The following is a 55,833-nucleotide window of genomic DNA, read 5'->3' on the forward strand; positions in this document are numbered from 1 at the left end:
GCTGACATCCTGTTGTTCATCAATGGCACCGAAACCCAGCGGGTCGCCGACATGACCCAGCGCATCGCCAAGATTAGCGGGGATGGTGGCTACTGCTTCCTGTAAGCCAGCACTGACACTGAAAGGTTTGGCTATTTCTTCAGCCGCTGCTTCTGGGCTAGTGCCCATTTGGCTGTACAGCGCATCCAGCGTGCCGACCACAACTTCTTTCGCCAGCAAGCCGCTGACAATGCCGACTGTGGCAGGCCAGTTATCCTGCTCAATACCCATCGGTGCGAACACCGGTGTGACCCATTTGGCGGTCGCGCTGAGGACGGATTTCTCCGTATTCTGGTTGCCAAAGCTACCATCGGTTCCCACGCTGTTCACAACGTTGATCACCATCACCACAGCTACAATCAGTTTGCCCGCGCCCACAATGAAGCCACGCAACTTGTTCCACGTATTGATCAGGATATTGCGTAAACCGGGAAGCTGGTACGTCGGCATTTCCATCACGAAATGGTCAGCGCCGCCTTGCAGCAAGGTTTTGCGCATGATCAGTCCGGTGAGAATGGCGAAGGCAATTCCCACCAGATACAGCAGGAACACGATGTTTTGCCCACCACCCTGAAAGAAAGCCGCCGCGAACAGCGCATACACAGCCAACCTTGCCCCACAGGACATAAACGGTGCCATCAGTACGGTAAGGATGCGTTCCCGCTGGCTATCGAGGGTGCGGGTCGCCATGATCGCAGGTACATTGCAGCCGAAACCGACGATCAAAGGCACAAATGCCTTGCCAGAAACGCCCAGCCTGCGCATGAACTGATCCATCACAAAGGCTGCTCGCGCCATGTAGCCAGATTCTTCCAGCAGGGTAAGGAATAAGTACAACGCGGCAATAATGGGAATGAACGTCGCCACGACTTGCAAACCACCACCCAAGCCATCCGCCAGCAGCGTAATCAGCCATTCCGGTGTACCGAAACCTGTCAACACGTGCCGGACACCATCCACCGCAATGGTTTGCAGGGCAATGTCAAAGAAGTCGATGAAAGCCCCGCCAAGGTTGATGCTGAACAGGAACAGCAAATACATCATCACCAAAAAGATGGGGATACCTGTCCAGCTTCCCAGCACCCAGCGGTCGAGCTTGTCGGAAAGGGTGCGGCTGATCTTGCCGCGTTCATGGGTGGCCTCACGCGCAATGCGGGTAGCAAGATCAAAACGGCCATCTGCTAGCAGGAAATCGAACTCTTCGTGCGTTTCTGCCTCTATTTGCTGGTGCAGGGCTGCAATGGTGGGTTCGGTCTTGCAGGTTTGCAGGGCAAATAAGGCATCCGCCCGGCTGATGTCGTCGGTTTGTACGCTCAGCAAGGCTTGTTCAACACTGCTGTGATAGGGGATATCAAAATGCAGGGTGGAAGCGCTGGGGATGTAATGGCAAATCGCGTGGTGAACCGGGTGTAAATCCTTATCCTGACGCAAAGAGATGGGGATGACCGGGCAGCCGAGGCGTTCATGCAGGGCTTGCACATCCACCTTCATGCCGCGCCGTTCCGCCACGTCCATCATGTTCAGTAACACGAGCATAGGGACATTGAGTTCGCGCAATTGCAAGGTCAGGTATAGGCCACGTTCCAGCGTGCTGGCGTCAACAATATTGATGTAGAGAAAGTCAGGGTTTTGCTGCACGAAATCGCGGGCGACTCGTTCATCGGCGGAGGTGTCGCTGAAGTCCAATGAATACGTGCCGGGTAGGTCGACCACATGCAAGTCTTCATTGAGCAAGCGGCATTGGCCTTCCTTACGTTCGACGGTAACGCCGGGCCAGTTGCCGGTACGTTGGCGGGCGCCTGTTAGCAGGTTGAACAGCGTGGTTTTGCCCGCATTGGGATTGCCTAGTAAGGCAATTTCACGGTGCAGTGCAGCTTTAGAGCAGCGTTTTTCTTTGGCGTTACAGCATTCTTTTGCCATGATTTACTCCTGCACGTGAACCATGATATGAGTGGTAATGGTGCGCCCTAGGCTGATGCGGTTATTGCCGTTGCCCAACACAATATCACCGTTGCGGTTACGCAGTATTTCAATACGGGAACCTGTGCCAATACCCATGCCTAGCAGGCGGATACGCGTGGCATTATCGGTTTTGACAGCGTAAATATGAGCAAAAAGGCTTTCCGCCAGAGTGGAAAGGGGCTGGGCGTTGGCTAAGCTCATGCTATGTCTACCTGCATGTGAAAATGATTCTCAAATGTATATGACATGTTCTTAATATTCAAGTTCCACTGAACATTTTATTGAATAGCTGGTCATAATCGTTGATGCAAGCATTGACAAACTTGTGTCGAGTCGTGGACTCCTCCAACAATCTTCCTCCCCTGCAAATCGGGGAGGTATTTTTCCATCACAGCTTATGAGGGCTACTGTGAAAATAACCCATTACTGTATTTCTGCGTTGCTCCTGTTCGCCGTGACAGGTTGTGATCGGCTGGAGCAAGACATGCTGTCGGCACCGGATGATGCCACACTCGGCCGCTACGGCTTGGATACGCCTAAATTGGGTGATAAACGTGTGGAAGCGGGCAAGCAATTGGATGCTTTACTGAATAAACCCATGCAATGCACATTGGGTAAAACGGGGCTGGGTGATAACCGCAAGGCGTATTTATTGGAAGAATGTAGTGGTGTTCTGGTGGGGGGGGACGTAGGCACGTTGTGGGGCGAAGAGCTGAGTTTCTTCAAAGCCGTTTTTGTGGAAGACCAGTTGTGCAGCTTAGAACTACAACTCAAAACCTCCGGTGACTATGCCGCATTGTATGATACACACGGTAAAAAGATCATTAACTTATTCGGTAAACCGGATGAGGCCAATACCAAAGGTGTAAGATGGCAGCGTGAAGGTGATGAAGCTGTTCTCAAGGACCTGGGTGATGGTAAAGTCGGCTTTGAAATCCGCAACAAGAAAGTCATGCAGGCGCTGCATCACAAAGGCTGAGAGTAATCCATGTCCCGCATTCTTTTGTTCAATAAACCGTTTGATGTTCTTTGTCAGTTTACTGATCAGGAAGGCCGGGCAACGTTAGCTGATTACATTTCGGTTCCTAGTGTGTATACCGCCGGGCGGCTCGATCGTGACAGCGAAGGCTTGCTGTTGCTGACCGATGATGGCGCTTTGCAGCACCGCATTTCTGACCCCAAACATAAAATGAGCAAAACCTACTGGGTGCAGGTGGAAGGTGCGCCAACGGATGCTGATTTACAGCCTTTGCGCCAAGGCATCCGTTTGAAGGATGGTATGACTCGCCCCGCCGGTGTGCGCTTGATGGCTGAACCGCCGGATTTGTGGGCGCGTATTCCCCCTATCCGTGTGCGTCAGGCGATTCCCGATAGTTGGCTGGAAATCACCATCAGCGAAGGGCGTAATCGGCAGGTGCGCCGTATGACCGCCGCGATTGGTTTTCCCACGCTGCGGCTGATCCGTTACCGGATAGGGTCATGGACGCTGGATGGTTTAGTCAGTGGGGAATGGCGGGATGCCTAGTGATGACTTTTGCTCAGGCAGTTTTCGATACACACTAATACTTGGCGTTCCATCGAAGGTGTGTCGTTGATACGCATGTAAGCACTTAAAAAGGAAACTACCCGCCGCGCTAATGATTCTGGGTTATTGCTAGGGGCGATCACAGCAGCATAGAGTTCCTGATCATGTTCCATAAAACTGCAAATTAAATTCTGAATGGTGCTACTGTCTCTATTAACGTGCAGAGCGAGGCTGCGCGTGTGTTTACTAATGATGGCAAAGGTATCGTTTCCTACAGTAATGACTGGGTTCTTCATGGCTTTCTCTTGTTGTATGGGTGATGCTTTCAGTCGTGGTAACAGCATAGCCCTGTCAAGGGAAGTATGTAAATGGTAATGGTTGAAGTTTAGTTAATGGTATATATGATGAAATTTGCAATAAAATTAGCCGTTGTATTGTTAGTTAGTAGTGCGTTGAATTCAACATATGCTGTTGAAATGAATGCCAACAATGCGTTAAATGAGGATTTGTTGGCGGCCACCAAAGTCAGTATTTCCATGATGGATGCGATCAACGCTGCCGTGAAAGAAGTTTCTGGTATACCTGTCGCTGCTGAATTTGAGAATAGCGATGGGGAAGGTGCAGAAGCGCGGTGGTTTATTGAAATCATCTCCGGCAATGCGGCGATAGATCTTGAGGTGGATGCGACCACCGGCAAAGTCACTCGGTTGGCAGATGAGCCAATCGAGGGTGATGTGATTCAGGGCGAAGAGGCTTCTTCAACAGAGGTTCCTCTCGAAAAAACTGACAAGTGATGAATTCTTCAGGTAACTGGTTTTTCTGGGCTGCACTTTCCGCAGTGTTTGCAGCGCTGACCGCCATTTTTGCTAAGATTGGCATACAAGGTGTTAATTCCGACTTGGCAACGCTGATCCGTACCTGCATTGTCGGCTGCATACTGGCGGCATTTGTGTGGTTCACGGGTAAGTGGAGCGATCCTTTTGCTTTATCACCTAAAACGTGGCTGTTCCTCGGGCTGTCTGGCTTGGCGACGGGCGCATCCTGGGTGTGTTATTTCCGGGCATTGCAAATTGGCGATGCCTCCAAGGTTGCCCCGGTAGACAAGTTTAGTTTGGTGCTGGTAGCAATATTTGCGGTGGCGTTCCTTGGGGAGCGCCCGTCATTACAGGAATGGTTGGGGATTGGAATGGTTGCTGCGGGTGTCGTTGTACTTGCTTTGGGGAGTTGATCTTGAGCGCATCTTTCTACAAGTAGCCATCTGGGATTTTCCGGGTGGCTTTTTTATGTGGATGCATTACTCTGTTCAACCGTATCAATAGCTGGTAATAGAAGGAATCTTCATGCAAGCCTTTTTCCAACATGTGCTGGATATTGTTGCCCAGAATCCGATGCTGGCGGTGTGGCTGGCATTTATTGTGTCTGTCGCGGAAGCAGTGCTGGTGATTGGTTTTTTTGTGCCGAGTACCACGATATTGGTGGGGATCGGTGGCTTAATCGGGCTGGGGAAGCTGCCGTTCTGGCCGATTTTCTGGGTGGTCGCATTGGGGGCAGCGCTTGGTGACGCCATTTCTTACTGGATCGGGCATACCTACCGTGAACGTTTGTATGGGGTGTGGCCGTTTTCCCGCTATACCAACTTGCTGGCTTCCGGGCAGGAATACTTCAATGTACACGGTGGCAAAAGTGTGGTCATCGGGCGTTTTATCCCCGGTGTGAAGGCGGTTGTGCCGGGTATTGCGGGGATGATGGGGATGAACCCAGTACGTTTTACCACGTTGAATGTATTGTCAGCTTTTGCTTGGGCGGCGACACATTTGTTGCCGGGTATGTCCGCCGGTTGGGTAATGGCGCGTCTTGGCGCGATAAGCCAACGCTTAGCGATTATGTTTGGCTTGCTGCTGGTGCTGACGGTGGTGCTGATTTGGGTGGCAAAACACGGTGTTGCCATGGGAATGCGCTGTTTACCGCGCTGGCAAATGGCGTTTTCCCGCTGGGGTGAAACGTATGAAGGTTTGTGTAAGGGGGCAGTACACCGCATGGTGTTGCCTGACCATGCTGATTTCCGTTTGCTGGTGGTGTTGAACCTGTTGGTGGTCATGGGTGTGGTGGGAATCGCTTGGTTGTTAGAAACCCTTTCCAGTCAGGGAATGATGTTCCAGCTTGATCATGCGTTCAGCCACTCGGTGCAAGCCTTGCGTACTCAATGGACAGATCCGTTGATGCTGGCAGTTACCATGCTGGGGGATGCAGCAGTGGTGGTGGCAGTGCTGCTGGCGATGCTGCTGGTGTTGGCGTGGGAGCGCCGCTGGTGGTTATTGGCGGGGGTTGCCTTGACTTTTACGGCGGCGATTGTGTTTGTGGATGGCATGAAATGGCTGGTGCAAACTATCCGTCCGGTGGTTGATTTGTATACCGGGGTGGCGGCCTTTTCTTTCCCTAGTGGTCATGCCACGGTGAGTTTTACCCTATCGGGGTTGTTGGGCTGGTTTGTGTACCGGGGTGGTGGCGCGTGGATGCGTGCACTGCTCTTACCCTTGTTGGCAGTGCTGGCGGTATTGGTGGCCTTTTCACGGCTTTATCTGGGGGCGCATTGGCCTTCGGATGTGCTGGCGGGTTGGCTGTTTGGCATTGGAGTGCTGGCGGCGTTTGCACAGTTTTTCCGGCAGGATCGGGTGGAAAGGCGTTTGGCCGTGCGGATGCTTGTCGCTAGTGGGGTGGCGCTGGTATTGGTCGGTGGTCTGCATCTCAGTGAGGGCTGGGGGAAGGCTACCGTGCAATATGCTCAGCGCACCCCGCCGTCTTTGTTCTTGCCGCAGCCTTGGGAAGCGGGTGGCTGGGCGGCATTGCCCGCTTACCGGACAGATGTGGTGGGGCAACATGAGGAACCTTTCCTGCTGCAATGGCGGGGTAGCCCGCAAGCCTTGCAGCAGGCATTATCGGGTTGGGTTGCTGCGCCGGAATGGACAGTGCATACCTTGAACCGTTTCGCTTTCCCCGATAGTACGGCGGAACAATTGCCCGTATTGCCAAAGCTGAATGAGGGAAGAATGCAGGCGTATACGTGGGTCAAGCCGGGGACGTTGGCAAGCGTGGAAGGCCGCTATGTGTTGCGCCTTTACCTGCGAACCGTTGCTGAGGTGGGCCAGCCATCTGCGCCTGTATGGCTGGGAACGTTGGTATTTGAAGGTTTGGATCATCCGTTCAAGCAATCCAGTTTGGTGTGGTCGCCGGATGAATCGGTTGTGTGTCTGGGAACGCCGTTACTATTGGAACTCCCCCACGCGCAGGAAGTGGGGGCTGTGCTGGACATCGTGGAAGGCCATGCTTGCGGTGGGCGGCGGGTGTTGGCGAGGGAGTGAATTACCGTCAACCCACTAACCTATCACTGACCGTTTTGTTGCGGTGAAACCCAACCTTCTTCCAACGTACTCAACATGTACTCGGTCATCATTTTGAATTCCTCCGTCGAAAGGCTGTTGCTGCCGCCGTGCGCATACATGTGGGCTTTGCCATCAATCACGGTTTTCACCAAAGTGTCGATACCCTTGTCTTTGCGTGCTGCCCACGCTTCAGCATTGCCCAGTTGGGGAGCACCCAAGTCACCATAATTATGGCACTTGAAACAAGCCTGTTCATACAGCTTGCGCCCATGCATCAAGCGCAGATGCTGTGCTTTATCCGCCTCACTGGCGGAGCCAATCTGCGCTTGGGTTGATGCATCCGTCACTGTGCTGGTTAGGTAACGGATCATGCTTTTGAGTTGCCACTCCGACCAAATGGGGCTAATGCCTTTTGAATACATGTGATTGGGGCCATCAATGATGGATGTGTAGAGCGTATCTTCACCCAGTGGTAACAGCTTTGCCCAATCGCCTTTTTCACCGGGGCGAGGTGCATGACTAAGCCCTCGGTCGTGGCACATAAAGCAATAGGTTTCATACAGGGTTTTCCCGGCGGCTGGGTCAATCGGTTTATCTTCTGCGCTGGCATTCCATGACGCGAAACACAGGGTGGAAAATACGATAGAAACAATCAACTTTTTCATCTGGCTACTCCTTGACACACTAAAAGTCCTTACTTTGAGTCTAGTGTTTTTGCCTTGGGAAAAAAGTTGTCATTGATAGAATCTTTACTTTTATCAATGTTTTATCTTTTTTTCGTAAAAAAAAGGTGTTAATGCCAAGAAATTCGCCTGTAAGATAAGGGGCAAATAATAGGAGAATGTCCGATGAATACCCCAATAGATACACCTACCTCCCGCTTGCAGCAGGCGGGCGTTAGCCTGTGGCTGGACAATATTACCCGCACCTTGCTGGATGACGGCACGCTGCAAGGTTATATTGATGCGTCCAACGTCACTGGTCTGACGTCCAACCCCAGCATTTTTGACCAAGCGATTGACAGCGGCGCTTACGATGCAGCCATTCAGCACAAGCTGGCGGCTGGCAAATCCGGCGAAGCGTTATTTTTTGAGTTGGCGATGGAGGATTTACGCCGGGCGGCTGATTTGTTCAAGCCGGAGCATGAGCGTAGCAAAGGGCTGGATGGTTGGGTGTCACTGGAGGTTTCACCGCTGCTGGCCTACGACACTGCTAGCACTCTGGCAGAGGCACAACGCCTGTATGCAGAGGCCGATCGTGCCAATCTGTTCATCAAGATTCCGGGAACTAAGGAAGGTTTACCCGCGATTGAAGAAGCCACGTTTGCCGGGGTTCCGGTCAATGTGACCCTGCTGTTTTCGATGGAACAGTATCTGGCGGCGGCGGAGGCGTGGTTACGCGGGGTTGAGCGGCGTATGGCAGCTGGTTTTAACCCGGATGTGCGCTCGGTAGCGTCTGTTTTCATCAGTCGTTGGGACAGAGCCGTTGTGGGTAAAGTGCCCGATGCCTTGAACAATCAACTAGGGGTAGCGATTGGCAAGCGTACCTATCAGGCTTACCGGGAATTTTTGGGCAGCAAACGTTGCGTCGCTGTCCAGCAAGCGGGTGCTCAACCTCAGCGCCTGTTGTGGGCGAGTACTGGCACCAAAGACCCGGTGCTGCCTGCTTCTTTCTATGTTGATAGCTTGATCGCACCGGATACCGTCAACACCATACCGGAGAACACTTTGCTGGCTTACCGCGAGCACGGGGCAGGTGGAGCGCCATTATCGCCAGATGGTGGCGATGCAGACAGCATTTTCGCAGCGTTTGCACAGGCCGGGGTCGACTACCACGCGTTAGCCGACAAGTTGCAACAGGATGGGGCAGCAGCCTTTGTGGAGTCTTGGCATAAGTTGTTGGCGACGATTGCCTCCAAGGGCGAATAGGCAGAGTCGCCTGTTGCTATCTGATAATGGGGAGCATGGCGCATGAGGGTGCTCCCCAGAGAGAGTAAGGGGCGATAGGTGCAACGGCTGGTTTTGCTGCATCTAACACTCACTTCCAACCTTGAAGCCATTTTTCGTCATTTTTTAGTTCTTGCCATTCGATTGGCTCTGAGCGTTTAGAGATGATCGCCTCTATTAGGCAGTGAATCACCTCTTCTTCTTCGTCGAAATCAAGTTCTGTGATCAGAAAATGCTTTTCTCTGTTAAGGGGGGTAACCGCAGTCCATTTGCTATTAAGTAATTTTTTAGGGTTTATTTGGTTCATTGAAATCACCTGATGGTTTTTTTTGACAATAAGCTGGCGTATTGAATGCTGAATTTACATTCTCAGAACAATCTTGTTTAAGGATCTCCTCCATTTAAGTGAGTGTTAGTTGTTAAACCATTCAATTAATTGATTCTGTTCGGTTGAAAAATATTCACTGCCCGCTTTATACATGGTCAATGTGACATGAATGGGCGTATAGCTGTTGAAGTCATGGTTATGGTAACGCTGTTTGATATTCCTTAATTCGCCATCTTTCAATGAAGTGAGCGGTTTTACTTGAGAGAAGTACTCTTGCCAGAAATTCAAGAGAAATGTCGACCAATCATATATTAACTCTGGTTGATCATACTCGTCTGCATTTTTTGTGAGAATGTCACCAATCTCGAATGGATCAAGCTCTTCATACTTAAAGTCTTTATCTACTTCAGTAAACGTATAGCCGCCTGCATCGAAGTCATACTTCTGTGGCAAGTTTTCTAAGCTCCAGATGATATTCTTTTTTTCTGTTGCGGCTATTTGGGTGTGATTAATCAGAAAAATGCTTTTTTTAATCAGTTCATCTATTTCCCACATTGATTTTAATCCTTTGCAGTAGTCAGGGTTGGGGACAACGTGCATAAGTCTAGGCTCAAGAATTTTGTACCGGGCACGGGATTGAACGCTACAGGTGGTGCTGGTTGAAACCCAAGTGAATCATAGATGGCTTGTGCGGCAGTGAATTCGGGAAGTACGTCAAGGCAGATGCGCGAGTAGCCAGCCTCCCTTGCCTCGTCGAGAATGCTGGTGATTAGCCGATGACCAAGACCTTCGCCACGTGCTGTTGGCCGAATGAAGACACGTTTCATTTCACAGGTATGTCTATCAACTTTTCGAAGTGCAGCACAGCCGACGATGCTTCCGCTTTTCCAAGCAAGCAGGAGGCGACCTTCAGGAGCGGCGTACTTTCCCGGCAGAGAGGCGAACTCAGACTCATAGTTCTGAAAGCCGAGGTTCACGCTTGGGCTGGCTACGTATTCTCGAAAAATGCCTACGACATGTTCCAAATCATCAGGAAATCTTGCTGGTTTGATCTCGATCATGACTGAACGCCGTTGCTCTTGCCATTTTTTGGCTGGTTTTTTCATTTATCAGGACAGTCAGCCGGGCACTGTTGATTACTTTCCGTGTTGTCACAGAGGCCATCACCGCAATATTTACGTGGTTCCTGATTATTGGCTGGTGGTCTTGGTTCGGGATTTTTACCTGCACCGTTAGTGGGAGCAGGTCTTTGTTTCTGATCATTTTTCTGGAATGTTTCGACAGATTCTTTGCCATCTGCGTCGACATAGACAAACTGGTATTGCCCTTTTTCATCCCAGTTATAGTTAACTTGGTGTGGCTTGTCGTTTACTGTGTATTCCAATGAATAGCTGCTGTCATTTATTTTCTTGAAATCTGTTATTTTGGCACCTTTTAAAGGGCCATAATCATCCGTGCGTATAGGTTGGGATTTGGCTTGCGGTTCAATTTGATCTTCTGGTGCATTTGCCAGTGAATCGACTTGTACCTTACCCCTTAAGCCCGCAATTAAATACGGTGGGTAGTTAGTGGCATGATATTCATAAGAGCCAGTTTCGTTAAATCTCCCTAAGTATTTATCAAGGGTTTTATCGGTTTTTCCGTACAGGGGATAACCGTCTAACGCATAAGCAATAGGATTGCCTTTACCGACCACCTTTTCCAAATGTTCGGGTGCTAGGTGGTAGTGATAATCATCAGCTCGGCCACTATGACCACCCCACTGATCGAGTTCGCCTATATCAGCCGCATACTCACCGCGATTATTCATGGCAGTAAAAATGGGTACACCATTCACCGCAATGGCAATTGCACCTTTATGAAAATGGTCTTTGGTTAACATCGGTTCATCAGCGAGGACGGGTTTTAGCGGGATTTTCCAACTGTTTTGACCCGTATAGTTTTGTGGGAGTGGAACTTGTTGTTGCCAATTGGTAATGCCTACCATCATATTGTGCTCAGGTAGGCCATTGGATTCTACATTTAAATAGTCTGAGTCTTCACTGGTTTTAACATGATGGGAATGCTGAAAGAGTGAATGCATGTGACTGTGGGCGGTGTTGTTTTGGGTGGTTGGAAGCGTATGCTTGCCATCCACGACTAGCCGACAAAGCAGGGTGTTGTCTTTTTCCAGATCATCTGTCCAGATAAGTTTTGCGTTTGCATCCCATTTTATTTCGTCGTAGCCATCTTTTGGTCTAACCTGAGCGACGCTATATTCTGTGGCATGTTGCCATGCGCTATCATCAAAGTTTGGCATTTGCCAAGATGCTGGTTCAGCCTCAGATGTAAACTGGCATTCACCTTGTCCCGCTATAGGCTTTGCTACCTTGGCGCAGTTACTGTCCAGCGGAGCCTTATGAATGACTTTACAGCGCATCGAAGCATCAGAAACAGCAACGACATTACCAGATTTCAGGTCAGTAATTTGGGTGATAAAACCACCATCGCCCATTTGCTGACGTGGAGAAGCAATATATTCAAGCCCGGTGTCATTTTCTTTGAAGTCTTTAATCATAAATGCCAAGACAAAGGGGCTTGATGCGGAAAACTGATGTGTTTCAGCATTAAATGATCGTTCTGTGGTAATAGGTACAGAGTCTTCCAAGAGTGGCTTACCATCAATATAGGCAGAAAACCAATTATCAGCCCATACGTCAATGTTATACTGATTTTGTTCGGCTGACATTGCAGTAGCACTAAACGCCAAGCAACCAATGGAAAATAATGACAGTATTTTTGGAATGAAGGGTTTCATATATATTTGCCTATAATTGATCACGTTTTTCAGATTCTATTTCTACGCTTTTCGTTTCTTCGACTAATGTAGGCATCCGATGTAATCTGTCGTGAATGGCATGATGAATAAATGACAGTTTTGTACGTACCGGTTCTGTTAATACAAACGGATAAGCATCATTCATTCCCATGCTGCGATTTAATGAGTTGAGAATGACAGCAAAATCTATCCAAGTATCCAAGATGCTGGTAATTGATGTTTGCGCAGAAAAGAAGTAGGTGCTCTGGGGTAAATTCAAGTCTTCGATTTCTTCAGCATCATCTGTATTTGCGGAGGTCGAGCCGGTAATGGAAAAGTTTTTTGCGGTCTCTAGCGTGTCCATGATATGCATATAATGCGCCCAGGTTTCTGCCCAGTCCTCATAGGGATGCATGGTGGCATATTCGCTAATAAATGCTTCACGCCAGTTTTCTGGAGAACCATTTTTGTAATGTTTGTCCAGGGCTTCTTGGTAGTTCAGTTCATCATCACCAAAATATTGTTTGCATAACGCATGTTTTTCCGGTGAGCCTGCAATTAATATATCGAAATAATAGTGGCCTAGTTCATGGCGAAAATGCCCCAGTAATGTACGATAACGCTCACCCATTGCTAGCTTTGTATGAGAGCGGGCAACGTCGTTCGCTTCGGCTAAATTGATGGTTATGTGGCCACAATCATGGCCAGTAAATACCGTTTCAGAACCGTGTAGTTTACTAACAAAATGATCATTGACATCGCGATCGGTAATAAAATCAAAACTTAATCCATTGTCTGGATCTTGGCTAATATTACGCAATGGCAAGGAGAATGCTTTCAAGGTATATAAAGCACGCCGCTTGGCTCTTTCCATTTTCCGCCACAGAGGAATGTGCTCAACGATGCTTAAATTCGGAATGGTTTCATTAAAACGACAAGCGAAACACAATACTTCATCTTTATCGTTAGCAGGGGCAAGCGTATTCAACTTAACCATGCCATTACACGCTTGGAAATTAGCGTTGTTGTCACATTTTTGATAGCGAATATGTGGCTGTTCTGCTTTGAAATATTGCCCACTTTTTTCATCTAAATCATAAGGTTCTACTTTTTCAAACTCGTCATCAATCCCAACAGTCCTGTTGCAAGAACTACAGGTGCTGCTCTCGAAGAATAAAATCTGATGATCTTGGCAAGTGCAGTTAAAGGTTTTCATATATCTTTGTTACCCACAGAAAATGATTGACAGAATGTCTGAAACTCTACCATAAGCTGATGCTAAATACCAAAATGCTGATAATTAAAGAAAAATTTTATCATTCTGTTGCACCTGTTGGCGGATTTCACCTGTCCGTGACGGCAAGACGCATGAGGACAGTGTGGCTTTATACAGCTATTTTTTTCAGGTTCATTTCAGCTAGCCCCCTTAGCATTGTCACAACTGATGACTGATAAGGAATGTAAGTATGAAAATCCATAAGAAAACGGGCAGCTTTTTACTGGCTTGTTCCCTTGTCTTGTTGACAGGTTGTGGTAGCAGTAGCGCGTCAACCAGCCTTGCTGAGACGGTCGCAACCGCGAATATGATCAGCGATACCAGTACTATTACCCCCATCATTGTGGAGCAACCGCTAACGGTTGCTGAGACCGAAACGCTGCTATTTGTGCGCGAAGAAGAAAAGCTGGCGCGTGATGTGTACCTGACCCTGTACAACCAATGGGGAAGCAACATCTTCCAGAACATCGCTAACAACGGTGAACAGCAACACATGGACGCCATCAAAGTATTGGTGGATGCGTTCGGCTACGTTGACCCGGTGTCATCTAACGAAGTCGGCGCTTTCACTGATGCGGAGATCCTCAAGTTGTATAACGACTTGGTGGCGCGTGGCATGATCTCATCGCAAGAGGCGCTGATGGTGGGCGGTTTCATCGAAGAATACGACATCAAAGACCTTCAGGATGCCATTGATGAAGCCAAACAAGGCACGAATCAAGCGGCTGTTATCCAGACTTACGACAGCTTGTTGTGCGGTTCACGCAACCACTTGCGTTCCTTTGTTGGGCAAATCGAGAAAGACGGTCTTGTCTACCAAGCGCAGTATGTCTCTCAAGCCACGGTTGACGCGATTGTGAACAGCCCCGAAGAAAAATGCGGACAGTAATGAATCATAATGACAAGGAGATACTCCCATGACTTTACCTAAAACCCTCATCGCAGGCATGGTTGCCATTGCTTGCACAGGTTTGCTAACCACACCCGCAACGTTTGCCCAAGGTAACGGCCAAGCCGTTGCGCCCCCTCAGACCGAGGTACTGACTGTGACCGAAAACGAAGCCCTGCGCTTCATGCGTGAAGAAGAAAAGCTGGCGCGTGATGTCTACATCACTCTCTACAATCAGTGGAAACTGCCAGTATTCAACAATATTTCCCAATCTGAACAACGGCATACCGATCGGGTAAAAGCCTTGCTGCAAACCTACCGGCTAACTGACCCGGTGACGAATGACACGGTAGGCGTGTTCCTAAATGCAGATTTGGCGGCCTTGTATGCGCAACTGGTAGCACGCGGGCAAACCTCGCCGCTTGAAGCCTTGCATGTCGGCGCTTTGATTGAGGAGGTGGATATTGTGGACTTGCAAAAATCCATGAGCGAAACCACGCGCCCCGATATTCTCAGCACTTACGACAACCTGATGCGCGGTTCACGCAACCATCTGCGGGCGTTTGTCGGGCAGATTCAAGCGCAAGGCGTGACCTATGTCGCTCAAACCATGCCACAAGCGGAAGTAGATGCCATCGTCAACAGCCCGAATGAACGTGGTCAAGGCGGCGGTGGTTACGGTGGCGGCAATGGGAATGGTCAAGGGCGCGGTCGCTGGTAAAGCGTTTCAACTCTATCCGTTTGGCGGATAAATTTTCAGCTTCATTTCAGTTTGAGCCGTTACAGTCCTGCGCTTGTGATAAAATTAGATAATTAGGACTGTGGATAATGAAAACGAAAAATGTCATGGCTTTAGGGTATGCAGTAACACTTTGTTCCGCCTTGGCTCTGTCAGGATGTGGTGGAGGTAGTAGTGGGAATGGTGGTGGTGCGCCCACGGAATCCTACATTGACTACCTTGCCAGTCATCATGCGGCTTACAGCAATACTGGTACGCTGGATAATCCCAGTGCCCGTTTTGATGATGCCAGCAACTCGCTGTCGTGGTTGATTACCGCACAAACCGCCGAACAAGCTGAAAACCTTCAGAAACATATCGAATTTATGGGCAATGCGATGGCGAACGGCGGTAATCCCCGCGAATGGGATAAGCTGTTTCTGGCAGATGCGTACATGACCACGGAAAACCGTTATGAAACCCGTGTATCCGTTTCAGGTTATAATGTTCTGGTCGAAAAATTGGCGACTGATCCCTGCGCTTACCAACTCTTGAAAGCTCATGCGACGGGCATCAGTGGTAAGTTTTTTGAAGGCAATATCAAAGTGGATTTCAGTTCACAGGCTGAGGTCGTTATTGCCAGTGACGCGTGCAGTGCAGACCGCAGTGCTATTGAAGCCTATATTGCGGCACGTTTAAGATCTGTGCCTAACGGGATTCAGAACAATAGTTGAGGTTGGAGAAACCATGCGCCTGTTATTGGTTGAAGACGATACCGAACTGAGTAGCAGCTTGCACGCCCGCCTGAAGCGCGAAGGTTTCGCCGTGGACATCGCTGCGAACGGCGTGGATGGCGAATTCATGGGCGACGAAGAGCCTTACGATGTGGTGATTCTTGACCTCGGCCTGCCGCAACGCAGTGGGCTGGAGGTGTTGCAACACTGGCGGCAACGCGGCAATCGCGTGCCGGTGATTGTGCTTACTGCCCGTGATGCTTGGCACGAACGGGTGGATGGCTTTAAGGCTGGGGCAGATGATTACCTCGGCAAGCCGTTTCACTTTGAGGAATTGTTGGTGCGGGTGCAGGCGCTGATTCGCCGCAACCTTCAGGCATCGGTTCCCGATCAGAAGCTGGATTGCTGCGGCCTGCAACTGGATGAGGAACACCAGCAAGTCACTACCCCGGAGGGCACGGTGTTCGATCTGACCGGCACCGAATTCCGCCTGTTGCGCTATTTCATGCTGCACCCCGGCAAAATCCTCACCAAGTCACGCCTGACCGAACACGTTTACGAACAGGATTTCGACCGCGACAGCAATGTGATCGAAGTCTATGTGCGCCATTTACGCCGCAAGTTAGGTGAATGGCGCATCCTTACCCGCCGGGGACAAGGTTACATTTTCATCGACCCCGCTAAACCGGAGCCACCCGTATGAAATCGCTCGAACGCCAGTTGCAGATCAACCTTGCGATGACGCTGATTGCGGTGATGGCACTAATTTGGGTGGTGGGCAGCCAATTGCCGCGTCTTGCACCTGTTCACGCTCCCCTCTTGGCGGGCGCAGGTGTGGAGATGCCAGTTTCTGAACGTCCGCAACGTTTCAAATGGGTTTTCCCTATCTTGGCAGCGGGGGGGATTGCTTTGATTTTGGGGATTCAGGGTGTAGTTATCCGCCGTACCTTCCGCCGTCTCGACCGGATACGCGCCGAAGTCCGTGAGCTGGAAGCGGGTAAGCTTTCGATGCTGAGCGAAGATGTACCTGCCGAAATCTACCCCATTATCCACGAATTCAACCACGTCCTCAGCCTGATGCAGGAACGCCTGGAACGTTCGCGCAATTCCCTCGGCAACCTCGCCCACGCGTTGAAAGCACCACTCAACCTGCTGGTGCAATACCTCGATCAAGAACCGGATGCTAACCACAACCAGCAGGCGCAATTACAGGCCGAACGCATCCGCCAACTCACCGAACGCGAACTCAAACGCGCCCGCATGGCGGGGCTGGGCAACACCACGCAACGCTTTGACCCGCGTGCGGAACTGCCCACTTTAGTCGACGTGCTGGCACGGATTCACCACAAATCACCGCGCAGCATTGCACTCGACATTGCCCCCGAGATCACCCGTTTCGGCGACCGCGAAGACATGCTGGAACTGGTCGGCAACCTGCTCGACAACGCCTGCAAATGGGCGCGGGAACAGGTGTGCTGCCAAATTGCCTGCATTGACGGGCAGGTTCAGATCACGGTGGAGGACGACGGCACAGGCCGTAGTGAAACCGAATTGCAGCAAATGGCGGAACGTGGCGTGCGCCTCGATGAATCGGTGGAAGGCCACGGGCTAGGGCTTTCGATCTGCAAGGATATTGTGAAACTGTACGGTGGCACGCTGGCGTTTGGGCACTCGAAAGCGCTGGGGGGCTTGCAGGTGACAGTGAGGTTATAAGGGGCATACGCCCTTAGTCATTAAGGTAAATCAGTTGCACCCGTTCCCCACTCGCCAACGGCTGCTTCAGCTCAATACTGAACAGTGAAGGCCGATGCGTGTTGCGTAACCGGATGGCCGCCGAATGTTCCACCCGACCCTGTTCCCGCACCTTGCCGCTGGCGTCCAGCACGGCGTAACCAATATGCCCGAAAGGCACAGGGTTACGCCCGGTACGGTGTATCTGCCCCTTGATGGTGCTTTGACCTTCCACCCGCAAGGAACGGAAAGCCACCGACGCCGCATGGGTATCGGTGATGAATCTGTTTCCGGCAGTATCGGTAGGAATGACGGTACAGCTTGAAGCACTCAGCAACAAGGCAATCGCCACGAAAACGTTAGTCAACATGTCCGATACTCCTTAATGATGGGTGGTGAGGTCGCGGGATTTTTCACCCTTGAGGACAAACTGGCGGTACAGCAGCGGCAGCAAAATCAGCGTCAGCGTGGTGGAACTCACCAGCCCGCCGATGACCACCGTCGCCAACGGCTTCTGGATTTCGGAACCGGGGCCAGTCGCAAACAGCAGCGGAACCAGACCCCAGGTGGCGATACTCGCCGTCATCAGCACCGGGCGCAGGCGGCGTAATGCCCCTTCCCGCACCACCGGAATCCCCCGGAAGCCGCTTTGGTGTAACTGGTTAAAGAATGTGACCAACACCACCCCGTTCAGCACCGCAATACCCAATAGCGCGATGAAACCAACCGAGGCCGGAACCGACAAGTATTGCCCCGACAGTGCCAGGCTGAAAATGCCGCCGACCAGCGCCAGCGGTACGTTGGCCATGACCAGTACGGTCTGGCGGATATTGCGGAAGGTTAAAAACAGCAGCAAACCGATCAGCAGCAAGGCGAGTGGCACGACCACCATCAAGCGTTGCGCGGCGCGTTGCTGGTTTTCAAACTGCCCGCCCCAGGTGATATTGTAACCGCTGGGAAGTTTGACCTGTGCGGCGACCGCTTGCTGGGCTTCTTCCACGAAACTGACCAGATCGCGCCCGACGACGTTGCTTTGTACGGTGACAAAACGCCCGGCATTTTCGCGTTTGATGGCTACCGGCCCTTCGGTGCGGATCAGTTTGGCAACTTGATCGAGGCTGATGACACGCCCGTCCGCCAAGGTCAGGCGGATTTGTTGCAAGGCTGTGGGGGCGTTGCGTAATTCGGCAGTGCCGCGCAATTGCAGTGGAACGCGGCGACCTTCCTGCTGGATTGTGCCGATGATTTCGCCTTCCAGTTGGGTGCGTAACAGGGCGGCGATGTCATCCACCGACAGGCCAAAACGCCCGGCGGCGGTGCGGTCGATTTCCGCCCGCAGGTATTGCACGCCTTCGTTTTTCTGGGTGTACACATCCGACGCGCCGGGGATTTTTTCCAGCAGGGTAGCGACATCCTGTGCCATGCCGTTGAGGGTGTTGAGGTCGGAACCGAAAATCTTGATGGCAATGTCACCCCGGCTGCCGGTGAGCATTTCCGAGACGCGCATGTCGATCGGCTGGGTGAAGTTGTAAGCCACACCGGGGAAGGTTTCCAGCACTTTGCGGATTTCTTCCTGTAACCATTCCTTGTCGGGGGTGCGCCATTCCTGCAACGGTTTCAGCACCAGAAAGGAGTCGGTGTCATTCAGCCCCATCGGGTCGAGGCCGAGCTCATCTGAGCCGACGCGGGCAACCATGCGCTCAATTTCGGGAATGTTGGCGAGCAAGGCTTTTTGCACTTTCAGGTCGGTGGCGACGCTTTCTTCCAGACTGATGGAAGGCAGCTTTTCCAGTTGCACGATCAGGTCGCCTTCGTCCATGACCGGCATGAAGGTCTTGCCAATGAAAGGGTAAGTGGCAATGGCCGCAGCCATCACCAGCCCGGTCAGCAGGTAGACAGTTTTGGGGGATTTCAGTGCGCCATCCAGCACCGGGATGTATGCCGCGCGGGAAATACGTAGCAGCCACGGGTCTTCATGCGCGGCTTGTTTCAGTAACCAGGAAGACAGTACCGGAATGATGGTCAGCGCCAGTAACAGCGACACCGACAGGGCAAACACGATGGTCATGGCAACCGGCGCGAACAGCTTGCCTTCCAGCCCTTGCAGGCTCAACAGCGGCAGAAACACAATGGCAATGATCAGGATGCCGGTACTCACGGGGGCAGACACTTCCTGTACCGCCCAGAGAATTTTCTGGATTTGCGGGGTGTTGGCCTTTTCGTCGTCGTGGGCAAGGTGAGCCACGATGTTTTCCACAATCACCACCGCCGCATCCACCAGCAGACCGATAGCAATCGCCAGCCCGCCAAGGCTCATCAGGTTGGCAGAAATGCCGAACTGGCGCATCAGGATGAACGTGCCGAGGATCGACAATGGCAGAATCAGTGCCACCACAAACGCCGCCCGCAAGTTACCAAGGAAGGCGAACAGGATAATGCCGACCAGCACAGCCGCTTCCAGCAAGGCTTTGCTGACGGTGTGGATGGCTTTGTCCACCAGTACGGAACGGTCGTAGAAGGTGGAAATGGTAGTGCCTTCCGGCAGTGAAGCAGAAATGTCGTCGAGTTTGATTTTGAGGCTTTCGATCAGTTGCCCGGCATTCGCGCCGCGCAGGCTGAGTACAAGCCCTTCCACTGCTTCGCCTTCGCCATTCTGGGTGACAGCGCCGTAACGAGTCAGCTCACCGAGTTCGATTTTGGCGACATCGTTGACGGTGATGGGTGCATCGCCCATGCTTTTGATGGCGATGTGGCGTAAGTCGTCTAGCCCCTTGATGCCGCCTTCCACCCGCACGACCCAGGTTTCTTCGCCTTCATTGACGCGGCCTGCACCGTCGTTGCGGATATTGCTGGCGAGGGCGGTGCGCAAGTCGTCCAGCGTCAGGCCACGGGCATTGAGCGCGGCGAGGTTCGGGGTGACTTCAAAGGTAGTGACCCGCCCACCGAGGGAGTTTACGTCAGCCACACCGGGCAGGGCGCGTAATTGTGGGCGGATTGTCCAGTCCAGCAAGGTGCGCTTTTCTTGCAGCGATAACGGCCCTTCGATGGTGAACATGAACATTTCCGACAGGGGGGTAGAAATCGGAGCCAGCCCGCCGCTGACGTTATCGGGCAGGTCGCCTTTGACGTTGGCGAAACGTTCCGTGACCTGACTGCGTGCCCAGTAAATGTCGGTGCCTTCGGCAAAGTCGAGGGTAATGTCAGCCAGCGCGTATTTGGAAACGCTGCGCAGGATGCTTTGGTTGGGGATGCCGAGCAACTCGGTTTCCACCGGCTGGGTGATGCGGGCTTCGACTTCTTCCGGGGTCATGCCGGGGGCTTTGAGGATCAGTTTCACCTGGGTGGTGGAAACGTCCGGGAAAGCATCTATTGGCAACTGTTGAAAGGAATGGATGCCCAGCCCGGCGAGTGCCAGTGTCAGACCCAGAATCAACCAGCGCTGTGCCAGTGAGAATTCGGTAAACCAGTTCAGCATGGCTTATTCCCCCGCTTCTTGCCACTTGGCTTTGAGGGCGGCAACGCCCTTGATGGCGATGCGGCTGTTGGCAGCGAGGCCGCTGACGCTGGTTTGTGTGCCACTTTGGTTGACTGAAGTGACGGGGGTGGGGGTGTAGCCGGTTTCGGTTTCAACAAACACATAGGCTTTGTCACCGACCCATGCCAGCCCGCTGGAGGGGATGTTGAGGGTCGAGCCTGTTTCAGCAGCGCCTTGCAGTTTGACCTTGACGCTTTGCCCCGGATGCAGGCGGGTGTCGGTTTGTTTAAGGTCGGCACGGGCGATGACGTTCTGTGCCATGTCGAGTATGGGTTGCAGGGCGCGGATGGTGGCGTTGGCGGTGCTGCCTTCCACTTCGACGGTTTGGCCTGCTTGCACGGCGCTGGCTTGCGCCGGGGTCAGGGGAATTTCCAGCCCGAGGCGGTGCAGGTCGCCGATCTTGACCAGTGCAGCGGGGGCTTCGACTTGTTGGCCGGGTTCGACCAGCGTTTCCAGTATCCAGCCGTCGATGGGGGAAGTGAGGTGGATTTCAGCGCCTTCGTTGCCAGGCTTGGAGCCTAGCAGGCGGATGTTTTTTTCAGCGGCTTCGAGGTCGGCACGGGTCAGGTCAACTTCATTTTTGGTGAGTAGCCAGGTGTTCTGGGCAATCAGCCCTTGTGCCGCCAGACGCTGGTCGCGGGAAGCCGTGTCGCTGGCAAGGCGGTGTTTCAGATTGGCTTGTACGTACTGGCGTTGCGCATCTACCAGTTCGGGGGATGACAGAGAAACCAGTTTTTGCCCGCGTTCCACTGGCTCGCCTGCCTGATACAGCAGGGCAGTGATCAGGCCATCGGCAGGGGCTGCGACTACCCGCACACTGGCGGGGGGAAGCACGACTTTGGCGATGGCTTCCAGCCCCAGGCTGTTGGTGGCAGCGGTGGCGGGGGCGGATTCTATCCCCAGTGCGGTGCGTTGTTCCGGTGAAACGGGCAGGGTTTCAGCCGCCCAGTTCAGGGCAGGGAAGGTGGCAAGAGCGAACAGGAAATATTTCAACATGGCTAATCATCACTGTGAGCAGGGTAACACTTCCAGTATATTAGCTTTTACTAATAAATTGTAACGGGCAAAGGGTCAGTTCGTGGGTGGGTAGGGCATTTGCCCTATGCCGAATCAGGTTAAAAAGTCTTCAAAGAACCAGGCGGCGAACTCATGACGCCCGTTCAGGCCGGACTTGCGGTAGACGGCAATGGCTTGCTGGCGCACGGTTTTTTCCTTGGTATCGCGGATAGCAGCGATTTCATCAAAGCTCAAGCCTTTGAGCATGAACAGCGCGACTTCCTTTTCGGTCGGGCTTAGCCCCCATTCTTCCAGTTGTTCGTGGATGACTTCGATGTGTTTCTGGCTGACTTGCTGCAACTTTTTGTGCAGGTCGGAAATACGGGCGTGGGAATGGTTAAGCTGGGTGTGTAGCGACACGATTTCGCGGTGCTTACAGTAATTTTCCCACAGCAGGTAGATGACTCCGGCGAAAGAGATAATGACCACAATGGCATCTACCGTGACGTGCAGTAGGTTGCGGTCGGTTTTGTGTACGTCGGCGCTAAAACCATAGGTATGGAGTACTGCCACAATAAACAACAGCGAAATGATGAAAATATCTCTGGGGCGGAACATGGCGTTGGGTGATGTCTGTGGATGGTATAAGAGAGGGGATTCTAGTGGATTTTGGTAGGTCTATCCATGTCTTCTTGTTTTGTCATCCGGCAAATGTCTGTTAAGGCATTTGTCGGGTAATCTTGCGACATTCCTCCTCTGGTTGCGAATGCCTGTTGGGCGTTATTGTGTGCAGCTCATGATCACATGATCGTTTCTTCTTTGTACTATCGTTAACTTTAGGAGTTTAATCCCATGTTGAAACAAGCTACCCTCGCCGCCGTTGTGCTGCTGACCGCTATGACTGCCCAAACCGCTTTTGCGGCTGCTGATTGCCCTGCTAATCCCAAAGACAAGTGGCTGTCTGAGTTGGACATGCAGAAGAAGATCGTCAATGACTACGGTTGGGTGATCTACAAGTTCAAAACGGATGGCGAATGCTACGAAGTCTACGGCATGGCTCCGAAAGAAGAGGCCAAGCCTGCTGATGCGGCTGCACCTGCTGCTGATGCCGCCACCCCTGCGGTTGCCCCAGAAATGGTTAAGGTTGAAGCCTACTTCAATACCGCTACTGGCGAAGTCGTCAAAAAAGAAATGGACTAATCAGCCATGAAAACCAGTACGCATGAAATCGTTGTTTGGGATCTGTTTGTTCGGCTGTTCCACTGGTCTGTCGCCACCTTGTTCCTGCTGGATTTCTGGGTGCTGGAAGCGGGCGATCCGCCACATAATTGGTCGGGTTACGCCATTGGCTTTCTGTTGCTGGGGCGGATAGTGTGGGGCTTTACGGGCAACTATAACGCCCGTTTCAGCAGCTTTTTTCCGACCCCTGCGCGTATCCGCAAACATCTGTTGGAGATGCGCAAGGGGACGGTTGACCCCGCCGAAGGCCATAACCCACTGGGCGGGGCAATGGTGCTGTTCCTGATGCTGATGTTGTCGCTGATTGTGCTGACTGGCTGGCTACTGACCTGGGATATGTTCTGGGGTGAGGGCTGGTTGGAAGATCTGCATGAGCTGTTTGCAGACATCACGATGTGGGCTGTGGTGGTGCATGTTAGCGCGGTGGTTATCATGGGCAAGTTGCTGGGTATTCGTCTGATCCGCACCATGATCACCGGGAAGCGTTCCGTGTGACTGTGGGGATTTAGCTCAGAAAATCTTCAAAGAACCAGGCGGCAAATTCGTGCCGCCCGTTCAAACCGGACTTGCGGTAGATGGCAGTCGCTTGCTGCCGCACAGTCTTTTCCTTGGTGTCGCGTACCGTGGCAATTTCGTCAAAGCTCAGCCCTTTCAGCAGCAATAGCGCCACGTCTTTTTCGCTGGGCGTGAGATCCCACGTTGCCAGTTGTTCCTGAATCACTTCGCCGTATTGGCGGCTGGCTTGGCGCATCTTGTCGTTCATTTGTTGTAAGTCGGCGCGGGTCAGGCTGAGTTGGGCGCGGAGTTGTTCCGTTTCGCGCTGGCGTTTGCGGATTTCATGCAGCAGAAAACTGATGCCAGTGAGGGAAAGCAGGATGATCAGGGCTTCCACCACCAAATGGATGGAGCTGTGTTCGCTTTCTTGGTAGTCGTTGTAGAAATCGTAGACATTGAGCAGGGTGACGAAGACCAGCAGTACGATGAAAAAGCCTTCTTTGGTACGGAACATGGTGTTTTCCTTATGGGGCAAATGTCTCAGGTGGTGATTATAGCACCGCTATCGCTTTGACATTGTGAATTTTTGGGATTAAATTCCCAAACTATGGAAAACATGTTAACCCAAGCCATTTGCCGAATCCTTAGACCGCTGCTGCGTATCCTGCATCGGAAAGGCGTGGCTTTTGGTGAATTCAGCCAGTTGGCTAAACAGATTTACGTGGAGGTTTCAGAAGACGTGTTGGCAGCAACGGGCGAACGCCCGACCACTTCACGCATTGCCATTGCGACAGGTCTAACCCGCAAGGACGTTGCGCAGTTAAGGCAGGCAGCGAATGAAGACGGCTATTCCCCAACCCCTAGTTATAACCGAGGGGCACGGGTCATGACGGGTTGGCTGCACGATACCGAGTTTCTGGATGCGGCGGGTAAAGCGGTGCGGCTGCCGTTACAGGGTGATACCGGCAGTTTTGCGGCGTTGGTCAGCCGTTACAGTGGGGATATGCCGTACCGGGCGATGTTGCAGGAAATGGTACGGGTGGGCGCTGTTGAGGTGGATGAGGTATCGGCCTCTGTGCAATTACTGGGTTCGGGTTACATTCCGCATGGGGATGAGTCTGAAAAGTTTTCGATTCTGGGCACGGATGTGGCTGCCTTGATTGCCACCATTGACCATAACCTCACCACGCAAGAGCGTAGCCAATTGTATTTCCAGCGCAAGGTCAGTTACGACAATTTGCCTGAAGAAGCCTTACCCGCTTTCAAAGCGATGGTGGAGAAGGATGGCTTGGGCTTACTGATCAAGTTCAATGAATGGCTTGCCACCCAGGATAGGGACAGTAACCCGCAGGCAGGTGGAACCGGGCAGATGCGTGCCGGGGTGGGCATTTACTATTTCGAGGAGCCGGTTGCGGCTCAGCCAGAAGCGGATAAGAGGATTGAGGATGAAAATTAGGGCGATGGTTGTCTCCATGTTGCTAGCTGTGCTGCTGGTGGCGTGTGTTGGCAGTAATTCACTCCAGCTTGCCACGGGCGGGATTGGTGGAACCGGGATTGCTTCAGGGCCGATTACCGGGTTCGGTAGCATTTTCGTCAACGGTGTTGAATATGAGATCGACACAGCCACGCTGACCCGTAATGGGCATCCTGCCACCGGGCAAAATGAATACCGTATCGGCGAATACGTGGTGGTCAAAGGCACGGTGAATGCCGATGGACTGACAGGCACAGCGACCGAAGTGGCGTTCAGCAATGAGTTGGAAGGCACGGTGACCGCCGAAACGACTGATGGTGTTTCTATCGGCATTATGGGGCAGGTGATCCGCACGAATGCGTTGACGGTGTTCCACGGTTTCACCCAGCTTGCTGAATTGGCTGTAGACAATGTGGTGGAAGTTTCCGGGGTGAGGGATGGGCAGGATGTATTGCTTGCTACCAGCATGACGCTGAAACAGCTCCGTTATGAGCCGGGGACGGTGACAGAACTCAAAGGCTTGGTGCGTCAACTGGATGCGGTGAACAAGACCTTTCTGATTGGTGGCTTGTTGGTTGATTATTCGTCGGCAGTTTGGAAGGATTTTGGTGCGGCAACCTTGGCGAATGGTCAGTATGTCGAAGCTAAAACCCGGCAAGTTTTGCAAGGCAACCGGCTGTTGGCTTACGAAATTGAATTGGAAAATGAATACGACCACTACGATAACGGGGCGAAAGTTGAGCTGGAAGGGGTAGTGACCCGGTTTGTCTCCATCGCTGACTTTAGCGTAAACCGTCAGGCGGTGGTGACGACAGCGACGACTGAGTTTGAGGATGGCGCTGCCAGTGCGCTCAGGTTGAATGCCTTGGTGGAAGTCGAAGGGCAAATCAATGCGCAGGGCATATTAGTGGCGGATGAAGTATCTGTGAAGGATGCCGGTTTTTAAAAAAAATGCCCCGGTGTTGCAACCACCGGAGCATTCAACAACTTACCCATTAGGTAAGCACTTTGGTAAATGGCAACAGGAGAAAAACTCATGAAAGCCAGTATAAACATTCCCTTGGTCTTTGCGCTAGGGGTATTGCTCACTGCCTGTGGTGGTGGCACCACCTCTTCAGGTTCTTCGGTAAATAATATAACCACTGCTTCAATCGCGAGTACCGCACCTGTTATTAGTGCACCAGATGGTGCGCGTTTACTCGCTTCCCAGTGTTTTCAGTGCCATGGTATGAACGGGAATTCTGCCAGTGGTATTGAGGGGATAGGTGGTGACAGTGCCGCCGAGTTGGTGAGTGAGATGCTAGAAATGAAGTACAGCACCGACGTTAATGACATCATGCATCGGCAAGCAATGGGCTATAGTGAAGATCAAATCCGTTCCATTGCAACCTATCTTGCTGCTTTACCGAAAGGTTCTAATGGGGGGAATGACTAATGGCTAATTTGAATCGTCGTCAATTTTTGCAATCTTTGGGTCTGGCTTCGGCTGCCACGGCTGCGGTTGCTTTTCCGGGCATTATCAAAGCGGCTACTACCCGCCCACATGTAGTGGTGATCGGTGGTGGTTTTGCCGGGGCAACGGCTGCCAAGTACTTGCGTTACTGGTCGACTGCCGTTGATGTGACCTTGGTGGAACCTAATACTACGTATTATTCACCGATCCTCAGTAATCTGGTGTTGAATAACCAGCGTAACTTGAGCCAGATCAGTTTTAACTACAATACGCTCGCTTCCAAATACGGCATCAAGGTGGTGAATGATTGGGTGGATAGTGTTAATGCTCCCAACCAAACCATTAACCTGCGTGGCGGCTCGACGCTGGCTTACGACCGTTTGATCATCGCGCCGGGTATCCAGTTCATGGATGTGCCGGGGCTGGACAGCAGCAAGGTTCCCCATGCTTGGCAAGCGGGGGCGCAAACCACCCTGTTGCAGCAACAACTGGCGGCGATGCCAGCGGGTGGTACTTTCGTCATGACCATTCCGGCAGCGCCTTACCGTTGCCCACCGGGGCCGTATGAACGTGCTTGCGTGGTCGCGGATTGGCTGCGTACTAACAAGCCCGGTTCCAACGTTATCGTGCTGGATGCGAACCCCAAGATTACGGTGGAGGAGGCTACATTCAGCACTGCGTTTGCCGAGTATGGGGTGCAATACGTGCCGAATGCAGCGTTGTCGGGGGTGGATTCGGATCAAAAAGTGGCGCATACCAGTGCGGGCGACTTCAAGGCTGATGTGCTGAACGTGATTCCACCGCAAAGTGCGGGTGCGATTATTCATGCGACGGGGTTGGCGAATGTGGGGGCGCGTTGGGCAGGGGTAAACCCGTTGAGTTACGAGTCCACCGCTGTTCCCAATATCCACATTATTGGCGATTCGCAAGGTACAGGCCAACCCAAAGCTGGGCATATTGCCAATGCGGAAGCCAAAGTGTGCGCCGATGCGGTGTTGCGCTTGTTATCCGGTGGTCAGCCTTTTGCTGCCCCGATGACCAATTCGGCGTGTTATAGCCCGATTTCCAGCACTACGGCCTCTTGGTTGACGGCGGTCTATGCCTATGAACAGGCCAGCGGCACGATGAAGTTGGTGCCGGAATCCTTTGGTGCGTCAGATGTGCCTACGACCAAAAATTACAGCCGCATGTTTGACTGGACGACGAATCTGTTTAACGACACCTTCGCCTGACACTTATCTCTTGAGGGAGTATTTGGCCACCGTTCGCGGTGGCTTTTTTTTGTTTAAGGCTTGTTTAAGGTTACTGGTTCAACCTGTAACCTCATTCACCAATGAGGAAATAATCATGTTAACCCTTAACCGTTGTATGCAAGCGCTGGCGCTTTGTGCCGCGTTTGCTGCTCTTCCTGCCGCTGCGGAAACCCCGCAAGACATCCTCGATGGTTTCACCGTAGAGGCCAAAACAGAAGCGCCTGATTTTCAAGGCTTTGACGCTGAACGCGGCAAACTGTTTTTCAACAGCACCCACGGTAATGACTGGAGCTGTGCAACTTGCCACACCTCCAACCCCGCCGCTTCTGGCAAACACGCTAAAACCGATAAAGTGATTGATCCGCTGGCTCCCGCCGTCAATGCCGAACGCTTCACTGACCTGAAAAAAGTGAACAAGTGGTTCAAGCGCAACTGTGGCGATGTGCTGGATCGCGAGTGTACCTCGCTGGAAAAAGGCGACGTGCTGACGTATTTAATGGCTATCCAGTAAGGAGTCCATGATGTTATTCAACGCAAAAAAATCCACGCTTGCCATCACGTTAGCGGTATTGCTGCTATCCAGTTTCGGTGCCATGCAAGCATTCGGTGATGATGACGAACATGAGGGCAGGGAACATGGTGAAGGCCGTGAAGGCATGACAGGTGGTTTGCTAACCGCTAGCAATGCAACGTTTCAGACCGAATGCAGTGCCTGCCACATGGCTTACCCGCCCGGTATGTTGCCTGCGGCTTCCTGGAGGGAAATGATGGGTACGCTGGACAAGCATTTCGGTAGCGATGCCAGTTTGGATGAAGCGACAGTTGCCGAAATCCTGCCATTCCTTGAGCAGAATGCTGCGCCCGAACGCAAAGCCGATAGCGGTGAAAAACCCGTGTTGCGGATTACTGAAACGAGCTGGTTCAAGCATGAACATGATGAAATATCTGCGGCGACGTGGAAGAGGGCTTCCATCAAAAGTGCTTCCAACTGCATGGCGTGCCATACGAGTGCGGATAAGGGCAATTTTGACGAAGATAGCGTGCGCATCCCACGTTAAGGAGTAGCTGCCATGTTGCAACGTATCTTGGTGTGGGACGTACCCACGCGGGTATTCCATTGGACGCTGGCGCTGTCTTTCGCGGGGGCGTATCTGACCTCAGAGGGTGAGCGTTACCGTGACATCCATTTAGCGCTGGGTTACTTGATGTTGGGGATGATCGCGTTCCGGCTGGTGTGGGGTTTTGTGGGGACAGCTTACGCCAGGTTTGGTGCCTTCCTCTTCAAACCAGCGGCAGTGGTGGGGTATGTGCGTTCCCTGCTTAGCCCTTCACCGCAACATTATGTGGGGCATAATCCGGCGGGGGGCGTGGCGATTTTCCTGCTGCTGACGCTGGGTTTGCTGATTGGCCTGAGTGGTTTGGGCTTGTATTGGGAATTCGGTGACGAAGACTTGTTTGAAGAATTGCATGAAATCACCGCCAACCTCATGCTGGGTGTGGTGGTCGTGCATATTGCTGGCGTGCTGATTAGCAGCGTATTACACCGGGAAAATCTGGTGCGTGCGATGTTTACCGGATACAAGCAGGCGGCAAATGCGGTTAGCATTACCCGCAGTTACGTTTGGCTCGGTATGGTGATGGCACTGCTGAGCGCAGTCTTCTTGATCGTTTACTTATCGGGGAGTTAACCTGTATGCGGATTTTGGTGGTGGAAGACGATGCCCTGCTGGGCGATGCGATTCAGGCAGGGCTGACGCAAGCCGGTGATGCGGTGGATTGGGTGCGTGATGGTGTGCAAGCCGATCACGCGCTGGCTAGCGAACCTTATGCGGCGGTAGTGCTGGATTTGGGCTTGCCGCGCTTGTCCGGTCTGGACGTGTTGCAACGCTTGCGCCAACGTAAATCCACTATTCCGGTGCTCATCCTCACCGCCCGCGATACGGTGGAAGACCGCATTGGCGGGCTGGATCAGGGCGCGGATGATTATCTGGTCAAACCCTTCGATATGGGCGAGCTTGCTGCTCGCTTACGTGCTTTGATCCGCCGTGCCAATGGGCATGTGAACCCGCTGTTGCAAGTCGGTGGGGTGGAACTTGACCCCGCTGGGCATTGCGTCCGTTATCAGGGGGAAACGGTGGAACTGGCCAGCCGCGAATTCACCGTATTGCAGGCGTTGATGTTGAATGTCGGGCGGGTGCTTTCCCGTGCGCAACTGGAGGACAAGCTGTATGCGTGGGGGCAGGAGGTGGAAAGCAATACGGTGGAAGTCCACGTCCATCACTTGCGGCGCAAACTCTACCCCGGTTTGATTGAAACCATCCGGGGCGTGGGCTACCTGATTCCCCGCGACAAGGCGGCCTGATATGTCATTGAAACAACGCTTGCTGTTATTGGTGTTAGGGGTGGTGATGCTGGTGTGGATGGGGGCGGCGGCCTTCACGTATTACGATGCGCGGCATGAGCTCGGCGAGGTGCTGGATGAACATCCGGCGCAAGCAGCTTCCTTTTTGGGGGGGTATTCTACCCATCAGGACGATGATGATGAACATGGCGATGATGCGGCTGAATTGGCGGGGATGCGCGATGAACTGGCGTTGAAAATTACCCGCAATCTGTTGCTGCCCTTGTGGGTGGCTTTGCCGTTGCTGGCGGGGCTGTTGTGGTGGGTCATTGCTGCCAGCTTGCGCCCGCTGGTCAAACTGACGCAAGCGGTCGCCAGTCGTCAGCCGGACAATCTTGCGCCGTTGGATGTGGCTGCGCCGCGTGAAGTCATGCCGCTGATCGAGCGCCTCAACCACCTGTTTGCCCGCACCGGCAAGTTGATCGAAAACGAACGCCGCTTTACGGCCGATGCTTCCCACGAATTGCGTACCCCGATTGCGGCGATCAAGGCACAGTTGCAAGTCGCGCAAGGGGCAAGTGATGCCGCAGGGCGTGATCACGCGTTGGATAATGCGATTCAAGGCTGTAACCGTGCTACGCACTTGATCGGGCAGTTGCTGACATTGGCGCGGCTGGAAAGTGTGGATACGACAGCTCTACAAGCGTGCCGCTTACGCACCTTGGTTGCCGAAGTCATGGCAGAGCTTGCCCCGCAAGCGCTGGAAGCCGGGGTGCATCTGGAATTACGCGACGGTGCGGACATCACGGTGCAGGGCTTGCCCGCCTTGTTGCAAGTGATGGTGCGCAATCTGCTGGATAATGCGGTGCGTTACACCCCAGCGGGTACGTTGGTGACGGTGGACATTATTCACCAGCAGGGTAAACCTTGTATCCGTATCAGCGACAACGGTTCCGGTTTGCCTGCGGCGGAATTGGCGAAAATCACCCAACGCTTTTACCGCCCGCTGGGTACGTCTGCCAGTGGCAGCGGTTTGGGGCTGTCGATTGTGCAGCGTATTGTGGAGTTGCATCAAGCGACGTTACAGATTACACCGGCTGCTGATGGGGTAGGCTTGAGTGTGACAGTCGAGTACCGTTAGACTGTCAGCAATCTCTCAAGCCCGGTCATCGGGAGGTCTGGAGCTATGCGAACGTTTCAATATATCCTCGGTGATTTTGTCAATGCACTGTTTTCCACTGCATCGTTTCAAGAACGCTTCAATCTCTATGTGCAATGTGTCGAAAAATTGGGATTTGAAGGGCGCGTTGTTTACACTTTTCTGCCGCTATTTAGTTTGGAAAGAGAAGGTGCTTTATTTCCGGCTACACCCGAATTTATTTATACGGATGGCTATCCAATTGATTTTTTGAGGCATTATGTCAAAGAGGATTTGGATCGCTATGATGTTAGCATTAAGAAAATCAAGCGCAATGACTTTTCGCTAACCAATTATCGCGAACACGCCAATACAGTAGGGCTACAACCTGATGAAAGCCATTTTGATAAGCTAGCTACACAGGTGTATGGGTGTATTAATGCCCTGTGTATTCCGGCTGCGGGGGTGAGTGGTATTTCTGCGATCAATATGGTCAGTCACGAACAGCCTTACCTGTTTAATCATCTGATGGCGGAACGTTCAGCGCTGTTGTTACAGGTAACGCAAATATTCCATAGTCTAGTATTGTCGGATGCTCAAACCTGCACTCAGTTTACCTCCCCGTTTCTGCCTAGCTTGAATGATACTGAAATCACGATTTTGCGTTATGTGGCGTCGGGCAAGCCCTTCAAGAATATTCAGGATCATACTGGGATTTCGTATCGCTACGCTTCCAAGGTGTTAGATAAGTTACGTGATAAGTTGGGCGGCATCAATCGTGATCGATTGCTCTATTTAGTAGGATTGCTACGCTTGTGATTCAGGGTAGACACTTTATGTTTAAATCGAAATCTTCGATATTAATAGCTAAAAAATATCGTTATACAAATAGTTAACCAGCCGTTAGCCTGTGAATACAGTAAAAGTAACTCGAAGAGGAAACGCGCCATGTTAAGTCATGCAACTTTAGAACGTGATACAGAAAGCTATCTGGTTAATCCCGAAGATTGGAGCCATGAGGTCGCAGCGGAATTAGCGGCGGAAGAAAACATTGATCTGACCGCCGCACATTGGCCGATCATTGAATTTGTTAGGGAGTATTGGGATGAGCACAAAATCATCCCCGATGTTCGCCATGTTGTCAGCCACATGGCGCAAGAGCAGGGTATCGACAAAAAAGCTGCTAAACAGCAAGTGTTTAGCCTGTTTCCTTATGGCTATGTGAAACAGACGTGTAAAATTGCGGGGATGCAACGTCCACGCGGTTGGAGTACAGGCTGATTAATGAGCGATCGTTTCTGTTGCCAATTCTCGAAGCAGGGTGAGTGCCTGTTGGCATTCGCCGGTTGCCATGTTGGTTGGGTAAATAGCATAGGTTGGTAGCCGGAAACTGGGGCTGTTAGGGATAGGAAATAGCTTACCCTTCGCCACCAGTGGTTCCGCCATGCGTTGGGGCAAAAAGCAAGAGCCGCCATTCTTGAGTACCAGTTGTACTGCGAGCCAACCGATATTAGCGAGCAGTGCAGGGCGTTCCAGCTCTGGGAAATGGTTACTGTGTTCGGCATAGAACCTTGGTCCCCAGTCGACATACACGTAGTTTTCATCTGGCCATGAGGTGTTTGGATTAGTACCGACCAGAATGACGGTTTCATCGAATAGGTATTCCACTTGTAGTCCGGGGCTATGCTGCGGGGTGTACATCAGGCCAATATCCATTGTGCCTTCGATCAGGCGGCGCATCAGATCTTCTTCAAAACCAATTTCACTGCGGATAGACACATCCGGCAGTTGTGTGCGCATTATGCCGACCCATTCGGGCAGGAAACCAGCATCCCACAACGCAATACGAGCACCAATGGTTAGGCTGGCGCGGTAACGCCCCGGTAAACCCACATCATGCCGGGCTTGTTCCATCGTGAGCAGTAACGTTTTGGCATGGCGCATGAAACGTTTGCCCGCCGATGTTAGTGTTGCGCCGGAACGGTTACGCACAAACAGTCTGGTGTGCAGGTAGGTTTCTAGATTTTGAATGCGGGCGCTGACAGTTGACTGTGTGATATACAGGCGTGAAGCCGCTTCAATGAAACTGCCATTGGCGGCGACGGCGAGAAAGGTGCGAACTTGATCAATATCCATGCGCGCGATTGTACGACGGGATCAGCGTATCAATACAGGCTAGTAGCCCGTATTGGTGAATATGTGGTTGTGAGCAGCGTTGTCTCGTCAGACTTTTTTCCAAAATTCTCGCTGACAAGAACGGCAATAACACCGACCTTGGGTAGGTTTAAGGATTTTTTGTAGTCGTGAACGGCGAATTTGTTCCCAGACTTGACTGCCGCAATGAGGGCAGTTTTCTTTTTCTATTTTCAGCATGAAACCAGACCCCTATTAACTTTCTCTCTGTTTTTTTATTTTATGGATAGTTGTTATTTATGGCAAATAATTTTGTTGTAATTCTGCCAATGTTTCTGGATAAATTTTATCCAATTCATCCACTAGTGGGTTAATACCGCTACTGTCCGCCTGTTCACCTTTGTATTGCAAGACTTTGCAAATCTCTGCCATGGCTTCGGCGCCAAGGCTCATGCAAGAACCTTTCAATTTGTGGGCGGCTTGTGCCATTGCGTGCCAGTTAGCGTCGTTCGCATGGTGGCGAATCTCTGTCAATAGCGGCGGTGTGGTATTCTCAAACATTTGGATCAATCGAGGCAGAATTACCGCCGGTAATTGCTGCAAGGCTTCAGGCGCAAGTAGTTTCATGATGATGTTCCTGTGTGGTGTTTTGGGTAGGAATAGTGGCGCTTGGTTTACTGCACCAGTGTTTTAATACAGCTTCCACGGCAGAGGGTAAGACAGGTTTGCTGATGTAATCATTCATGCCTGCTGCTAGGCATTCGCGTTTATCACTTTCCATGGCGTTGGCGGTCATGGCGATGATGATGGGTTGGCGTTCGGTTGGAAAATCGGCACGAATGCACCGAGTCGCTTCCAGTCCATCCATTTCTGGCATTTGCATGTCCATGAAAATGACGTCGTAAGGTTTCTTGTGTAGGGCTTGGAGTGCTTGTAGGCCATTTTCTGCAATATCCGCTTTGTAGCCGATTTCATCCAGAATCGAGGCGGCAACGATTTGGTTGATCGGGTTGTCTTCCACCAGCAAGATAGAGAGTGGTAAGCGTTCTCCAAGTTTGAGCAGGAATTGCTCAGGGCGGGTGGTGACCAAGTTGAGTTTGCCCAGTACCGTCATCAGGCTGTCGAATAAACGGCTGCGAGTAATGGGTTTGGTCAAGTATAGGTTGAAGAGTTCGTGAACCATTTCTTTTGGATGCGGATCATTCGGTGGGGCGATTAGAATGAGCGGCAGTTCTTGTTTGTTGTAGTGGCTGCGGACGTATGTGGCGAAATCGATGGCGGATGCATTAGGTAGATTGCTGTCGATAAGGCAAATGTCATAGCGTTGTCCCGTGGATATGCGGGCGATGGCTTCGTTGCTGGAAGCGTAGGCTTCGGTGATTGCGCCCCAACTGAGGCAGAAATCTTGCAATGCTTGTTGGTTGATACTGCTGTTTTCTACGATTAGGATGCGCTTGCCGATAATTTCTGGGATATCAGGGTAAAGGAAAGGTTTGAGCTTGCCTTCTACTTTGCGTGTTTTGATGGTGAAGTGAAAACGGCTGCCAACGTTGAGTGTGCTTTCTGCCCAGATTTCCCCTTCCATCATGTTGACTAGACGGCGTGAGATAGCTAAGCCAAGCCCAGTACCTTCGTTACTAGGTGAAAGCGGATTATCTGCTTGACTGAATTGCTCAAAGATATTCTCTAAGCGATCAGCTGGAATTCCATTGCCCGTGTCATTGATCTGGAACTCCAGTTCATATTCATCGCCTTGTTTGTAGCTTGGCATGACTAAGATGGTAATTTCGCCTTGGTGGGTAAACTTAATGGCGTTGCCTAGCAAGTTGGTGAGGATTTGCCGCACGCGTACTGTATCACCTTCAATAAATAGTGGAATGGAAGTGTCAACTGCGTAGGCTAGCTCTAGATTTTTTTCTAGCGCTTTGGAGCTGAGTAGGTTGAGTACTTCTTCGATGCAGGCGCGTATTTCGAGTGGCTCACGTTTGAGATCCAGTTTGCCTGCTTCGATTTTGGAGAAATCAAGTACGTCGTTAATGACTGTGAGTAGGTGTTCACCACTGAGGTAGATGCTTTCGACAAAGTCGGTTTGTTTCTTGCTCATGGGGGTGTTCATTAACAGACGTGTCATGCCTATCACGCCGTTCATGGGGGTGCGGATTTCATGGCTCATGGTGGCAAGAAAGCGTGCTTTGGTTTTTACGGCGGCTTCAGCAACTTGTTGGGCTGTTTGTGCTGTTCTTGTTATGTGTTGAAAGCGGGTGGAAAAATACAGGCGACTGATGATTAAGATGACCATGAGTAGCAGCATTTCCCATAAGGCATTGCTCTTGATGCTGTTCAACCGTTCAGTCATTAAAGTAGCACTGTCCATATTGCTGTGGATAGATGCTTGAATGGCGAGGCCGATTTGTTCGCCTGTCGCGTCATCCAATGACTCCATGTCTTCCATTAATTGACGGGCTTGATTGGCGGTTTCTCTGGCAGCGATTGCCGATTGAAGCCTGCGATCAAGGGGTAACTCATCAATGTCATTTGCTAGCCCAAGCATCATGCCAACGGATTTTTCGTAATCACTTTTGAGTTCAGGGAGACTGTTTTTTGGCCAGACTTCTATTAGTTCCTGAGAGTATTGCTGTAATAGGTATGAATGTTCTTTGATCTTTGATGGATTCTCTGCATTATTCTCTAGGGTAGTGGCTAATGTGGAAAATTCTTCATCTAATATATCAATGACTTGGCGTTGTTTGTCAATTCGCGTTTCGAGTGTGATCTGCTGCTGGAAGGCATCGTAGGCAGCTTGTAACGATACGGTGGAGGCTTGTAGGTTGTGTTCAGCTTTTGTAGACACATCCGTTAGACTAAGCCATGTCAATAGTGTAATGACACCCAGCAATGAAGTGAGCAACAGGCTATCAAGGATTTGTAGCAGTCGCATGTTATTGAAAATACGCATGATCAATGCTTTAGTCTCTACCGTTTGAAAGCAAGTTTGCCTGAGATAAAATCCTATCTAGAGGCAATGGCCACCATTGCTTATTTATTTTTGATTATATGGTTAGTCGTGAGAATGCTGTTTCTTTTGTTATCTTTAGAAGATAATAACAATAAAATTCTTTTATTGAAATAAGATTTTACTGGCTAATAATGAAAAAGCCCCGTGTAGTCAGAGACTACCGGGGCTTTTTGAATAATGGCGGAAAAGAAGGGATTCGAACCCTTGATACGTTACCGTATACACACTTTCCAGGCGTGCTCCTTCGGCCACTCGGACACTTTTCCGCAGGATTCTGCTGCTGCAAAACCAAGGGCGCAATCGTAACGCACGTTCAAGGTCTTGTAAACTGTATAACCTGACTTTTGCACAGTGTGATGGTTGTACGGTGTGGATATACAGTTGGTCGGTTAGGATTCGACACACCAATGTGGATAAGTTAGCATGGCCGTTGGGGTTTACAACAAAAAATATAAAGCCATGTCATTTATTCCGAAATTTCAAACATTCATGCATTGGTGGGGTGAGGGCTTGTATAACGGCCTTCCTAATTCTGCCCGCAAATTATTCCGTACAACTTTGCCGCGTTTGCTATTGCAAATGCTGGATGAGCGTACGGTAGATGCTATGTGGTTGCAGGACGGTAAGCAGCAAACGCTAGGGCGGTTCGCTTTACAGGATGGCAATACCAAACTGGCAGATGCTTTACCCAAATACACCAAGGGTAAGCCTTATCAGGTGGAGTTACGGCTCGGTAAAACGCAAGTATTGGCGTTACAGCATTACTTTCCAGAAGCGGTCAAAGAAAACCTGCAACAGGTATTAGGTTATCAACTGGATCGTCTCACACCTTTTACAACTGATAGTGCATTGTTTGATGCACGTGTAGCGCAACATGATAAGGGACGCAAGGAGATTCTGGCTGATATTTTTGTGGCTCCTAAGTTGCTTATCGAGCGTTTGAAGCAGCAATTAGTCGGTATTGGTGTCGAGACTGTGCAAATAGTATCGGTATCTGGTGCTCACCCTGACATTAATTTGGTCGTGCGGGATAATGCCGTGCGCCAGCAGGGTTGGTCAAAAATTCCTCTCTATTTTTTCCTAGGGACATTGGCGTTGGCGCTATTGGTTCCACTGGGTTACAAATATCGCAGGGTAGATCAAATTGATACGGCTTTGGCGGAAGTGCGCAGCTCTTCCACTGAACAATTGTCGATCCGTGAGAAATTGGTTGAGGCTGAAGATGCCCTAATATTCATTGAGGCTAAACGTAAAACTTCACCTGTCGCCTTGGATATAGTGGAAACGTTATCTGCTGCCATTCCTGAGCATACTTGGTTGGAACGTTTGGGGATTCAGGGGGGGAAGCTGGAGATCCGGGGTGAATCTGGTAAAGCATTGTCCTTGATTGACACGCTAGAGGAAGCGCCTGAGTTTTCCAATGTGCGCTTTAAGTCACCAGTTACTCGCAACAAAGATAATGGACGTGATCGTTTCAATATTGAAGCTACGTTAGAGGTTCCTCATGCTGAATAATCCACTATTACGTCAGCATCAAACCTTGCTGTCTTGGAGCCTACTGGTCTTATTATTGGTGGTCGGAGTATTTCTGATCATTATACCTGGTGTGCAAAAATCGCTGGAGTTGAGTGATAGGATTGATAGTGGCTATCAGCAATTGTCACGTTTTCGCCAGATAGCTAATGCTACCCCCGAATTTATGGCTGAATACGAACGGGTACAACAAAATGGCTTGGATAAGCTATTTTACCCTGCTGGTATGACCTCCGCCCAAGTTGCCAAGGAGCTGCAAAAAAATCTTTCCAATGTTATCACCCGTGACAACGGGGTGTTGATCAGTTCTGAAGTATTGGATGAGCAGCAACAGGAAGAGGGAGGGGACAATTCTGTTTATCAACGGGTTATGGTGAAAACTGTGTTTCAAAGCAGTCCAGCCTTATTACGAGAAGTGTTGCATCAGGCTTATCGAGCGCGTCCGTTAATGTTTGTGGAAAGTCTTGATGTGAAGCCGTTGGAGGGCGAAGACGGCAAAAATCAGGTGGTGAAAGCTGAAGTACAAGTGTCTACCTATTGGCGTGGTGGGGAGGTGCAACATGAAACAGTTGATTAAGCCGCCCGTGCAGTCAATGTTATGGTTGAGTGGCGTTATTTTACTAGGCATAACCGTGTGGAGTTTACTCAATTTAAAAATGCTGGATGAACAGCAGGCTCAACAAACGGACAGCATTAGTGTGAAAATTCCTGACGCAAGTGCACTCGATGCTCCAGATTTGAATAGTTACCCGCAAATGGTCAGTACGCCGTTGTTCTGGGAGAGTCGTAAAGCTGTCGAGCCAGAAACAGAGGTGGCACCACCGGTAGTAGTAGCTGCTCCTGTGGATACTACCTTGCCGGAAGGGCGTCTAATCGGCATTGTGGATTTGGGTGAGCATTTGTTTGCGATCATGGAAAATGCTGCTGGTGGCAGTGTGCATTTACGCAAAGGGGATATGTGGGGAGCATGGAGTGTTAAGGGTATCGACCCAGATCGTCTTATCTTAGGTGTTGGTGATCAGGAACGGGTTATTCCCTTGGTGGCTGATTTCTCTGCCCCACAAGAAAGTCCACGAATAGCTGAAGCACGCGCTGTGCAACAGGCCGCACAGAAACATCAACAGGCGGGTCAGGCCGTGGCTATGAAGCCTCCTACTCCGCCGTCAGCCGCTGGAAATCCACCTGCGGGTATTGGTTTGCCCTTCCCAGCCGATACTCAAAAGCAACCACCTGCTTTGTCTGTGAACGATGCACTAGAAGCGCGTCAGCGGTTAATGGCGTCTCGTTGGGGGGCGCTCACAGGCGACGAAGCACCCGTAATAACAGGAAAATAGGTGCTATTTATCCGATAAGCTGTACTTTTTATTAAATTGATAAACCATTAGTATAGTTAAATAAAATCCGGCATTACATTATTAGATCGGATTTCAGAATAAAAATAAAAATATATGGGGTTAACTTTGTGAAATACAGGGGCAGCATTATAGGGCTTGTCAGTGTGGCGGTACTTATGTCCGCTTGCACGTCAATAAAAGGTAGCCCGGGTTATCGTAGTAACATCAAAACCGCCGGTTTTCAACGTAGTGATGCGGTAAAGGAATTGGATTCTGCTGCGGTGGGATTATCACGTCCAGTCTTACACCCAGCCGATACGGGCAGTCTCCAAACCGTGGGTTATCGTGATGATAGCAATGCTTCCCCTGCTTGGGATTCCATGCCGTCGGGGAAAACAGGAAGTTCTAGCAAGGCGGGTAAGTCCGATGATGTAGAGTTGATCCTGGGTACTCAAGATTATTACCGTTCAGATGTAAAACGGCCTGCTGTTGCTAACAAAGCTGCTCGCGGTGCAGGTATTGCGCTTAACTTTGAGCGAGCCAGTATCCGTGAAGTAGTTAAGGTGGTACTGGGGGATATCCTCAAGGAAACCTATACCGTAGAACCAGGTGTTGAAGGTGAGGTGACGATTAACTCTTCCGATCCGATTGATCGGGATGCCTTGATTCCAACGCTAGAATCCCTGTTACAAACGCAGGGTGCTGTATTGTATAAGGATGATACGGGTAATTACCGTGTGGCAGCACGTGCTAATTTGAAAGGGCGTGGCTTCACGCCCTCTACTGGGTCAATCAAACCCGGTTACAGTATGCAGGTGGTGACGTTACGTTACATTCCTGTTTCTGAAATGCAAAAGATTCTGGAACCACTGGCCAGCCCAGATGCTTTTGTACGGGTTGACCCGAACCGCAATATGTTGGTGCTGGCTGGAACCAGTTCCGAACTGGCTAACTTGATGGCAACCATCAAGACATTTGACGTGGATGTGTTGAAGGGCATGTCAGTTGGCTTGTACAAGGTTAAAAATGTGGAAGCAGGGGTTGTAGCGAAAAACTTAGATGCCCTGTTTGGTGAAAGCGGCAGCAGCCCTATGGCAGGCATGATTAAAATCATGCCGATTGAACACATGAATAGCATCATGATCATTTCTGCAAACCCAGACTACCTCAAAGATATGAAGGACTGGGTAGACCGTTTCGATCAGGTTAGCCAGACGGCCGGTCAGCAACTGTTTGTTTATCAAGTGCAGAATGGTGATGCTGAGCATCTGGCAGATATGCTCAATCAGATTTTTGGCGGCAAGAAAAGTAGCAGTAAGAAAAGTGCCTTGCCGGGCAGTGATGCTTCCAGTCTTGCGCCGGGTTTAGCGCCTGCGACCGTTGGTGCTGATGGTCAGCCGACATCGGAACCCGCCAGAACCATGCTGGGGGATGCGGGAGACGATGGGCTTAGCATTAACCCGGATGCGGAAGTACGCATTGTTGCTGATAAGGTGAATAACTCACTGATGATTATGTCCACCGAGGAGACTTACCAGCAAATTCAGGATTCACTCAAACGTCTTGATATTATGCCGATGCAGGTACAAGTAGAAGCTTCCATTATGGAGGTGACCTTGAGCGATGGTCTGGAGTATGGTTTGCAATGGTACTTCAAGAATAACGGTAATGCTTTCGGGGCTAGCGGTTTAGGGGGCTTGGCATCGAGTGGGGATAGTTACAGTGCGCCCAGTGGCTTCTCTTTTTCTGCTACATTGGGTGCAGAACGCGTCATGGGAGCGATCAATGCATTGGCGCGTGAATCCAAGGTTAGGGTATTATCCTCACCATCCATTTTGGTGCTTGATAATCAGACAGCTTCCATTAAGGTAGGGGATCAGCAGCCCGTGTTTACTGGCAGCTTGTCTACACCGAGTGGTAGTGGCTCCACCCTAACAACCGCGACTACGGTGCAGTATAAAGATACTGGGGTTTCCTTGCAGGTAACACCGCATGTGAATACCAATGGCTTGGTAAAAATGGATATCCAGCAGGATATTACTGATGTGGGTGAAGTGGATTCGGCTACGGGTAACCGCAGCTTCTTGCAACGTAATATTAAAAGTAATGTGGCAGTTAAAAGTGGTGAAACTATCGTCTTAGGTGGTTTGATCCGCGATAACACGACCGAAGGAAGCAATGGTGTACCAGGTTTGAGCAAATTGCCGGTGATTGGCAGCGCGTTCAGCGGTAACAGCAAAAGCGGTAAACGCACTGAATTGCTGGTGTTGATTACACCGACCGCGATCAAAAGCCAGCGCGATCTGGTGAAAACAGGCGAAGAAATGCGTGAGCGGATGCAGGGCTTGATGGATGGCGATAAATTCCTGCCACAACTGAAGGGGCAATATGTCAATTAGAAATACAATGAGTATGCTGCTGGCAGGTTCACTGCTAGCGGCGTGTAGCTCGACAGAATCGGTTATTACCGAATTCGCGCAGCAGCGTTGGGATGCCATGATCAGTGGTAATTTACCACAGGCATATGAGTATTATACCGATGCGTTCAAGGCAACTACACCACTGGATGTCTTTAAGCATAAGGCAAATGGTGTGGGGTTGTGGAGTAAAGCGCAGGTAAAACAGGTTCAGTGCGAAGCTTCCGGGAAGCGCTGTCAAGTTGCCGTAGATGTGACGGTTTCAATGAAAATGCGTGGGCTCAGCAAGCCAGTGGATACCAGTGACGTCGTGAATGAAACATGGGTCAAGGATGGCTGGTTTTCAGACTGGCGGTATGTAAAGCAGTGAATGTTATTATAAAAACAATTAATTGATTGCGTATAATAGTCTCGTTATTTCCGAAAATCGTGAGCTGGAAATTAACCAGATTCAAACAGTAAAATTTTCAATACTCCGTCAACAATATAAAATATAGAATCAGGAGGCACGCAAGTGTTTAAGAAAAATAAAGTTGCCATGAGTGTCGTGACTGGCATTTTAGGTGTCGTTGGGGTCATCTCCAGTGCACAAGCCGTGCATGTCAATCCAGATGGTACAGGTCAGGTATTATTATTTCCTTATTTCAATGCGAATGATGGTTATGTCACCAACGTTAACTTGGTGAATTCTACCGACCAAACCAAAGCGGTCAAGATTCGCTTCCGTGAGGGCAGAAACAGCAATGACGTGCTGGACTTCAATATTTACATGTCTCCTGAAGATATTTGGACAGGTTCAATCAAGCCAACCAAAGACAGTAGCGGCAATTTGGTTGGTACACTAAGTACGGGTGACCGGACATGTACATTACCTGCCTTGGCCTCTTGTGATGATGGTAAATGCGTTGCTGAACAAGCATTCACAGGTCAAAACGTTTACAAAGATGTAACAGCCGCTGATACGCGCGAAGGTTATATTGAAGTGATTGAGATGGGTGTTGTTGATGAGCCTACGGTAAAAGCGGGTGTGTTACATAGTAACGGTAAGCCTAGCAATTGTAAGGCTGTCGAAGATGCTTGGAACAAAAAGACCTTTATGCAAGGCGAAGGAGCTGCGGCGAAAGGCTTAAGCCAGCCAACAGGTGGCTTATTCGGTTCTTCAGCCATTATCAATATTAAGCGTGGCTCTGCCTTTGCGGTTGATCCCATTGCTATCGATAACTACAGTACCCAAGCACAACATTATTTGTCAGATGACTCGAACACTTTTCTGTTGCCATCACTGGCTTCCGGTAATGTGACTAGTAGTAGTGTTATGACCAAGAATTCGTCTGGTGGGTCTGAGTTGGTCGTAACTGAGTGGTCTAAACAAGCTGATGCTTGTTTGGAAGATAAGGATGAACTGACACCACAGTGTGGTACTAACCCCTATCCAATGGCTCACGCCTTGTTGGCACCGCATTTGATGAACGAATACTTCCTTGACCCAACTGATGGCTATGATGGTCATACGGATTGGGTAGTGACGCTGCCCATGAAAAAGCACGGCATTAATCAAGCGACGAAAGATGTTGTAGCAAACTTCGAAAATGGCATTTTTGACCGCGAAGAAAGCCGTGCTAGTTGGGCGGCTAAAACCGAATTTGGTTTCTCACCTGTGTTAACAGGTTCAAAAGCAGAGTCCAGTTTGTTGGGGCGTGAAGTCAATATTGTTAGCTTCAAAACAACTGACCCATCGTTTGACAATACCTGTGATGTTCTATCCAGTGAGGCTCGTCAGTTGGTGAGTACGGGCGCATTTGTGAGTGGTTGGGCACGTCTCTCCTTCCCGGGTTACAGCCTCAGTAGTGGTTTCAAGTCTGCTACAGGTTATGGTCTGAATGCTGCCACTTACACTGCTACTAGCAATGTATATAAAGGTGTTCCGGCGATTGGCGCAGCCTTCATTGAGGGTAATGTTAGCAATAACCCGAATGCCCGTTTTGGCGATGCGCTACCCCATAAGATTCAGCGCGACTAAATTCATCGCTCACCTTTTGTGGGGTGAGATGAGTTGATTGGATATTTTTTGTAGAGATGATAGGCAGCAGGAGCTTCTCCTGCTGTTTCACTGATTAGTTTAAGGCTTGCTATCTGGTAAATAACGTTATGCTGCGTAAATTCACTGCTATCGCACTGCTGTGCCTGTGTGCGTTTCCGGCGGTTGCTGCTGATCCAGCTGCACCTTCTGAAGCCGCTTTTATCCGTGATGCTTTGATCAAGCAAGGGCTGGAACAGGGTCTAGATAAAAGCCCCGAACTGGAAAAACTGGTGACCGAATACCGCAATGACCAACTGGCGCGTTTGGCACTGGAAGCTTCCCGTGACAAGGGGATGCCCGATTTTACTGCGCGTGCTGAAGAAATCTACCAAGTACGGCTTGATACACAATACACTTTGCCGTTGCGCTTACGGGTGCGGGTACTGGAAATGAATCTGCCTACCGGTAAAGAAACTGAGATTCAAGATAAACTTAAGGCTATTCGTGCTGAGGTGGTGGCAGGCAAAGTGGATTTTAAGGCTGCTGTGATCGCGAATAGTAATACCACTGAATTATCCCTTACCCAAGGTGATTCGCAATGGTTCAAGAAAGGTGATAAACCTGATCTGTTTTTCGAGAAAGCTGAACAATTATCTGTGGATAAGCCGCTAAGTGAAGTATTCATTCATCAAAAAACAGTCTATTTGTTGTCTTTTATTGATAGAAAAGAGCCTGAAATTCGTCAATTTGATGCGGTAAAGCCAGAAATCATTGCCGAACTCCAAAAAGAATACCGCGAAGACCATGAAAAGATGGTGCTAGATGCCTTGCGTGAAGCCTTTACTGCCCAGAAAAGTGCAATGTGAATGCTGCAACCTTGACCTTGCTGGGGCAACTATTACGGCAAGACTTACGCGAACGTTATGCTGGAACCGTGCTGGGCATGTTCTGGTTATTGGCACAACCGCTGTTCATGCTGTTGGTGTATGCAGTGGTGTTTGGTGAAATCTTGCAACTGCGCTTGGGCACTGCAACCGATTCCGCACAGTTTACCGCTTGGTTGTTTACCGGGCTAACGGCCTTCAATGCACTCGCAGAAGTGCTGACCCGTGCGCCGGTTTTGCTGACGGAGCGTCGCGAGTTATTACTGAATTCATCTTTGCCGCCTGCCTTGTTGCCGTTGTTGCCAGTGGGTGCTTCGCTGGTGCTGGAAGGCTTGTCGGTGGGCTTGTTGTTGCTGTGGCTGGGGTTACAGGGGCAGCTTCAGCCGCTGGGCGTGGTATTTTATTTACCTTTTCTGTTGTTACGTGTGGTGTTTTCGCTGGCCTTTGCTTATGGGTTAGCGGTGCTGGGGGTTTTCCTGCGTGACTTGCGCCAGATGATGCCACCGTTGTTGACGGTGTTGTTGCTGGTGTCGCCGATTGTGTACCCGCTGACGGTTGTGCCAGAAACATTTCAGGCGTGGTTTGAATGGAATCCGCTGGCGCAATTGGTGCAGGGCTATCGCGTTGCCTTGCTGGAAGGCCAGTTTTTGTGGCAGCCTTTTCTGGCTTTGTTATTGCTGGCAAGTGGGCTATTAGGGGCGGCGCTGTGGCTGTTTCAACGCCTGTTGTGGCGGGCGAGGTATGTGTTGTGAGTACCGCCATTCTTTTGGAAAATGCCGGGGTGGCTTACCGGCGTTATGCGCACCCGCGCGATGCCTTGCTGGAATGGGTGTTGCGCCGCGAACGCCATGTGCTGTTTCATGCCTTGCAAGGGGTGAGTTTGAGTGTGCAGGCCGGGGATTCGCTCGGTGTGGTGGGCGACAATGGCGCGGGCAAAAGTACTTTTCTGAAAATGCTGGCGGGAACCTTGCCGCCGACGCAGGGTAGTTGCGAGATTCGTGGTAGACGTTCCGCGCTGCTGGAACTGGGAACGGGATTGCAGCCGGAATTTAGCGGTGTGGATAATGCGCGGATGGGGTTGGCGTTGCGCGGGCTTGCTCATGCGGATATTGAACGCTGCTTGCCTGAGGTGTTGGCGTTTGCTGAATTGGGCGAGTTTGCGCATCAGCCGGTGAAAACGTATTCGAGCGGCATGGTGGTGCGGTTGGTATTCGCGGTGGCTGCGGTGATTGAGCCTGCGGTGCTGATTGTGGATGAGGCGCTTTCTGTCGGTGATCAGTATTTCCAGAAAAAATCCTTGGATCGGATGCGGGCTATTCTCGGGAACGGTGCGACGCTGGTGTTTTGTTCCCATAACCTCTATCAGGTGCGCGAAATGTGCCGTCAGGCCGTGTGGCTGGAACAGGGCAGGGTGCGGATGTTGGGCGATGCGCAAGCCGTGGTGGATGCGTATCAGGATAGTGTGAGGTGTCGGGCTGCTTCACCTCGTTCCCTGAGCGGAGTCGAAGGGAAAGGGATGGGCGGGAGTTCTCCGCAATTGTTCGATGTCAGTTTGAATCGCGATCTGTTCCAGACCAATGATCTATTCCGCCTGAGCATCCGTGCTAGTCAGGGCGAGCGTCCGCTGGCTGATGTGCATGTGGGGATTGTGATCCGCCGCAATGACGAGGTGCAATGTTACGGTATCAGTACTTTGCATGATGGTGTGCCCATGCAGGTGGTGGATGATGGAGTGCTGGCGGTAACGTTTGTAATGGATCATTTGCCGTTGTTGTCGGGCGAATATTGTCTGGAAGTCTGGCTGATTGATAGCAGCGGCGTGCATGTGTATGACTCCCGCGAACGTTGCTGCGCTTTCCGGGTGCAGCAGGCGGGGCAGCAGCAAGGGGTGGGTATGGTGATGTTGCCGCATCGTTGGGAAGAGGTGGTTGATGCAGTGGCGGCCTGAGGATTTTTCCTTGCGTTACCAGTTGTTGTTTCCGCTGTATGCACAGTTGCCACCTGCGCTGGGCTATCGCTTGGCGGCGCAACAGGCGGATGTTTTCAAGCGGCGTAAGCAGGATGAGGCAGCGACTATCCGTACCCAGATGCAACTGGCCTTGCCGGAGGCGAGTGCAGTACAACTGGATGGCTGGATTGATGATTACTACCGCATGGTGGAACAGGAAGCGCTGGATACTTGGTATCTGCAACACCAGCCGGTGAAGCAGATCGTGGAGCTGCAAGGCTTTGAGGCCATTGAGCAAGCGCGTAAACAGGGTAAACGGGTTTTGCTGACGGGCGGTCATTTCGGACGTTTCTGGATGGCGGGGTCTGCGATGCGGGCAAGGGGCTTTACCACAGGAACGATTACCCGTGATGGCGGCGCGACCAATAGCCACGGGCTGCATCCGGCAGAGTACCGTTACCGTTTATTCAAGCTGCAACGTTTGCAACAAGCCTTGGGGGGGCCGTTTCTGGTGGAAGGTGATGAGCTGCGCCCCTTGTATCGTGCGCTTAACGATCACTTAATTGCGTTGATATTTGATGTTCCATACACAGAAGCGCATAAAGGGAGGGTGACAGTTAATTTTATAAGCGGTACTATTGACCTGCCCGCCGGTATTTATCGAATTGCAAAAAAAACCAGGGCATTGATCGCGCCGTTCTTTATGCGTGATTTGGGGGAGGGTCGAGTAATGGCAGAGTTCTCTGCTGTGCTTGATCCGTATGACTATGATGAAACAGCATTGATGGGATTACTCGCCCAGCAACTGGAGCAGCGGATTCGGGAAAATCCAGGGCACTGGTGGTTGTGGCCTGCATTACCCTTGTTGCGGAGCAATAACAATGAATCAGGCAACAGCCAGCCTACCTTTGGATGACAACCATTCGCACAGTCAAATTGTGCGCCGAATTCCACGTTATGCTCAAGTATTGGAACTGGGGTGTGGTGATGGCAGCATGTCGCGTTTGATGCGGGAACGTTGCGAGGCACACATCATTGGGATTGATCATAACCCGGATATTGTTTGGCAGGCACAGCGTTATTGTGATTATGTCTTTACCGAAGATTTGGATGACCCGCATAGCCTGGATGCGCTAGAGGGTGAAAAGTTCGATGTGATTACCTTGGTGGATGTGCTGGAACATTTACAATACCCCGAGGATTTGCTGCGCCGTCTGAAGCCCTTGTTGCTGGATGAAGGGCAGATTTTGATTTCGATTCCCAATGTTGCTCATGCCTCGGTGCGCTTAGAGTTGTTGAATGGGCATTTTGATTATGAACAAGTTGGGATTTTGGATGATACCCACCTGAAGTTTTTTACGGCTGATAGCATACAGTCATTACTGGCAGATGAAGGCTATGTGGTGAATGATCTTGATTACACTTGGCATGATTTGCCGGATGAGGTTATTGCCGATTATTTGAGATCTGCTGGTTTGGATCCTACCCAACAAGCCGTAGCAAAATTCCATGAACCCGATGCAATGGCATATCAGTTCATTATCTCCAGTAGTCCTATGGCTGAAGAAAAAACCTCGCGACCCAAAGCCAGCAAGAAGCTCAAACCGCTCGATGTTTCTTGGCAAACATGGGGGTGTATGCATACAGAGTTAGCATTGGCACATGCAGAGCTGGAACGAGTGTATTCCACTCGAAGTTGGCAGATGCTGCGGCGTGGGGCAACGGCATGGCGTAGTATTCAGTCACGCTTCACGCTGGAGTGATAATCTGACAGTCGGCTAAATCATCATAATTATAAAGTTGGGGGATGTTGTAGTGAAGGTCAGTGTAATCCTGCCGGTTTACAACCACGCCCGCTGGGTTAAGCAGGCGCTGGATTCAGTGCTGGCACAGTCTTTTACTTCATTTGAACTGATTGTGATTGATGACGCTTCTCAGGATGCTTCTTGGGACGTGATTCAGGCGGTTTGTCAGGCCAACCCGACGGTGCGCTGGCAATGCGTGCGTCATAAAACCAACCAAGGCGCACCTGCTACCCTCAACGAAGGTTTAAAACTGGCGCAAGGCGACTTTCTCGCTATCCTCAATTCTGATGATGTGTGGGAGGCTGGGAGACTGGCACGTTTGGTCAGCTTGGCAGAGCGCGAATCCATCGATTTCATCAGCACAGACGTGGCCTTGCTGGATGGGGATTCTAAGCCGAAAGAGGCAATTGAACGGCATTGGGTCGCTTGGTTTGAAGCCCTGAAACAAGATTACCTCACTCACGCGGATAGCTGGGCAACTTTATTGCGCGGCAATTTCCTGATCACCACCTCCAACTTCTTTTTCCATCGGCGGGTGTATACGCAGGTCGGCGTTTTTGCCGAATTACGTTATGTGCATGATTACGAATACGCCTTGCGGATTTGGCTGGCAGGTTTCAAAACCCGCTTTTTGATGGGAGAAAAGCTGTTGGGGTATCGCTTGCATGATAGTAATACTATCCGCGAAAAACCGTTGGCGGCGATTGAGGAAAACATGCGCTTGCTGCTGGGTTGGTTGCCGCGTTTGCAACGGGTGCTGGATTGGCAGCGTTTACGCGGGTTGGAAATACAATTACTGGATTTGTACCGTTATACCCGCGAGGAATGGCTGACGATTGTGCATCAGCGTTTGGTGGCGCGTGAACAGGAACTGTTTCCGCTGATTACTGACCGTGATGGCTGGATAGCCGAGCGCGACGCGGTGATTGGTGACTTGCAGCAGCAACTGGTGCAACACCGGGAATGGCTTGCCGAACGCGAGCACTGGGTTGGTGAACGGGATGGCTGGATATTGGAGCGTGATGGTTATATCGCCCAAAGGGATGGCTGGATAGCCGAACGCGATGCTGTGATCGCCTTACATGCACAACACCTGCACGACCGTGAGCAGTGGGTGGTTGAGCGTGATGGCTGGATAGCGGAGCGGGACACCTTGATTCAGCAATTGCAGCAACAACAACAGGACTTGTTGGCAAGCCGCGCTTTCCGTTTGGGGCACGCCTTATTGAATCCATTGCGCCGTTGCAAACAGTGGCTAACAGGGGGGAGTCATGCCTGAAAAACTGATCCTGCGTGACTGGGGCAAGGTGCGCGTTTGGTTGGAGCCACGCCTTCAGGACGTGAAACTGATTTCCCTCGATATTTTCGACACGGTGCTAGGGCGCTATGTCGGCGACCCGGCGGAAGTGCAACGTGCCGTATGCCGCGCCGTCAGCGAACGCACCGGCATTGCTGCCGAAGCGGTGTGGCAAGCCCGCCAACAAGCCGAACAAGCCTTGCGTGCTGAAGCGGTGCAAGCGGGTTTCGACCACGAATGCCGCTACAGTGATTTGCTGCCGCGTTGGATAGCGTGTCTCCCTTCGACTGCGCTCAGAGAGCGGGAAGGGGGGAGTTCTTTAACCTCTTTCATCCGCCAAACCGAATTGGATCTGGAAGCGGCGACCCTGTACGTCAAGCGCGATGCCCAAGTCTTCATGGATTGGGTGAAGGAGCAAAACCTCAAGATCATCGCCATGTCGGATATGTATCTGGATGGCGACATGCTGTGCGAGCTGCTGCGTCGCAAAGGCATTGTCGATTATTTTACCTTCGTATACGTTTCCGGTGATTTCAAGCTGGGTAAATACAGCGGGCGGCTGTTCCAGAAAATGCTGCAAGTCAAAGGTGTGACTGGCGCACAGGTGGTGCACATCGGCGATAACCCGATTTCGGATCGGCGCATGGCCTGCCGTGCCGGTATTCAGGGCATTTGGTTGTATGAAAAAGCCGAGTTGCAACGCCGCGAACGCCAATCCTTATCCGCAAGCATGGCGCAACGTGGCGGCATTTGGGCGGGGCGGCATTTCTTTGAATGCGTGGAAACCCGCAGCCAGCAACAGGATGGCCTGAAACCACGTGATTTCTTTTTCCGCTACGGGCGGGATGTGCTGGGGCCTGCGTTCAGCGTGTTCATGCAAGGCTTGCAGGAACGCTTGCAGCAACAGCGCGACGCTGCTCAGCCAATTGAAAAGCTGCTGTTCGTGGCGCGGGATGGTTTCCTGTTTGAACGTTTGTACCGCACCACTCAGGGGCAAATACCGGCCGAATACGTTTACCTGTCACGCAAGGTGATTACTGCCGCCTCGACCGCCGACGGTTTGAGTTGGGAACAGGCTATCGTGGCATTTTACAACCCGAAACAATGCGGGCTGGAATCGGTGTGCAAGGTGTATGGTTTGCCGCCAGCGCTGTTGCAGCCCTTGGCACGCGAACACGGTTTTGAGGATTTCGCCGCGCCGATCCACGATTGGGAAGACACCCGCTTGCGCAATTTCCTGAAGGATCAGCAGGTGCAGGCGATTATCCGCGCCGAAGGCAGCAAGCACCGTGATTTGTTGCAGCGTTATCTGGAACAGGTGGGCTTTTTCGCGCATCAGCGTGTGGCCTTGGTGGATATTGGCTGGAATGGCACGGTGCAGAAATTCCTCAAGCAGGCGTTTGGGCAGCGTGAGGATTTCCCGCTGTTGCACGGCTATTACTTTGCGTTTGTGCCGAAGATGTACGCGAATTTTGGCGACGATAATGTGTGCGAAGGCATTATCCATGATTCGCGGCGCGGCAATGCCTGCGAGCGTATTCCGGCGGAGTTTGAGGAAATTTTCGAGCAAGGGGCGCGTTCCCACGAGGCCACGACGATTGCTTACCGTGAACAGGATGGGCGCGTCGTACCGGTGTTGAAAGCGGCAAATGCACCCGATCGGCAGGCGGAACTGGCTTGCAATATTTTCGTGGCGCAAATGCAGCAGGGGGTGGCGCATCACTGGGAACATTTCCGCGCGGTGCAGCGTTTGACGGGGTATTCCAGCCAGCAATTGCTGCCGTATGTGCATGGCGTGCTGGAGCGTGCCGTGGTTTACCCGACCCGTGAAGAAGCCCGCGAGTTGACCAAGCTGGTGCATACCGAAGATTTCGGGCATGACCATGTGCTGGAACTGGCGAATCAGCCGGTGGGGTGGGGCGATCTGTTGCGCCCGCGTCATTTGCTGCGTCGTTTGGAACTCAGCGCGTGGCGTTATGCGCTGTTTGACCGGATTCCGACCGGGGTGGCAAACTTCGCGTTCCGTATCGTGTACTTGCATACGGTGAGGAAGTAAGGGCTACTCAGAATGTGCAAGCCGCCGCCATCCAATTGCAAGTATAGAGGGCCCAAAATAATTCAGTTGCGATATGCTACAATCTCGATATTCAATGAAGTTAAAGAAGTAAAACAGACTGCATGGAAAAAGATACATCGGGGAGCAGCAAACATTCTGGCAAGCGGCGTTGGCTGCGTTGGTTGTTAGAGTGGAGCATTATTTGCGCTATTATTTTTGGATTTCGTGCTTGGCAACATCGTGGCATGTTGGAAGGCGAAGCGCCTGACTTTGAACTTACCGCGCTCAGTGGTGAAGTGATCCACCTCGATAATTACCGTGGCAAACCCGTGCTTCTGCACTTCTGGGCAAGTTGGTGTCCGATATGCGAGTTGGGGCAGGGCACTATTACCGGGCTTAGTAAGGACTGGAAGGTGATTACGGTTGCTTTTCAGTCTGGCGGTAGGGAAGAGGTGCAGCGTTACATGGAGCGCAAAGGCATTACCGATTGGGTCACGATTGTCGATGAAGATGGTTCACTGACCGGGAAGTACGGTATTCATGCGGTGCCGACCGATTATATCCTTGATGCGGAAGGCACAATCCAGTTCCGCGAGTCCGGGGTGACAACGGGTTGGGGTTTACGTCTGCGCTTGTGGCTGGCTAGTTGGCTGGTGTAGTTTCAGCCCAGCGCCCGCCATAGCAGCAGTAAGCCCAGCGCTACCACCAGCAATCCCGCCACCTGCTTGACGGTCTGGTTACGGGTGAATTTGGCGAGTTTCGCTGCTGCTGCGCCCATCAGCAATAGGTTAGGCAAAGTTCCCAGCCCGAATGCCAACATCAGCAACGCGCCGTTGGCGACACTGCCCGCTGATAACGTCCAGATCAGCACGCTGTATACCAGCCCGCAAGGCAACCAGCCCCAGATAAACCCCAGCGGTAAGGCTTTCGCGGGGGAATTGACCGGCATAAAACGCCGTCCCAGTGGTTCTATGCGCCGCCACAGCACGCGCCCGGCATTTTCAACGTTGGCAACACCTGCCCAGATGCCCGCCAGATACAAGCCAAGTGCCACCATGAACAGCGCCGCGAAAATTTGCAAACCGTGCCGCACGCTTTCCAGTTCGCCCAATGACAAAAAGGCTGCGCCCAAACCGCCTGCCAATGCCCCAGCTAAAGTATAGCCGCCGATGCGTCCGCTATTATAAGCCAGCAGTATGGGAAACAGGTTGGCAGGGTTATTACGCTGTGCAGCGGGCAGGCTGAACGTCAGGGCGCTGACAATACCGCCACACATGCCAAGGCAATGTACTCCCCCCAATAACCCGACCAGAAATGCCGCTAGGTAATTGGAATGGCTCAGCCAACTCCACTCCATCAGTTAAGGGTCTGCCGTGCCTGATAATGGTCGCCAACAAAGCCGCTGAAAAAGTTTTCCAGCAAAGGGTGTTCGACCGGTTCGACGGTTTCCACGGCTTCCAGATTGCGCTCGGCAACGTAAGCTACCCGCCCATCCTGATCAATCAGCACGTGATACCACGGCTCTTCCTTGGTGGGGCTACCGGCTTCCACGTTTTTCTCGAACCATTCTTCCGTGCCCTTGAAGTCGGGGTCAACGTCAAAAATGACGCCACGGTAGTTGAACAGGCGGTGGTGAATGACCTGACCAAGGCCGAAAGAAGCAGTTTTCTCTTCCATCATGACAATTCCTCTATGCTTTTCATCGTAATGTTATGTTTCTAATATGCGGCTACTCATCTTCAATATCAAGATGTCCTAATATCTCACGGGTAGCCTCGACCCGTCGCCGATGCACTTCTTCCTTGATCTGTACGCCCTGAAAACCTGCCTGGATAACGGCTTGCACATCGACTTGCTGACAGGTTGCCAACACCTCACGAAAGCGTTCCGCTTGCGGGTAAGGGCGTTCTTCAAACCCGGTGCGGCCTTTAGCGTCGGCTTCGCACGCCAGCAGCAATTGTTCAAAGCGTTCCGGCTTGCGGAAGGCGTCGGTGGTTTCCAGCACCTTCAGGAACGTTTTGGGGCGTAATTCCAGCGCTTTATGAATTCGACCGTGTTGTTCCGCTACATGTTCCGCCAATTCGCGAAAGCGGGTGGGAATTTTCAGGCGTTCACATAGTTGTGTCGTCAATTGGCGGCTGACAAGTTCATGCCCATGGTGGCTGGGCAGGATGTCTGCCGGGGTCAGCCCTTTGCCGAGGTCGTGGGTAAGCACGGCGAAGCGCACTTCGGGTGCATCACTCAGCTTCACCGCCTGTTGCAGCACTAGCAAGGTGTGGATACCGCAATCAATTTCCGGGTGATATTGGGCAGGTTGCGGCACACCGAATAGCCGGTCGACTTCCGGGAACAGCACGCGCAAGGCACCGCAGTCACGCAATACCTCAAAGAAACGTTCCGGCGCAGGCTCTGAAAGTGCCCGCACGGTCTCCTGCCAGACCCGTTCGGGAACCAGTGCGTCGACTTCGCCCGCTGCGACCATGTTTTGCATCAGTTGCCGGGTTTCTTCTGCCACTTGAAAGCCGAGTGGTGCGAAGCGGGCGGCAAAACGGGCTACCCGTAGGATGCGTACCGGGTCTTCGGCAAAGGCTGCCGATACATGCCGCAGCAAGCGTTGCTGCAAATCGCTTTGCCCACCGTAAGGGTCGATGATAATGCCCTGCTCATCCTGCGCCATCGCGTTGATGGTGAGGTCGCGGCGGGCAAGGTCTTGTTCCAGCGTGACATCGGTCGCCGCATGAAAATGGAAGCCGTGGTAGCCTTTGCCTGTTTTGCGCTCGGTGCGGGCTAAAGCGTATTCCTCACCCGTTTTGGGGTGCAAAAATACTGGGAAATCATTGCCTACAGGCTTGAAGCCCTGTTGTAGCAAATCAGCGGGTGTTGCGCCTGTTACGACCCAATCACGATCTTTGATGGGTAGTCCTAGTAGGGGGTCGCGGACAGCACCGCCAACCAAATACGTGGTTATGTCTTTCATTCCTTGATTATGACCATTGGCTTGGGTGGAAGTACATCTTTTTTATAGAATATTAGATAAATCTAATGTATTGAGAAATAAGGTGGAGATTGACCTGTTTAGGGATTTGTGATGTTATGGTGGCTGCTTAGTGGACATGTTAGGCAGTGTTCATTTTAATAATTAAAGTAATGACCTTATTAAATAGTTAGACAGTTAGTTAGGAGTTGGCGCGAATGGCTCATATTGTAATTCTTGGTGCTGGTACAGGTGGAATGCCTGCCGCTTATGAAATGAAAGAAATGCTCGGTAAGGGGCATGAAGTCACCGTTATCAATGAACGTGACTATTTCCAGTTTGTACCCTCTAATCCGTGGGTTGCTGTGGGTTGGCGCACGCGTTCTGACATCACTTTTCCTATTGAAAAATACCTTGCCAAAAAAGACATCAAGTTCATTTGCAGCCGTTGCGACAAGGTTGATGCCGAAGGTAGTTCTCTGCATTTGGAAAATGGCGAAACCGTCAAATACGACTACCTCGTGATTGCTACAGGTCCAAAACTGTTCTTCCAAGAGGTTGAAGGTGCAGGCCCTCACGGTGGCCACACGCATTCTGTTTGCGATGTCACCCATGCGGAAGGTGCGTATGCCGATTACCAGAAATTGTTGGCTAAAGGTTCTGGCCATATCATCGTGGGTGCGATGCCATTTGCAAGTTGCTTTGGTCCGGCTTATGAATTTGCGTTCATCGTCGACGCTGACTTGCGTAAACGTGGTGTGCGTAACAAATTCAAGATGACTTACGTCTCTTCCGAGCCTTACATCGGTCATTTGGGGCTGGGTGGTGTGGGCGATTCTAAAGGGATGCTGGAATCTGAACTGCGTAACCACCACATGCAGTGGATCATCAATGCTAAAACCACCAAAGTTGAAGCAGGCAAAATGTTCGTGACTGAGTTGACTGCCAAGGGCGAAGTCGAGAAAGAACACGAACTGGCCTTCGATATGGCGATGATGCTGCCAGCATTTAAGGGTGTGGATGCGGTTGCCGCTGTTGAGGGTTTATGTAACCCACGTGGCTTCGTAATCGTGGATGAATTGCACCGCAATCCGAAATACAAAAACATCTACGCGGCAGGTGTTTGTATCGCCATTCCACCGGTAGAAGCTACGCCTGTCCCCACAG

Annotated in this window: 59 protein-coding genes and 1 tRNA gene (2 of these 60 cut by a window edge); 39 read left to right on the forward strand and 21 right to left on the reverse strand. The window is 51.3% G+C overall.

From position 1 onward, the window contains the following. Window positions 1-1,959, reverse strand: partial view of a Fe(2+) transporter permease subunit FeoB gene (gene feoB, locus Q394_RS19410; RefSeq protein WP_084260376.1) — the 5' portion only. 351 nt of this gene lie to the left of the window's left edge; only the first 1,959 of its 2,310 coding nucleotides appear in the window; the start codon lies at window positions 1,957-1,959; the stop codon falls past the left edge of the window. 3 nt (window positions 1,960-1,962) lie between these two features. Continuing rightward, window positions 1,963-2,202: a FeoA family protein gene (locus Q394_RS0106930; RefSeq protein WP_028488639.1), complete on the reverse strand. Its 240-nt coding sequence runs from the start codon at window positions 2,200-2,202 to the stop codon at window positions 1,963-1,965. Window positions 2,203-2,410: 208 nt separating this feature from the next. On the opposite strand from Q394_RS0106930, the gene Q394_RS0106935 reads away from it, so the two are divergent. Further along, complete coding sequence (locus Q394_RS0106935; RefSeq protein ID WP_156946763.1) at window positions 2,411-2,980, forward strand: hypothetical protein; 570 nt, start codon at window positions 2,411-2,413, stop codon at window positions 2,978-2,980. A 9-nt stretch (window positions 2,981-2,989) separates the two neighbouring features. Beyond that, window positions 2,990-3,526 carry a pseudouridine synthase gene (locus tag Q394_RS0106940; RefSeq protein WP_028488641.1) on the forward strand — a complete coding sequence of 179 codons (537 nt, stop codon included), beginning with the start codon at window positions 2,990-2,992 and terminating at the stop codon, window positions 3,524-3,526. Here the strand turns inward: Q394_RS0106940 and Q394_RS0106945 are convergent. Further along, window positions 3,523-3,822: a hypothetical protein gene (locus Q394_RS0106945; protein WP_028488642.1), complete on the reverse strand. Its 300-nt coding sequence runs from the start codon at window positions 3,820-3,822 to the stop codon at window positions 3,523-3,525. The two genes, Q394_RS0106940 and Q394_RS0106945, sit on opposite strands and share 4 nt — an antisense overlap. 180 nt (window positions 3,823-4,002) lie before the next feature. Here Q394_RS0106945 and Q394_RS0106950 point away from each other — a divergent pair, with 180 nt between their 5' ends. The 3 genes from Q394_RS0106950 (at window position 4,003) to Q394_RS0106960 (ending at window position 6,885) form a co-directional block, all read left to right on the forward strand. Next, a complete protein-coding gene (locus Q394_RS0106950; protein WP_156946764.1) occupies window positions 4,003-4,320 on the forward strand; it encodes a PepSY domain-containing protein in 318 nt (105 codons plus the stop codon). Further along, on the forward strand, window positions 4,320-4,754 hold the full coding sequence (locus Q394_RS0106955) for an EamA family transporter (protein ID WP_028488644.1): 435 nt from the start codon (window positions 4,320-4,322) through the stop codon (window positions 4,752-4,754). Before Q394_RS0106950 ends, Q394_RS0106955 begins: the two co-directional genes overlap by 1 nt. A 112-nt stretch (window positions 4,755-4,866) precedes the next feature. Further along, window positions 4,867-6,885 carry a bifunctional DedA family/phosphatase PAP2 family protein gene (locus Q394_RS0106960; RefSeq protein ID WP_028488645.1) on the forward strand — a complete coding sequence of 673 codons (2,019 nt, stop codon included), beginning with the start codon at window positions 4,867-4,869 and terminating at the stop codon, window positions 6,883-6,885. A gap of 23 nt (window positions 6,886-6,908) precedes the next feature. Here Q394_RS0106960 and Q394_RS22690 read toward each other — a convergent pair whose 3' ends face one another. After that, window positions 6,909-7,571, reverse strand: a complete 663-nt coding sequence (locus Q394_RS22690; RefSeq protein WP_028488646.1) for a c-type cytochrome — start codon at window positions 7,569-7,571, stop codon at window positions 6,909-6,911. Window positions 7,572-7,754: 183 nt separating this feature from the next. On the opposite strand from Q394_RS22690, the gene tal reads away from it, so the two are divergent. Next, window positions 7,755-8,834, forward strand: a complete 1,080-nt coding sequence (tal, locus tag Q394_RS0106970) for a transaldolase (RefSeq protein ID WP_051542992.1) — start codon at window positions 7,755-7,757, stop codon at window positions 8,832-8,834. A 109-nt stretch (window positions 8,835-8,943) separates the two neighbouring features. Here tal and Q394_RS0106975 read toward each other — a convergent pair whose 3' ends face one another. The 5 genes from Q394_RS0106975 to Q394_RS0106995 all read right to left on the reverse strand — a co-directional run bounded on the left by Q394_RS0106975 (window position 8,944) and on the right by Q394_RS0106995 (window position 13,193). Continuing rightward, window positions 8,944-9,159, reverse strand: coding sequence for a TIGR02450 family Trp-rich protein (locus Q394_RS0106975; RefSeq protein WP_028488648.1), 216 nt, complete (start codon window positions 9,157-9,159; stop codon window positions 8,944-8,946). 105 nt (window positions 9,160-9,264) lie between these two features. Next, window positions 9,265-9,735 (reverse strand): hypothetical protein, encoded by a 471-nt coding sequence (locus Q394_RS0106980; protein ID WP_028488649.1) that lies wholly within the window; start codon window positions 9,733-9,735, stop codon window positions 9,265-9,267. 5 nt (window positions 9,736-9,740) lie between these two features. After that, window positions 9,741-10,286: a GNAT family N-acetyltransferase gene (locus Q394_RS0106985; protein ID WP_211248789.1), complete on the reverse strand. Its 546-nt coding sequence runs from the start codon at window positions 10,284-10,286 to the stop codon at window positions 9,741-9,743. Next, the gene (locus tag Q394_RS21365) at window positions 10,283-11,977 is read right to left on the reverse strand and encodes a YHYH protein (RefSeq protein ID WP_051542995.1); all 1,695 of its coding nucleotides are present in this window, start codon (window positions 11,975-11,977) and stop codon (window positions 10,283-10,285) included. The genes Q394_RS0106985 and Q394_RS21365 overlap by 4 nt, the downstream gene beginning before the upstream one ends. Window positions 11,978-11,987: 10 nt before the next feature. Continuing rightward, entirely contained in the window at window positions 11,988-13,193 is a 1,206-nt protein-coding gene (locus Q394_RS0106995; protein ID WP_028488651.1) for a zinc-binding metallopeptidase family protein, read from the reverse strand. Between the two features lie 250 nt (window positions 13,194-13,443). Between Q394_RS0106995 and Q394_RS0107000 the strand changes: the two genes are divergently transcribed. The 5 genes from Q394_RS0107000 (at window position 13,444) to Q394_RS19425 (ending at window position 17,307) form a co-directional block, all read left to right on the forward strand. After that, window positions 13,444-14,142 (forward strand): DUF2202 domain-containing protein, encoded by a 699-nt coding sequence (locus Q394_RS0107000; protein WP_028488652.1) that lies wholly within the window; start codon window positions 13,444-13,446, stop codon window positions 14,140-14,142. A gap of 28 nt (window positions 14,143-14,170) precedes the next feature. Then, window positions 14,171-14,863: a DUF2202 domain-containing protein gene (locus tag Q394_RS19420; RefSeq protein WP_051543000.1), complete on the forward strand. Its 693-nt coding sequence runs from the start codon at window positions 14,171-14,173 to the stop codon at window positions 14,861-14,863. Window positions 14,864-14,970: 107 nt separating this feature from the next. Then, on the forward strand, window positions 14,971-15,594 hold the full coding sequence (locus tag Q394_RS0107010) for a hypothetical protein (protein ID WP_028488653.1): 624 nt from the start codon (window positions 14,971-14,973) through the stop codon (window positions 15,592-15,594). Window positions 15,595-15,607: 13 nt separating this feature from the next. After that, the gene (locus Q394_RS0107015; RefSeq protein WP_028488654.1) at window positions 15,608-16,297 is read left to right on the forward strand and encodes a response regulator transcription factor; all 690 of its coding nucleotides are present in this window, start codon (window positions 15,608-15,610) and stop codon (window positions 16,295-16,297) included. Then, entirely contained in the window at window positions 16,294-17,307 is a 1,014-nt protein-coding gene (locus Q394_RS19425) for a sensor histidine kinase (RefSeq protein ID WP_051543003.1), read from the forward strand. The genes Q394_RS0107015 and Q394_RS19425 overlap by 4 nt, the downstream gene beginning before the upstream one ends. 13 nt (window positions 17,308-17,320) lie before the next feature. Here Q394_RS19425 and Q394_RS0107025 read toward each other — a convergent pair whose 3' ends face one another. The 4 genes from Q394_RS0107025 to Q394_RS0107040 form a co-directional block, all read right to left on the reverse strand. Continuing rightward, complete coding sequence (locus Q394_RS0107025; RefSeq protein WP_028488655.1) at window positions 17,321-17,695, reverse strand: hypothetical protein; 375 nt, start codon at window positions 17,693-17,695, stop codon at window positions 17,321-17,323. Window positions 17,696-17,707: 12 nt separating this feature from the next. Next, window positions 17,708-20,800: an efflux RND transporter permease subunit gene (locus Q394_RS0107030; RefSeq protein ID WP_028488656.1), complete on the reverse strand. Its 3,093-nt coding sequence runs from the start codon at window positions 20,798-20,800 to the stop codon at window positions 17,708-17,710. Between the two features lie 3 nt (window positions 20,801-20,803). Continuing rightward, on the reverse strand, window positions 20,804-21,856 hold the full coding sequence (locus tag Q394_RS0107035; RefSeq protein ID WP_051543007.1) for an efflux RND transporter periplasmic adaptor subunit: 1,053 nt from the start codon (window positions 21,854-21,856) through the stop codon (window positions 20,804-20,806). A gap of 114 nt (window positions 21,857-21,970) precedes the next feature. Beyond that, entirely contained in the window at window positions 21,971-22,474 is a 504-nt protein-coding gene (locus Q394_RS0107040) for a helix-turn-helix transcriptional regulator (protein ID WP_028488658.1), read from the reverse strand. Between the two features lie 234 nt (window positions 22,475-22,708). Here Q394_RS0107040 and Q394_RS21370 point away from each other — a divergent pair, with 234 nt between their 5' ends. Then, complete coding sequence (locus Q394_RS21370; protein WP_051543009.1) at window positions 22,709-23,056, forward strand: PepSY domain-containing protein; 348 nt, start codon at window positions 22,709-22,711, stop codon at window positions 23,054-23,056. Between the two features lie 6 nt (window positions 23,057-23,062). Next, window positions 23,063-23,590, forward strand: coding sequence for a cytochrome b/b6 domain-containing protein (locus tag Q394_RS0107050; RefSeq protein WP_028488659.1), 528 nt, complete (start codon window positions 23,063-23,065; stop codon window positions 23,588-23,590). Window positions 23,591-23,600: 10 nt separating this feature from the next. On the opposite strand, the gene Q394_RS0107055 is transcribed toward Q394_RS0107050, so the two are convergent. After that, complete coding sequence (locus Q394_RS0107055) at window positions 23,601-24,104, reverse strand: helix-turn-helix transcriptional regulator (RefSeq protein WP_038140794.1); 504 nt, start codon at window positions 24,102-24,104, stop codon at window positions 23,601-23,603. 93 nt (window positions 24,105-24,197) lie between these two features. Between Q394_RS0107055 and Q394_RS0107060 the strand changes: the two genes are divergently transcribed. The 11 genes from Q394_RS0107060 (at window position 24,198) to Q394_RS0107110 (ending at window position 32,530) form a co-directional block, all read left to right on the forward strand. Continuing rightward, window positions 24,198-25,046, forward strand: a complete 849-nt coding sequence (locus tag Q394_RS0107060) for a DUF6502 family protein (RefSeq protein ID WP_028488661.1) — start codon at window positions 24,198-24,200, stop codon at window positions 25,044-25,046. Then, complete coding sequence (locus Q394_RS0107065; protein ID WP_028488662.1) at window positions 25,036-26,010, forward strand: DUF5666 domain-containing protein; 975 nt, start codon at window positions 25,036-25,038, stop codon at window positions 26,008-26,010. Before Q394_RS0107060 ends, Q394_RS0107065 begins: the two co-directional genes overlap by 11 nt. 90 nt (window positions 26,011-26,100) lie before the next feature. Further along, the gene (locus Q394_RS0107070; protein WP_028488663.1) at window positions 26,101-26,499 is read left to right on the forward strand and encodes a c-type cytochrome; all 399 of its coding nucleotides are present in this window, start codon (window positions 26,101-26,103) and stop codon (window positions 26,497-26,499) included. Then, window positions 26,499-27,749, forward strand: a complete 1,251-nt coding sequence (locus tag Q394_RS0107075; RefSeq protein ID WP_028488664.1) for an FAD-dependent oxidoreductase — start codon at window positions 26,499-26,501, stop codon at window positions 27,747-27,749. The genes Q394_RS0107070 and Q394_RS0107075 overlap by 1 nt, the downstream gene beginning before the upstream one ends. A gap of 115 nt (window positions 27,750-27,864) precedes the next feature. Next, on the forward strand, window positions 27,865-28,281 hold the full coding sequence (locus Q394_RS0107080) for a DUF1924 domain-containing protein (RefSeq protein ID WP_051543012.1): 417 nt from the start codon (window positions 27,865-27,867) through the stop codon (window positions 28,279-28,281). Window positions 28,282-28,288: 7 nt separating this feature from the next. Then, window positions 28,289-28,828, forward strand: coding sequence for a diheme cytochrome c (locus Q394_RS0107085; protein WP_028488666.1), 540 nt, complete (start codon window positions 28,289-28,291; stop codon window positions 28,826-28,828). 12 nt (window positions 28,829-28,840) lie between these two features. Beyond that, window positions 28,841-29,458, forward strand: coding sequence for a cytochrome b/b6 domain-containing protein (locus Q394_RS0107090; RefSeq protein WP_028488667.1), 618 nt, complete (start codon window positions 28,841-28,843; stop codon window positions 29,456-29,458). A gap of 5 nt (window positions 29,459-29,463) precedes the next feature. Beyond that, entirely contained in the window at window positions 29,464-30,132 is a 669-nt protein-coding gene (locus Q394_RS0107095) for a response regulator (RefSeq protein ID WP_028488668.1), read from the forward strand. A 1-nt stretch (window position 30,133) separates the two neighbouring features. Further along, the gene (locus tag Q394_RS0107100; RefSeq protein ID WP_028488669.1) at window positions 30,134-31,252 is read left to right on the forward strand and encodes an ATP-binding protein; all 1,119 of its coding nucleotides are present in this window, start codon (window positions 30,134-30,136) and stop codon (window positions 31,250-31,252) included. A gap of 45 nt (window positions 31,253-31,297) precedes the next feature. After that, window positions 31,298-32,068, forward strand: coding sequence for a helix-turn-helix domain-containing protein (locus Q394_RS0107105; protein WP_028488670.1), 771 nt, complete (start codon window positions 31,298-31,300; stop codon window positions 32,066-32,068). Between the two features lie 129 nt (window positions 32,069-32,197). After that, window positions 32,198-32,530: a TusE/DsrC/DsvC family sulfur relay protein gene (locus Q394_RS0107110; protein ID WP_028488671.1), complete on the forward strand. Its 333-nt coding sequence runs from the start codon at window positions 32,198-32,200 to the stop codon at window positions 32,528-32,530. Here Q394_RS0107110 and Q394_RS0107115 read toward each other — a convergent pair whose 3' ends face one another. The 4 genes from Q394_RS0107115 to Q394_RS0107130 form a co-directional block, all read right to left on the reverse strand. After that, entirely contained in the window at window positions 32,531-33,385 is an 855-nt protein-coding gene (locus tag Q394_RS0107115; RefSeq protein WP_028488672.1) for a LysR family transcriptional regulator, read from the reverse strand. Window positions 33,386-33,679: 294 nt separating this feature from the next. Beyond that, a complete protein-coding gene (locus tag Q394_RS0107120) occupies window positions 33,680-34,009 on the reverse strand; it encodes an Hpt domain-containing protein (RefSeq protein WP_028488673.1) in 330 nt (109 codons plus the stop codon). Continuing rightward, on the reverse strand, window positions 33,990-36,338 hold the full coding sequence (locus Q394_RS21375; RefSeq protein WP_051543022.1) for a response regulator: 2,349 nt from the start codon (window positions 36,336-36,338) through the stop codon (window positions 33,990-33,992). The genes Q394_RS0107120 and Q394_RS21375 overlap by 20 nt, the downstream gene beginning before the upstream one ends. 238 nt (window positions 36,339-36,576) lie before the next feature. After that, a tRNA-Ser gene (locus tag Q394_RS0107130) sits at window positions 36,577-36,664 on the reverse strand. 157 nt (window positions 36,665-36,821) lie between these two features. Between Q394_RS0107130 and Q394_RS0107135 the strand changes: the two genes are divergently transcribed. The 14 genes from Q394_RS0107135 (at window position 36,822) to Q394_RS0107200 (ending at window position 52,351) form a co-directional block, all read left to right on the forward strand. Beyond that, complete coding sequence (locus tag Q394_RS0107135; RefSeq protein WP_028488674.1) at window positions 36,822-37,913, forward strand: PilN domain-containing protein; 1,092 nt, start codon at window positions 36,822-36,824, stop codon at window positions 37,911-37,913. Continuing rightward, the gene (gspM, locus tag Q394_RS0107140) at window positions 37,903-38,508 is read left to right on the forward strand and encodes a type II secretion system protein GspM (RefSeq protein ID WP_028488675.1); all 606 of its coding nucleotides are present in this window, start codon (window positions 37,903-37,905) and stop codon (window positions 38,506-38,508) included. Before Q394_RS0107135 ends, gspM begins: the two co-directional genes overlap by 11 nt. After that, window positions 38,492-39,265, forward strand: a complete 774-nt coding sequence (locus Q394_RS0107145) for a hypothetical protein (RefSeq protein ID WP_028488676.1) — start codon at window positions 38,492-38,494, stop codon at window positions 39,263-39,265. Before gspM ends, Q394_RS0107145 begins: the two co-directional genes overlap by 17 nt. Before the next feature lie 176 nt (window positions 39,266-39,441). Beyond that, complete coding sequence (gspD, locus tag Q394_RS0107150) at window positions 39,442-41,664, forward strand: type II secretion system secretin GspD (RefSeq protein ID WP_051543025.1); 2,223 nt, start codon at window positions 39,442-39,444, stop codon at window positions 41,662-41,664. 7 nt (window positions 41,665-41,671) lie between these two features. Continuing rightward, the gene (locus Q394_RS0107155) at window positions 41,672-42,052 is read left to right on the forward strand and encodes a hypothetical protein (RefSeq protein WP_028488678.1); all 381 of its coding nucleotides are present in this window, start codon (window positions 41,672-41,674) and stop codon (window positions 42,050-42,052) included. A gap of 144 nt (window positions 42,053-42,196) precedes the next feature. After that, a complete protein-coding gene (locus Q394_RS0107160) occupies window positions 42,197-43,702 on the forward strand; it encodes a hypothetical protein (RefSeq protein ID WP_028488679.1) in 1,506 nt (501 codons plus the stop codon). A gap of 128 nt (window positions 43,703-43,830) precedes the next feature. Beyond that, window positions 43,831-44,568 (forward strand): peptidylprolyl isomerase, encoded by a 738-nt coding sequence (locus Q394_RS0107165; protein ID WP_028488680.1) that lies wholly within the window; start codon window positions 43,831-43,833, stop codon window positions 44,566-44,568. Further along, window positions 44,565-45,338 (forward strand): ABC transporter permease, encoded by a 774-nt coding sequence (locus Q394_RS22850; protein ID WP_028488681.1) that lies wholly within the window; start codon window positions 44,565-44,567, stop codon window positions 45,336-45,338. Before Q394_RS0107165 ends, Q394_RS22850 begins: the two co-directional genes overlap by 4 nt. Then, window positions 45,335-46,534, forward strand: coding sequence for an ABC transporter ATP-binding protein (locus tag Q394_RS0107175; RefSeq protein WP_028488682.1), 1,200 nt, complete (start codon window positions 45,335-45,337; stop codon window positions 46,532-46,534). Before Q394_RS22850 ends, Q394_RS0107175 begins: the two co-directional genes overlap by 4 nt. Next, entirely contained in the window at window positions 46,518-47,450 is a 933-nt protein-coding gene (locus tag Q394_RS19440; RefSeq protein ID WP_038140797.1) for a lysophospholipid acyltransferase family protein, read from the forward strand. The genes Q394_RS0107175 and Q394_RS19440 overlap by 17 nt, the downstream gene beginning before the upstream one ends. Beyond that, window positions 47,416-48,297, forward strand: a complete 882-nt coding sequence (locus tag Q394_RS0107185; protein WP_028488683.1) for a class I SAM-dependent methyltransferase — start codon at window positions 47,416-47,418, stop codon at window positions 48,295-48,297. Before Q394_RS19440 ends, Q394_RS0107185 begins: the two co-directional genes overlap by 35 nt. A 52-nt stretch (window positions 48,298-48,349) precedes the next feature. After that, window positions 48,350-49,618 (forward strand): glycosyltransferase family 2 protein, encoded by a 1,269-nt coding sequence (locus tag Q394_RS19445; protein WP_038140799.1) that lies wholly within the window; start codon window positions 48,350-48,352, stop codon window positions 49,616-49,618. Further along, window positions 49,611-51,692, forward strand: coding sequence for an HAD-IA family hydrolase (locus Q394_RS0107195; protein WP_028488684.1), 2,082 nt, complete (start codon window positions 49,611-49,613; stop codon window positions 51,690-51,692). Before Q394_RS19445 ends, Q394_RS0107195 begins: the two co-directional genes overlap by 8 nt. 122 nt (window positions 51,693-51,814) lie before the next feature. Then, the gene (locus Q394_RS0107200) at window positions 51,815-52,351 is read left to right on the forward strand and encodes a protein disulfide oxidoreductase (RefSeq protein WP_028488685.1); all 537 of its coding nucleotides are present in this window, start codon (window positions 51,815-51,817) and stop codon (window positions 52,349-52,351) included. Between the two features lie 2 nt (window positions 52,352-52,353). Here Q394_RS0107200 and Q394_RS0107205 read toward each other — a convergent pair whose 3' ends face one another. The 3 genes from Q394_RS0107205 to Q394_RS0107215 are packed head-to-tail and all read right to left on the reverse strand — an operon-like array spanning window position 52,354 to window position 54,669. Further along, entirely contained in the window at window positions 52,354-53,049 is a 696-nt protein-coding gene (locus Q394_RS0107205) for a sulfite exporter TauE/SafE family protein (RefSeq protein ID WP_028488686.1), read from the reverse strand. Then, window positions 53,049-53,372, reverse strand: coding sequence for a heat shock protein HspQ (gene hspQ, locus Q394_RS0107210; protein WP_028488687.1), 324 nt, complete (start codon window positions 53,370-53,372; stop codon window positions 53,049-53,051). The genes Q394_RS0107205 and hspQ overlap by 1 nt, the downstream gene beginning before the upstream one ends. A gap of 49 nt (window positions 53,373-53,421) precedes the next feature. Next, window positions 53,422-54,669 carry a multifunctional CCA addition/repair protein gene (locus tag Q394_RS0107215; RefSeq protein WP_038140801.1) on the reverse strand — a complete coding sequence of 416 codons (1,248 nt, stop codon included), beginning with the start codon at window positions 54,667-54,669 and terminating at the stop codon, window positions 53,422-53,424. Window positions 54,670-54,884: 215 nt separating this feature from the next. Between Q394_RS0107215 and Q394_RS0107220 the strand changes: the two genes are divergently transcribed. Continuing rightward, on the forward strand, window positions 54,885-55,833 hold the 5' portion of the coding sequence (locus Q394_RS0107220) for an NAD(P)/FAD-dependent oxidoreductase (protein WP_028488689.1). Its footprint extends 323 nt past the window's final position; the window shows 949 of its 1,272 coding nt (coding positions 1-949); it begins with the start codon at window positions 54,885-54,887; its stop codon lies beyond the right edge, outside the window.

Source organism: Thiothrix lacustris DSM 21227 (assembly GCF_000621325.1).
Taxonomy (GTDB): Bacteria; Pseudomonadota; Gammaproteobacteria; order Thiotrichales; family Thiotrichaceae; genus Thiothrix; species Thiothrix lacustris.

Excerpts from the sequence above, each read along its gene's own strand:
- Q394_RS0106940 (WP_028488641.1), top strand. The coding sequence starts at position 2,990 with ATGTCCCGCATTCTTTTGTTCAATAAACCGTTTGATGTTCTTTGTCAG.
- Q394_RS0107040 (WP_028488658.1), bottom strand. The coding sequence starts at position 22,474 with ATGTTCCGCCCCAGAGATATTTTCATCATTTCGCTGTTGTTTATTGTG.
- gspM (WP_028488675.1), top strand. The coding sequence starts at position 37,903 with ATGCTGAATAATCCACTATTACGTCAGCATCAAACCTTGCTGTCTTGG.
- Q394_RS0106950 (WP_156946764.1), top strand. The coding sequence starts at position 4,003 with ATGAATGCCAACAATGCGTTAAATGAGGATTTGTTGGCGGCCACCAAA.
- Q394_RS0107085 (WP_028488666.1), top strand. The coding sequence starts at position 28,289 with ATGATGTTATTCAACGCAAAAAAATCCACGCTTGCCATCACGTTAGCG.
- Q394_RS0107025 (WP_028488655.1), bottom strand. The coding sequence starts at position 17,695 with ATGTTGACTAACGTTTTCGTGGCGATTGCCTTGTTGCTGAGTGCTTCA.
- Q394_RS0107205 (WP_028488686.1), bottom strand. The coding sequence starts at position 53,049 with ATGGAGTGGAGTTGGCTGAGCCATTCCAATTACCTAGCGGCATTTCTG.
- Q394_RS0106930 (WP_028488639.1), bottom strand. The coding sequence starts at position 2,202 with ATGAGCTTAGCCAACGCCCAGCCCCTTTCCACTCTGGCGGAAAGCCTT.
- Q394_RS0107055 (WP_038140794.1), bottom strand. The coding sequence starts at position 24,104 with ATGTTCCGTACCAAAGAAGGCTTTTTCATCGTACTGCTGGTCTTCGTC.
- Q394_RS21375 (WP_051543022.1), bottom strand. The coding sequence starts at position 36,338 with ATGCGTATTTTCAATAACATGCGACTGCTACAAATCCTTGATAGCCTG.
- tal (WP_051542992.1), top strand. The coding sequence starts at position 7,755 with ATGAATACCCCAATAGATACACCTACCTCCCGCTTGCAGCAGGCGGGC.
- Q394_RS0107015 (WP_028488654.1), top strand. The coding sequence starts at position 15,608 with ATGCGCCTGTTATTGGTTGAAGACGATACCGAACTGAGTAGCAGCTTG.
- Q394_RS0106985 (WP_211248789.1), bottom strand. The coding sequence starts at position 10,286 with ATGAAAAAACCAGCCAAAAAATGGCAAGAGCAACGGCGTTCAGTCATG.
- Q394_RS0107050 (WP_028488659.1), top strand. The coding sequence starts at position 23,063 with ATGAAAACCAGTACGCATGAAATCGTTGTTTGGGATCTGTTTGTTCGG.
- Q394_RS0106980 (WP_028488649.1), bottom strand. The coding sequence starts at position 9,735 with ATGTGGGAAATAGATGAACTGATTAAAAAAAGCATTTTTCTGATTAAT.
- Q394_RS0107030 (WP_028488656.1), bottom strand. The coding sequence starts at position 20,800 with ATGCTGAACTGGTTTACCGAATTCTCACTGGCACAGCGCTGGTTGATT.
- Q394_RS0107135 (WP_028488674.1), top strand. The coding sequence starts at position 36,822 with ATGGCCGTTGGGGTTTACAACAAAAAATATAAAGCCATGTCATTTATT.
- Q394_RS0107145 (WP_028488676.1), top strand. The coding sequence starts at position 38,492 with ATGAAACAGTTGATTAAGCCGCCCGTGCAGTCAATGTTATGGTTGAGT.
- Q394_RS0107075 (WP_028488664.1), top strand. The coding sequence starts at position 26,499 with ATGGCTAATTTGAATCGTCGTCAATTTTTGCAATCTTTGGGTCTGGCT.
- Q394_RS0107100 (WP_028488669.1), top strand. The coding sequence starts at position 30,134 with ATGTCATTGAAACAACGCTTGCTGTTATTGGTGTTAGGGGTGGTGATG.
- Q394_RS21370 (WP_051543009.1), top strand. The coding sequence starts at position 22,709 with ATGTTGAAACAAGCTACCCTCGCCGCCGTTGTGCTGCTGACCGCTATG.
- Q394_RS19425 (WP_051543003.1), top strand. The coding sequence starts at position 16,294 with ATGAAATCGCTCGAACGCCAGTTGCAGATCAACCTTGCGATGACGCTG.
- Q394_RS0107070 (WP_028488663.1), top strand. The coding sequence starts at position 26,101 with ATGAAAGCCAGTATAAACATTCCCTTGGTCTTTGCGCTAGGGGTATTG.
- gspD (WP_051543025.1), top strand. The coding sequence starts at position 39,442 with ATGTCCGCTTGCACGTCAATAAAAGGTAGCCCGGGTTATCGTAGTAAC.
- Q394_RS0107065 (WP_028488662.1), top strand. The coding sequence starts at position 25,036 with ATGAAAATTAGGGCGATGGTTGTCTCCATGTTGCTAGCTGTGCTGCTG.
- Q394_RS0106960 (WP_028488645.1), top strand. The coding sequence starts at position 4,867 with ATGCAAGCCTTTTTCCAACATGTGCTGGATATTGTTGCCCAGAATCCG.
- Q394_RS19420 (WP_051543000.1), top strand. The coding sequence starts at position 14,171 with ATGACTTTACCTAAAACCCTCATCGCAGGCATGGTTGCCATTGCTTGC.
- Q394_RS0106955 (WP_028488644.1), top strand. The coding sequence starts at position 4,320 with ATGAATTCTTCAGGTAACTGGTTTTTCTGGGCTGCACTTTCCGCAGTG.
- Q394_RS0107165 (WP_028488680.1), top strand. The coding sequence starts at position 43,831 with ATGCTGCGTAAATTCACTGCTATCGCACTGCTGTGCCTGTGTGCGTTT.
- Q394_RS0107195 (WP_028488684.1), top strand. The coding sequence starts at position 49,611 with ATGCCTGAAAAACTGATCCTGCGTGACTGGGGCAAGGTGCGCGTTTGG.
- Q394_RS0107000 (WP_028488652.1), top strand. The coding sequence starts at position 13,444 with ATGAAAATCCATAAGAAAACGGGCAGCTTTTTACTGGCTTGTTCCCTT.
- Q394_RS19440 (WP_038140797.1), top strand. The coding sequence starts at position 46,518 with ATGCAGTGGCGGCCTGAGGATTTTTCCTTGCGTTACCAGTTGTTGTTT.
- Q394_RS0106945 (WP_028488642.1), bottom strand. The coding sequence starts at position 3,822 with ATGAAGAACCCAGTCATTACTGTAGGAAACGATACCTTTGCCATCATT.
- Q394_RS0106975 (WP_028488648.1), bottom strand. The coding sequence starts at position 9,159 with ATGAACCAAATAAACCCTAAAAAATTACTTAATAGCAAATGGACTGCG.
- Q394_RS0107080 (WP_051543012.1), top strand. The coding sequence starts at position 27,865 with ATGTTAACCCTTAACCGTTGTATGCAAGCGCTGGCGCTTTGTGCCGCG.
- Q394_RS21365 (WP_051542995.1), bottom strand. The coding sequence starts at position 11,977 with ATGAAACCCTTCATTCCAAAAATACTGTCATTATTTTCCATTGGTTGC.
- Q394_RS0107110 (WP_028488671.1), top strand. The coding sequence starts at position 32,198 with ATGTTAAGTCATGCAACTTTAGAACGTGATACAGAAAGCTATCTGGTT.
- Q394_RS0106995 (WP_028488651.1), bottom strand. The coding sequence starts at position 13,193 with ATGAAAACCTTTAACTGCACTTGCCAAGATCATCAGATTTTATTCTTC.
- Q394_RS0107215 (WP_038140801.1), bottom strand. The coding sequence starts at position 54,669 with ATGAAAGACATAACCACGTATTTGGTTGGCGGTGCTGTCCGCGACCCC.
- hspQ (WP_028488687.1), bottom strand. The coding sequence starts at position 53,372 with ATGATGGAAGAGAAAACTGCTTCTTTCGGCCTTGGTCAGGTCATTCAC.
- Q394_RS0107120 (WP_028488673.1), bottom strand. The coding sequence starts at position 34,009 with ATGAAACTACTTGCGCCTGAAGCCTTGCAGCAATTACCGGCGGTAATT.
- Q394_RS0107010 (WP_028488653.1), top strand. The coding sequence starts at position 14,971 with ATGAAAACGAAAAATGTCATGGCTTTAGGGTATGCAGTAACACTTTGT.
- Q394_RS0107095 (WP_028488668.1), top strand. The coding sequence starts at position 29,464 with ATGCGGATTTTGGTGGTGGAAGACGATGCCCTGCTGGGCGATGCGATT.
- Q394_RS0107060 (WP_028488661.1), top strand. The coding sequence starts at position 24,198 with ATGGAAAACATGTTAACCCAAGCCATTTGCCGAATCCTTAGACCGCTG.
- Q394_RS0107155 (WP_028488678.1), top strand. The coding sequence starts at position 41,672 with ATGAGTATGCTGCTGGCAGGTTCACTGCTAGCGGCGTGTAGCTCGACA.
- Q394_RS22690 (WP_028488646.1), bottom strand. The coding sequence starts at position 7,571 with ATGAAAAAGTTGATTGTTTCTATCGTATTTTCCACCCTGTGTTTCGCG.
- Q394_RS0107105 (WP_028488670.1), top strand. The coding sequence starts at position 31,298 with ATGCGAACGTTTCAATATATCCTCGGTGATTTTGTCAATGCACTGTTT.
- Q394_RS0107185 (WP_028488683.1), top strand. The coding sequence starts at position 47,416 with ATGAATCAGGCAACAGCCAGCCTACCTTTGGATGACAACCATTCGCAC.
- Q394_RS0107200 (WP_028488685.1), top strand. The coding sequence starts at position 51,815 with ATGGAAAAAGATACATCGGGGAGCAGCAAACATTCTGGCAAGCGGCGT.
- Q394_RS0107090 (WP_028488667.1), top strand. The coding sequence starts at position 28,841 with ATGTTGCAACGTATCTTGGTGTGGGACGTACCCACGCGGGTATTCCAT.
- Q394_RS0107035 (WP_051543007.1), bottom strand. The coding sequence starts at position 21,856 with ATGTTGAAATATTTCCTGTTCGCTCTTGCCACCTTCCCTGCCCTGAAC.
- Q394_RS0107115 (WP_028488672.1), bottom strand. The coding sequence starts at position 33,385 with ATGGATATTGATCAAGTTCGCACCTTTCTCGCCGTCGCCGCCAATGGC.